Here is a 57671-nt window from a genome sequence, read left to right as displayed (position 1 = left end):
CGGCGGCTTCATAGTCGCTGGTGTCCTTGACGATCTCGAGCACGGCGACCGGGTGGCCGGCATAGTTCTTGATTTGCCCGAGATAGAGCTCGACCGCATGGCCGTCGAGCGTAGCGTCGCGCAGCAGCGCGGCACCGTTCATCACGCTTCTGAGCTCGTCCTGGGTCGCGACCACGGCGTCGCCGAAGGTCGAGGACAGCCGCTTAAAGCTCTGGCCGTCGAACGAATGCACGGCGAGGTCGATGCCGAAGCGCTTCTTGGCGCGGTCGACGAATTCCTTGCCGAAGGCGGCGCCGACGTCGATATTGGCCAGCGTCTTGCCGTCGCGCATGATCGGGGTCATGCCGAAGATCGACAGCGCTTCGCGGCCGGGCTCGACGCCGACGATCGGCTTGCCGGCCTTGATCGATTCCACCACCGTGGTGCGCCGCGTCGAGGCGTCGTCGCCGAACACCTTCGGCGCGTGGACCCGGTAGAAGCTGGTCGCCGGGGCCTGCCAGAACGAGATCAGCGGGATGCCTTGCGCCTTGATCGCCGCACCGGGGTCGCCGAGCAGCTTGCCGAGGCCGTCGCGGTCACCCTTGGCGATGGCATCGCCGACCGGCGGCAGCGCGGCGATCACCGCCGAGACCGCAAGCGCGGCGCGGCCCTCATAGTCGATCGCCGCAATCACGCTGTCATATTGCAGCTTGAGCTGCTGATCGAGCGCGAGCCGGGTCAGCGCGCGCTGCTGGCTGATCGAGAAGCCGCCCAGGATGGCGCAGGCGACCGCAACGGTCAGTGAAATCGCCAGGATCAGGCGGGCGGCAATCGATCGAAGCTTGAACATGGGACAGGCGGAACTCCAGGCATTAGCGCCGCCCGCAAGGTCGCAGAAAAAGCTTAACAACCGGATGTTGCGCCGCCGCAATTCGTGCCCGGGCCATCGTCGCCGGTACCTACTTTCGTACGGTATGGCGAGGCCGGAGTAGATTTTGGTTGAATCGGCTCGCCAAGGTTTCGGATCACCTCTCCCCGCCGGGGAGAGGTCGGATTGCGTCTGGCGATGCGACGCATCGTCCAGTGCAATCCGGGTGAGGGCTCTTGCTCTCTGGACAGACCGTAACCCCTCACCCGATTTGCTGCGCAAATCGACCTCTCCCAAGGGAGAGGTGATTCTTCGACGCCGTTCCAGCTCAACCTAATCTCCTCGCGGTTGTTAGGGCGCGTACCCACAAACGCCAGCGGTCCGATGTCCGCTTCCGGAGAACAGGCGGACATCGCGAAGCCACGTTGAAATCGGTCGAGAATGACCCGTTGGAGACATCTGCCTCCTGCGCTAGGGTCTCTTCATGACTAGGCGTCCGACCGATATCATCACGACCAGCTTCGATTCGTTGCCTTGGCACGATGCTGAGTTGCAAGAATTGACAATCAATCGGCGTGACCCCGGGGCCTGTGATGAGATTCGCCTTCAAGTAGTCTGGCCTGATGGCGGTCGAGCAGCATTGTTATTTCGCGAATGCTATGGCTTTGCGGCGGAGATGAATTTCGGCGTCATCGCCAAAGAGCAAATTGCTGCAGCTTCAACGATTCAAGTCGATCCATATCTGAATTCGCTTCGAGACCGCTGGAAACTGCTCGGCGTGTCGTTGGATCTGCTGCGCTGTTATCGGCTTGAGACCTCTTCGACAGGTAGCGTCATCCGAATCTATGCGATTGAGTTTACGGTCACACACTTAAGCCAAATTGACCTCAAGTAGGCCTCGCCCAATCCCGGTCCAGGTGTCGCTTCTTGGCCCAAACCGACACGCCGTGCTCACCCGGCGATAGGGGGTAGAGCCGACATTGCGAATGTATGAGTACGCGCCCTGGTTCAACCTGACTTCATCGCGCCCTAACGCGCCGTCGGCGGTGCGCCGAGATTGCCCGCCAAAATCGCCTTGCCGGCATCCTCGAATTGGGTGTCGCGGGCCTGGATCTGCTGCGCGATCGCGTGCATGTCGCGAAACCGGCGCTCGAACGGGTTACGTGCGAACACCGCGGTTGCGCCCGACATGTGATAGGCGATGTCGACCACGGACGCGGACTGGTGGATGGTCCAGGTCGAGGCGATGCGGATCGCAATGCGGTGCGCCTCGGTGAGCGGCTCGCCGCGCGCGAGGTCGCGCCAGACTTCGTTGGCGGTGCTGTAGAGATAGGCGCGTGCGGCGCGCAGGCTGGCCTCGGTGCGGCCGATCTGGCCCTGCACGGCATTGTTCTCGCGCATCGCTTTCAGGCCCTGCGGGGTCTTGCCACGCGCAAGCTCGGTCGCGGCATCCAGCATGGCGCGGGCAACGCCGAGCGAGGTCGCGGCAAAGCCCATGCTGAACACCATGTTGGTGGAGAGCTTGTAGAGCGGCCCGCTCTCGCGGCACGCCGCGGGATCGTCGCGCAGCGCGGCGAATTTGTCCGGGATGAAGAGGTTGTCGACCGAATAGGAATCGGTGCCGGTGCCCTTCAGGCCGATCACGTCCCAGACGTCGTACATCACAGCCTGCGACATCGGAAACAGGATGGTGCGGATCTCCGGCGAGCCGTCCGGCTTCTTGCGCGGCGTGCCGTCTTGCTCGACGACACGGACATGGGCGCCGAGCCAGTTCGCCTGCCGCGAGCCGGAGGCAAAATCCCAGCGCGCGCTGGCGCGATAGCCGCCGGGCTCGGCACGGACCTCGTGCGCGATCGCGCCCCAGGCGAGAATGCCGGGCGCGGTGTTGAAGATCTCGCGGGCCACGTCGGGCTCGAGATAGGCCGCGGTCATGGCGCAGACGCTGCACTGGCCGAGGCACCAGGCGGTCGAGGCGTCGGCCTTGGCGATCTCCTCCTGCATCTGCATGAAGGCTTCCAGCGTCACCTCGGCGCCGCCAAAACGCTTCGGCAGCAGCGCACGATAGAGTCCGTTCTCGACCAGCGCCGCTGTGACGGCCGGCGTCAGCCGCCGCGTCCGCTCGATTTCGTCGGCGTCGGCTGAGATCAGCGGCGCCAGCGCGCGGGCCCGCGCGGCGAGATCGAATTCTTGCGGCTTGTTCATGCGTTCCTCTGCCCCGTTTTGGCGTTGTTGTTGGGCGGGCGCGCGATGGTGGCCCATCCGGCGGGAGAGGGCAAGGCGGGTTGGCACGCGCGCAGATCAGCTATCCCGGCGGCGCCGCTGTGTGACGCCGCGACGAACGTGTCGCAGCTTACGCCGCGGCGCGGCCGAGATCGAGCGAAGCCCGGCCCTTCGATGGGAAGCTCAGCGCCACCGCGACCGCCGCGAGGCCGATGGCGAACGAGCCGGCGTGCAGCCACGTATAGCCGTGGAACGTGTCGAACACGTAACCGCCGGCCCACGGCCCGAGCGCCATGCCGAGGCTGGCAAACGCCGACACCGCGCCGAACACCGTGCCCATGATGCGCGCGCCGAAGAATTCGCGCACCAGCACCGCATAGAGCGGCATCACCCCGCCATAGGCGAGGCCGAACACCACGGACAGCGCGTAGAACTCGCCGAGCCGCGCCACCGCGAGATAGGTCGCGATCGCGAACGCCTGCACCAGGAGGCCGCCGACCAGCACCGGCTTGGCGCCGAGCCGATCGGCCAGCACGCCGAGTAACAGACGGCCGCCGAGCCCGGAGAAGCCGGCGAGGCTGTAGACGGTGACCGCGGTGAGCGGCGCGATGCCGCACACCATGGCGTAGGACACCATGTGGAAGATCGGTCCGGAATGCGCGGCGCAGCAGGCGAAATGCGCGCCGGCGAGCGCAAGGAATTGCGGCGTGCGCAGCGCCTGTGCCGCGGTCCATTCGCTCTCCGGTGCGCTCGCGGCCGCATCGTTCGCGACCTCGGTGCCCTGCGGCGCCGGTCGCACCAAAAACGCCGCCGGGATCAGCAGCGCCCACGCGGCGATGCCGATCACGAGCATCGCGGTGCGCCAGTCATAGGACGTGATCAGCCAGCTTGCCGACGGCGCCACCGTCACCGGCGACACGCCCATGCCGGCGGAGACCAATGCCACCGCAAGGCTGCGATGCTTGTCGATCCAGGCGCTCGCCAGCGCCATCATCGGCGCATAGAAGCTGCCCGCCGCAATCCCGACCAGCACGCCGAAGCAAAGCTGGAATTGCCACAGGCTCTGCGCCTGGCTCGCCGTCACCAGCCCAAGCCCGAGCAACAGGCTGCCGGCCAGCACCACGATGCGGGTGCCGAACCGGTCCGACAGCGTGCCCCAGGCAAAGGCGGCAAACCCCATGCAGAGGAAATCCAGCGTCGCCGCCGCCGAGATGCCGGCGAGCGACCAGCCCATCGCATCCGAGATCGGCTGCAGGAACACCGCGAGCGACAGCATGGTACCGAAGCCGACGCAGGTCATCAGCGCACCCGCGCCGACGACGACCCAGCCATAATCGAACCGAGCGGCCTTGCTCATCGCGTTTCCCCTGCCGTTCTTGTTGTGTTGTCGAGCGGCAGGCGATGGTGGCCTATCCGGCCGATCGGGGCAAGCACCGGCGGATTGGCGCTGCCGACCCAAAGCGAACAAATTGCTGCGCTAGCAGACTATTGCAATGGCAATCGAGGCGCTCGTCGCGCGTCGCTGTTGAGCGGGACACCGCCATGCTCAAGCTTCCTCCGCCGATCTGGACGCTGATCTATATCCTTCTCGCCGCGCTGCTGAGCTGGTGGCTCGGCTGGCCGACGCCAGCCGGCCTGCCGATTCCGCTGCTGGGAATCGTGCTGGTGGCGGTTGCGTTCGTTCCGCCGGTATGGGCGTTCATGCTGTTTCAGCGCGAGGGCACCGAGATCGAACCGACATCGCCGACCAACCGCGCGTTGGTCACGCGCGGTCCCTACCGCTTCACCCGAAACCCGATGTATTCCGGCCTCGTGCTGCTTGCGCTCGGCATCGCGATCTGGGTCGGGGCGTGGCCGATGTTCATCGCGCCGATCGCCGTGTTCGCGACCACCAACTGGGTGCACATCCCGTTCGAGGAAGCCAAGATGCGCCGCCAGTTCGGCGCCGCCTATGACGATTATGTCGCGCGGGTGCGGCGCTGGGTGTGAGCGGGCTGCGCGAGCGGGATGAGATTACTAGAGTGCTCTATCCGCAATTCCAGGCGCGCCCGATCGGCGTCCAGGTCCAGCACGGACCAAAGCTGCCGCCATTGTAGCGGCCGCGATAGAAGCCGGGCCGGCCGAAATAGTGCCAGTCGCCGCCATAGTAATATTGCGGCGACCAGTCCGGATAGGGCCCGTCCTATCTTGTTTCTTGCGAGTGACGCAAAGACGCCCGCGCCTGAACCTTTCGGAGTACGCACATCCTCCGGGGCAGGCCAGGCTAGCTGTTCATGGGCTTTTGCAAGGGAAACGGAGCGTTCGGTCACGATTTGCGATCACGGGGTCATATAATCCAAATGGATCGGCGAAGTTGTCGAACGCTAGGCGATTTTCTAGGAAGACGCACGACCTGCTTTGTACGCGCGTCGCCAACCACCGAATCAACACTGGAAGATACTGCAAACCCGTAGCGAGCCATGAAAAACCATCGTCTGAATAATGTTCCTATTTTGTTCTTTTTCTGAGGCCTGTCAAGGGCGGATTTCCGACCTCCGACTCGCGATCCGAGAACACCAATCAAGAACTTCGGATGACCGAACGTGCCTTTCCACTAAGCAGCTCACGCTTGTGAACTCGATACGCTGTTGTGGGGCTTGGTACGCGAAATAGGAGGCACCACGCAGCGGGCATCATGACGGGATGCCGCTGTTTGCCTGACATGTCACATATCTGTTGCGGTATTCAAGCACCTTGCCGACGCGGGCCGGCTACTTTGCATGGGGTTGTTTTTCGCGATTCAGCTGGAAGCCGACCGGCGCCTCAGCTGTCCACCTTGAGCGCGGCAATGAAGGCTTCCTGCGGGATGTCGACCTTGCCGAACTGCCGCATCTTCTTCTTGCCTTCCTTCTGCTTCTCCAGAAGTTTGCGTTTGCGGGTGATGTCGCCGCCGTAGCATTTTGCGGTGACATCCTTGCGCAGCGCGCGGACGGTTTCGCGCGCGATCACCTTGCCGCCGATCGCCGCCTGGATCGGGATCTGGAACATGTGCGGCGGGATCAGCTCCTTCATCTTCTCGACCATGGCGCGGCCGCGGCCTTCGGCGCGGGTGCGATGCACCAGCATCGACAGCGCGTCGACCGGCTCGGCGTTGACCAGGATCTGCATCTTGACGAGGTCGGCCGGCTTGTAGTCGGTCAGATGATAGTCGAACGAGGCGTAGCCCTTGGAGACCGACTTCAGGCGGTCGTAGAAATCGAACACCACTTCGTTGAGCGGCAGATCGTACTTCACCATCGCGCGCGAGCCGACGTAAGTCAGCTCCTTCTGCGCACCGCGGCGGTCCTGGCACAGTTTCAGGACGCTGCCGAGATATTCGTCGGGGGTGAGGATCGTGGCCTCGATCCACGGCTCGTCGATCTGGGCGATCTTGACCACGTCGGGCATGTCGACCGGGTTGTGGATCTCGAGCTCGGTGCCGTCGGTCAGCTTCATCTTGTAGATTACGCTCGGCGCGGTCGCGATCAGGTTGAGATCGAACTCGCGCGACAGCCGCTCCTGGATGATCTCCAGATGCAATAGCCCGAGGAAGCCGCAGCGGAAGCCGAAGCCGAGCGCGGCCGAGGTTTCCATCTCGTAGGAGAAGCTCGCATCGTTAAGCCGGAGCTTGCCCATCGCCGCGCGCAGCGTCTCGAAGTCGTTGGCGTCGACCGGGAACAGGCCGCAGAACACCACCGGGATCGCCGGCTTGAAGCCGGGCAGCATCTCGCTGATCGGCTTCCTGTCGTCGGTGATGGTGTCGCCGACCCGGGTGTCGGCGACTTCCTTGATCGCGGCGGTGATGAAGCCGATCTCGCCGGGGCCGAGCTCCTCGACCTGCTCCATCTTCGGCGTGAAGAAGCCGACGCGCTCGATGTCGTAGGCGGCGCCGGTGCCCATCATGCGGATGCGGCTGCCCTTCTTCATCACGCCGTCGACGACGCGGATCAGCACGACGACGCCGAGATAGACGTCGTACCAGCTGTCGACCAGGAGCGCCTTGAGCGTCGCGTCGCGGTCGCCCTTCGGCGGCGGCAGGCGGGTGACGATGGCTTCCAGCACGTCCGGCACGCCGACGCCGGTCTTGGCCGAGATCATCACGGCGTCGGAGGCGTCGATGCCGATCACGTCCTCGATCTGCTGCTTGACCTTCTCGGGCTCGGCGGCGGGCAGGTCGACCTTGTTCAGGACCGGCACGATCTCGTGATTGTTGTCGAGCGCCTGGTAGACGTTGGCGAGCGTCTGCGCCTCGACGCCCTGGCTGGCGTCGACCACCAGCAGGGAACCCTCGCACGCCGCCAGCGACCGCGACACCTCGTAGGCGAAGTCGACATGGCCGGGCGTGTCCATCAGGTTGAAGATGTAATCCTTGCCGTCCTTGGCGCGGTAGTTGAGGCGGACGGTCTGCGCCTTGATGGTGATGCCGCGCTCGCGCTCGATATCCATGGAATCGAGCACCTGCTCCTTGCCCGCCATTTCGCGATCCGACAGGCCGCCCGTCATCTGGATCAGGCGGTCGGCCAGGGTCGATTTGCCATGGTCGATATGGGCGACGATGGAGAAGTTGCGGATGTTGGAAATCGGGGCAGTTGTCATGGGCGCGGGATAGCATCCGCAGCCCCGCGCGGGCAACCATAATGCAGTATTTTGCAGGGGCATGACGGCGAATCGCGGAGGCGTTCCGGCCGGCCGCCGTAATGATTTCCGGTCACGTTTCTGCTAGGCGTTCCCGGCGCCGCCTTTTCCGAAAGATCAACCTCTGACAGACCGAAGGCGCTGGAGCCCTTCTCACGCCAAGCTGATTTCGCGGGCCCTCAAAACACGCTACCCAGAGACCATGTCGACTGCCTCCTATCTCCCTGCCGCGCGCCGCGCCAAGCGCAAGCTCTCGGTCCGCCGGACCGCGGCGTGGCTCGCCGCACGCGCCACCGATCCGAACACGGCCGTGTGGCTCGTGGTCGGTTTCGCGCTGCTCCACGCGCTGCTGTGGACGCTGATCCTGATCAAGCTCAAGGCCGCGCAGGACGTCCATATGGACGTCGCGGAGGCCTATGCCTGGGGCCAGCGCTTCCTGCTTGGCTATGGCAAGCACCCGCCGCTGTCGGGCTGGATCGCCGGCGTCTGGTTCAGGATTTTCCCGGTCACGAACTGGTCGACCTACCTGCTCGCGATGACCACCGTGAGCTCCGCGCTGGTGGTCTGCTGGCTGATCGCGCGGCGTGTCGTCGACCATCGCCGCGCGTTCTTCATGGTGGTGATGCTCGCGCTCTATCCGATCTTCAATTTCAAGGGTTTCAAGTACAACGCCGACCTGGCGCAGCTGGTGCCGCTGCCGCTCGTGGTGCTGGCCTATCTGAACGCGTTCGAGAAGCGCACCGTCAAATCCGGCCTGTGGCTCGGCTTCGCCGGCGCGCTGGCGCTGATGACCAAATACTGGGTGGTGACGGTGATCGGCGCCATCGGGCTGGCCGCGCTGATTCATCCGCAGCGGCTCGCCTTCCTGCGCTCGCCGGCGCCATGGGTTGCGCTCGGCACGATGGCGGTGGCGATGATCCCGCATCTGGTGTGGCTGGAGGAGGTGAACTTCCTGCCGTTCACCTATGCCGGCGACGTCTACGCGCTGCCGAGCCGCGCGCTCAATCTCCAGCACGTCACCGGCTATATCGGGCACAATCTGGCGCTGCTCGCGGCGCCGGCGGTGCTGGCCTTGATCGCGCTGCTGGCGGTGGCGCTGGCGCGCTGGCCGCGGGCGGGCGCGCCGGCATGGATCTGGTCGCGCGGGCCCAATCCGGCGGTCAATCTGCCGCAGGCGCTCAACATCTGGCTGATCCAGCTGATCGTCGCCATCGGGCCGCCGCTCGGCGCGCTGGCGTTCTCGGTCTACATCAAGACCGACTGGGGCATCCCGCTGTTCTTCCTGGTGCCGCTGGCCCTGATCGCGATCCCGACGCTGCGGATGCCGCGCATGGCGCTGTTCGCGATCACCGCGATCTGGTTCGTGGTCACGATCGTCACGCTGATCGCCGCGCCGAGCATCGCCTCGCAGGAGGTGGCGTCGAACCGCACCGGCGCCTCGACCTATGCCGCGCGCTCGGAGCTGGCGCGCGAGCTGACCGAGACCTGGCAACGCAAATTCCATTCGCGCTGGGCGGTCGTGGTCGCCCGCTCCGACATCGCCGAGCCGATGACGTTCTACAGTCCCGACCATCCCGCGGCGATCATGCCGGGCGAAGCGTGGTCGTCGGGACTGACCTCGCTCGACGAGGCCAAGCGTCTCGGCTTCATCGGCATCTGCGATCCCAAGGAGCCGGAATACATCACGCCGTGCGAGACGTGGATGGCGGAGCACGCCAAGGGCGCCGAGCAACTGGTGATGACCACGCAGCGCTTCTTCGGCGGCCATCCCGGCCCGTCGACGGCCTGGAAGATCTATCTGGTGCCGCCGGCGAAGTGATGCCTCTTGTCTCTGCCCGCTTGCGGGGAGAGGTCGGATCGCATCAACGATGCGATCCGGGTGAGGGGGTACAGGTCTATCCAAGCACGTTGCTCGCGGAGAGAGCCCCTCACCCCAACCCTCTCCCCGTAAGAACGGGGCGAGGGAGCGCACCGTGCTTGCGGCCTCAGAATCGCCTAGGTGCCTTCTTCGTTGAACTTGCTCGCGACCAACTCGGCGATGGCGTTCAGCGCCTGCTCGGCTTCGGCGCCCTTGGCGGAAACCACCACCGTGGTGCCGGGACCCGCGGCGAGCATCATCAGCCCCATGATCGAGGTGCCGCCGACGGTCTCGCCGCCGCGGGTGACCCAGACCTCGGCGTCGAAGCGCTCGACCATCTGGACGAACTTGGCCGACGCCCGCGCGTGCAGGCCGCGCTTGTTGACGATCAGGAGTTCACGGGAGATCGCATCCGCGGGCACGCCCGGGCCGACGTCGTTCGCGCCCGGGGTCTCGCCGCTCATTTGCCTGCGAGAACACGGCTGGCGATGGTGACGTATTTGCGGCCGGCTTCCTGGGCCATCGCGATCGCGTCAGGCAGCGAGCGCTCCTCGCGGACCTTGGCAAGCTTGACCAGCATGGGAAGGTTGATGCCCGCGAGCACTTCCACCTTCGGGCGGCTCATGCAGGAGATCGCAAGGTTCGACGGCGTGCCGCCGAACATGTCGGTGAGGATCGCGACGCCATCGCCGCTGTCGACGCGATTCACCGCTTCGATGATATCGCTTCGACAGAGATCGGAGTCGTCCTCGGCTCCGATCGTAATTGCTTCAATTTGTTTCTGCGGACCCATCACGTGTTCGAGCGCCGCTCTGAACTCGTCGGCAAGGCGCCCATGGGTCACCAGCACTAGACCAATCATCGGAAACTCCTCGCGGGCGCTCTTTGGTGCACCGCACGAACGCGCCACTTTGACCATCCAGAGGCCCTGCGCAAGAGGGCATCTTGGCTAGTCTCCCTGATCCTGGCGGTAGAGAGGGGAGGCTGCGCCGACTAAATCCGGCGCGATAGTGGATGTGATATGGTTACCAATTCCCTTCCCACAATTGCCCGCAAGATTACGGGAACATGAACTTTCAGTTGTCGTCAGCGCTGCGACAACCAGCGGCAGGGGTTGGAAACCGGCGGAAACCGGGATTCTCGGTATCAAAACACCATTGAGGCTGATTTTGAGTGCCTCCGGCGGAGGCAGCCGCTCTGCATCGTCAGCGGCCAGATCGACGACGAGCCCGACGATGGCCTCTGCCACGAACGGGCAATGGCGGATTCCGAGGCCCCGGATTTCGATCAGACCGGCCAATTGCGGCGCCGGGCGGACCCACAATTGTTCGCCGGCTGTGTCGAGATGGACACGGTCGTCCCCCACCAAAATGGCCTGCGGAAGCTGTCCGGTGCGCCCGGCGAGAATCAGATCGAACGCCAGACGGGACTTGCCGGCCCCCGAGGGGCCCCGGATCAGCACGGCCCGTTCGCCAACTAGGACGGCGGATGCGTGCACGCTTGAATTGTCGCTCATAGCGAAGGCAGCCGGACCACGAATCGCGCGCCGGCGATCGTGGGCTTGCCGTCCTCGTCCGCTGCGCCAAAGCGGTTCTCGGCCCAGATCCGCCCGCCATGCGCTTCGATGATCTGCTTGGAGATCGAAAGGCCGAGGCCCGAGTTCTGGCCAAAGCCCTGGTGCGGCCGGTCGGTGTAGAAGCGCTCGAAGATCCGCTCCAGCGCATCCTCGCCGATGCCGGGGCCGTCATCGTCGACCACGATCTCGACCTCGCCGCGGACGCGGCGGCAGACGATGCGCACCTTGTCGCCGGGCTTGGAGAACGACTGCGCATTCGACAGCAGGTTCGAGATCACCTGGCCGAGCCGTGAATCATGGCCGGGCACCGACAGCGTGTCGGTCGGTCCGCGGCCCTCGAAGCGGGCCTCGACGGCGACGTCGTGGCCGAGCCGGGTCTCGTTGGCGACGCCGGTCAGTGTCGTCAACAGCCGGCGCAGATCGACCGGCGCCATGTCTTGGCGCTGCAACTCGGCGTCGAGCCGGCTGGCGTCCGAGATGTCGGAGATCAGGCGGTCGAGCCGCTGGACGTCGTGCTCGATCACGGCGAGCAGCCGCGCGCGGCTGTTCTCGTTGCGCGCCAGCGGCAGCGTCTCGACCGCGGAGCGCAGCGAGGTCAGCGGGTTCTTCAGCTCGTGGGCGACGTCGGCGGCGAACATCTCGATCGCCTCGATGCGGCTGTACAGCGCGTTGGTCATGTCGCGCAGCGCGCCGGACAGATGGCCGATCTCGTCGCGGCGCCCGGTGAAGTCGGGAATTTCGACGCGGGTCTGGATGCGGTGGCGGACGCGCTCGGCGCCGTAGGCGAGCCGCCGCACCGGGCCCGCAATCGTGCTCGCCAGGAGCAGCGACAGCATGATCATGACCGCGGACGCGACGCCGCCGACCTTGAGGATGGCGAGACGCTCGGACAGCACCAGCTGGTCGATGTCGTCACCTTGGGTGGTCAGCATCAGCGCGCCGCGCACCGCGCGGAAATGCTGCACCGGCACTGCGACCGACACCACGACCGCGCCGCGCTCGGTGACGCGGACCATGCTGCTCTTCATGCCCTCGAGCGACTGGGCGACTTCGGGATAGCCCTTGCCGCCTTCGGGACCGAGTTCGCGGTAGACCGGCAGGTCGCCGCGGTTGAACCAGGTCTTGATCGCGATCTTGGTCTTTTCGTACAGCGACGGCTTCTCCGACGGCGGCGGCAGCTCGAAGCGCAGCACGTCGCCGCGGGCAAACAGATTGCGGCTGTCGAGGATCAGCCCGCCGTCGCGGTCGAAGATGCGGGCCCGCGTCTTGGTCGGCGCGATCAGCCGGCGCAGCACCGGCGCGACGCGCTCGGGATTGATCGGGAAATCGGCCGATTCGTCCGGCTGGCCAAAGCTCTCGCCGGGCTTCAGGTCGAGCAGGCGGTCGGGATCGATGGTGACGGTATTGCCTTCGACCGTCGCCGAGGCTGCGATCGCCTCCGAGATGATCTCGGCATAGACCAGCAGGCTCTGGGTGCGGGCCTCGATCAGGCCCTGCCGGAACTGCGAGAGATAGAGGATGCTGGCGACCAGCGCGACGAGGCCGGCCAGATTGAGCGAGACGATGCGGCGCGTCAGGCTCGAGAACGACAGTGCGAAGAAGAACTGGCCGGCGCGGCGCAGCCAGCTCAGCGGACGCCGCCAGCCTTTGTCCCGCGCCGCTGCATCGTCGGCGACGAGGTCCTGTTCGAGGAGCTGTGACGCGTCCCCGTTGTTCAGTCCAGGCTCGGGCTGCGTTCGATCAAGCACTGGCAAGACTGCCGGTTGGATTGGAGGTTGCCCCGCGAAGCAGGCGTCCGCGAGAGCTTATCCCAGCCGCGCGGACGCTGTCAGTTAACAAACCGCCCCATTAGCGCAGATCAGGCTTCCTTGAAGCGATAGCCGACGCCGTACAGCGTCTCGATCATCTCGAACTCGTCGTCCACGACCTTGAACTTCTTGCGCAGCCGCTTGATGTGGCTGTCGATGGTGCGGTCGTCGACATAGACTTGGTCGTCATAGGCGGCGTCCATCAGCGCGTTGCGGCTCTTCACCACGCCGGGCCGCGTCGCCAGCGCCTGCAGGATCAAGAACTCGGTCACCGTCAGCGTCACCGGCTCGTTCTTCCAGGTGCAGGTGTGGCGCTCCGGGTCCATCCGCAGCAGGCCGCGGTCGAGCGCGCGGGCGTCCGGCTCCTTCGGCGGCGCGGTCGGATCCTTCGGCTGGCCGCGGCGGAGCACGGCCTTGACGCGTTCGACCAGCAGGCGCTGCGAGAACGGCTTGCGGATGAAATCGTCGGCGCCCATTTTCAGGCCGAACAGCTCGTCGATCTCTTCATCCTTGGAGGTCAGGAAAATCACCGGCAGGTCGGACTTCTGGCGCAGCCGCCGCAGCGTCTCCATGCCGTCCATCCGTGGCATCTTGATATCGAGGATCGCGAGGTCGGGCGGCGACGTTCGAAATCCATCCAGCGCCGATGCACCATCCGTGTAGGTCATGATGCGATAGCCTTCGGCTTCGAGCGCGATCGAGACGGAAGTGAGAATGTTGCGGTCGTCGTCGACCAAGGCGATTGTGGGCATGAGCTGCTTTCACAATGAGAGTGGCTTAAACGGCGGGCATTCCAAGCGACGCGCCGTCAAAATGGGCTTCGAACGTGGTCAACCGAGCAATGCAAGCTGGGCTGAAGTGTGACCGAGTTCCGCAAAAACTGCTTCTGCGTCCCATGCGATGGACCCCATATAGCACCCTGAGACCACGAGAAAAGGCCCTTTTTCATCGCAAAGCGGCGGGTTCCGCAATTAAACTGACCCAACAGGCCTCCCATGCAACCGACCGCCGATTTCGACTCCGCTCACCTCGCCCGCTCGCTGCTCCGCCGCAGCCGCCAGGGGGCGCTCGCCACCCTGATGACCGGCAGCGGCGATCCCTATTGTTCGCTGGTCAATCTGGCCAGCCATCCGGACGGCGCCCCGATTCTGCTGATTTCGCGGCTGGCTCTGCACACCCGGAACATCCTGGCCGACGGCCGGGTGTCGCTGATGCTGGACGAGCGCGCCGAGGGCGATCCGCTGGAAGGCGCCCGGATCATGCTGGCGGGGCGGGCGGAGGAGGTTGTGGAGGCTGAGCGGGAACTCGTTCGCCGGCGCTACCTCGCGGCCCATCCATCAGCGGAAGCCTTTGTTGAATTTAAGGATTTTTCGTTTTTTCAGGTGCGGCCGAGCGGCGCCCACCTGGTCGCCGGGTTCGGCCGCATCGTCGACCTCAGCCCTGCACAGTTCCTGACCGATCTGAGCGATGCCGAGCCGCTGCTGGAGGCTGAGGCGGGCGCGGTCGCGCATATGAACGAGGACCACCGCGAGGCGATGAACCTCTATGCCACCCGCCTGCTCGGCGCCGAGAGTGCGGACTGGATCACAACCGGCTGCGACCCCGACGGCATCGACCTGCAGGCCGGCCGCAAGACGCTGCGGCTGGATTTTCCCGAGCGCGTCACCGATGGCACGTCGCTGCGCAAGATGCTGGTCCGGCTCGCCGGTGAGGCGCGCGCCAAGACGTAGCGATCACCGATCGCGACAAATCTTCCAGGCCTTGAACGGACATTGTCGCTGCCGCGACCCATGGCAGACCCTTGGCAGCGCAGCGAGGCATCATGTCGCACGACCACTGCTCCTTGCGCGATCGGTGATGCGGCGGAGCGAGGCTCATGAAGTCAGGCATTCATCTGGTCGTCGCGGCGTGGCTCGCGCTTGCCGCAAGTACCGGCCTGAGTGCGCCGGCGTTCGCGGAAGGCGTCGCTGCGCTGAGCGCTAAAATCAACGCGCTCAGCCGCGCCGGCAAATATGCCGAAGCCGTGCCGCTGGCGCAGGGCCAGCTCGATAGTCTCGAGAAGAAATACGGCCCCGACAATCGCGACGTCGCGGCGGCGCTGAACAATCTCGCCCAGCTCTATGGCGAGCAGGGCCGCGACGCCGAGGCGGAGCCGCTGCTCAAGCGCGCCATCGCGATTCTCGACAAGGTGTCCGGCCTCAACTCCGCCGAGGCGGCGCCGGAGTTGAACAATCTCGCCGCGCTCTATCAGCGCCAGCAGCGCTATGCCGACGCCGAGCCGCTGTTCAGGCGCGCGCTTGCGATCCGCGAGAAGGCGCTCGGGCCGAACCATCCCGATCTCGGCCAATCGATCAACAATCTCGCCACGCTCTACGAAAAGCTCGACCGCCATGAGGATTCCGAGCCGTTGTTCAAGCGGGCGCTGGCGATCTACGAGAAGGCCGCCGGCCGCGAGCATCCCGCGGTCGCGACGCTGCTCAACAATCTCGGCCAGGTCGAGAAGGTGCAGGGCCGCTACGCGGAGGCCGAACCGCTGATCCGGCGTTCGCTTGCGATCCGCGAGAAGGTTTTGGGGCGTGAGCATCCCGACGTCGCGCGCTCGCTCAACAACCTTGCCGATCTCTACGAACGCCAGGGCCGCTATACGGACGCCGAGCCGCTGTATCAGCGCGCCGTCGCGATCCGGCAAGCCGCGCTCGGGCCCGATCATCCCGATCTTGCGATATCGCTCAACAACCTCGCCTCGCTCTACCAGGCCGAAGGCCACACCAAGGATGCGCTGCCGATCGTGCAGACCACGATCGCAAGCGGCCGCATGCAGCTCCGCGTCGCGCTGCCGGTGCTGCTGGCCGCGCAGCGTCAGCAACTGCTGCCGAGCGAGAAGGCGCTCGACGATGCGCTCAACGTGGTGCAGCGCGCCACGCAATCATCGGCGGCGTCGGCGGTGAACAAGCTTGCGGTGCGGCTGGCCGCCGGCACCGATCGGCTCGCGCAACTGGTTCGCCGCGATCAGGATCTCGCAAGCGAGGCCGAGGCGCTCGACAAGTCGCTGCTGTCGGCGGTGTCGAAGGATCGCGCCAAACGCGATGCGGCCGCCGAGGCGAAAAGCCGCGCGCGGCTCGCCGCGATCGCTGCCGAACGCGCCAGCCTGCAAAAGACGTTTGCCAGCGAATTCCCCGACTATGCCGCGCTGTCGAATCCGCTGCCGATGACCGCAAAGGAGATCCAGTCGCTGCTTGCCGCCGACGAGGCCATGGTGCTGTTCGCGGTCGCCGAGAAGGAAAGCTTTGTGTTCGCGCTGACCCGCGATGGCGTCGATTGGACATCCATTCCGCTCGGCGCCGGCGCATTGTCGGCGAAGGTTGCTGCGTTTCGCCGCGGCCTCGACATCGGCAAGGCGCAGGACGCCACCGGCAAGGCCGGCCTGTTCGATCTGGCGCTGGCCAACGAGCTCTATGCGGCGCTGCTCGGCCCGGTGGAATCGCTCATCAAGGACAAGCGCAGCCTGCTGGTTGCGCCGGTTGGATCGCTGACAGCGCTACCATTTCATTTGCTGGTCACCGCGCCGCCGCCGGCCGCGATTCCCGAAACCTTTGCCGGCTATCGCGACGCCGCCTGGCTGTTGAAGCGGCAGTCCGTCTCGATCCTGCCGGCGGCCTCCAGCCTGAAGGCCTCGCGCGTGTTCGCGCGCAAGGAGCAGAGCACCAAGCCACTGACCGGCTTCGGCGATCCCCTGTTCAATCCGTCGCTCGAAGGCGCCGGCGACAACCGCACGGCCGTCAAGCAGGCCTCGCGTGCGCTGGTCACTTCGGCCTACACCGATTTCTGGCAGGGCGCCGGCGTCGATCGCGTGCGGCTTGCGGCGGCGCTGCCGCAACTGCCTGATACCGCCGACGAGTTGAATGCCGTTGCAAAGGATCTCGGCGCAGCCACTACCGACATCCATCTCGGCGCCGACGCCAGCGAAACCACGGTCAAACGCGCGCAATTGGCCGATTACGGCATCGTCTATTTCGCGACGCACGGCCTTGTCGCCGGCGATGTGAAAGGTCTTGCGGAACCTTCTCTGGTCTTGAGCATTCCAAAACAGCCGTCCGCTTTCGACGACGGCCTGCTGACCGCAAGCGAGGTCGCGCAGCTCAAGCTCAACGCCGATTGGGTGGTGCTATCTGCGTGCAACACGATAGCCGGCGACAAGCCCGGTGCCGAAGCCCTCTCGGGGCTGGCGCGGTCGTTCTTCTATGCCGGCGCGCGGGCATTGCTGGTGTCGCACTGGTCGGTGGATTCGGAGGCCGCAACGCGGCTGACCACATCGACATTCGATCGTTTGAAGGCCGATCCGATGCTCGGTCGCGCCGAGGCGCTGCGCCAAGCCATGCTGGCCTATCTCAACGACACATCGTCGCCGCGAAATGCATACCCGGCATTCTGGGCGCCGTTCGCCCTGATCGGCGAGGGCGCGGCCCGCTGACTGGCACCGATTGTGCATCGCAGCGCCCTGTAGACAGGGAGTATGGTGGCGAAACGCCGCGCGTCTCCTTTGAAAACAACAGGAAAGCGAAAGCAGGGCGAAACGCTGCCGCGCTGCGGCATATGCACATGACGATGTGGCTGCCTTGGAATCAACCAAAAGCCAGTCGACTAGCTTGGCAAGCCCGGCGATCCCCACTATTAGGTCGCCGGACCGGAGCCGAGAGGCTATATTCCACAGACGGTCACCGCGGCGGGGCGCGTTTGGCGACATTCGCGCGAACAAGGATACGCGGGTTCGAGGAGGTTCTTCGTGCAAGAGACGGGCGTGCATAACGGTGCCTTCGGCGCCGACAAATTCGGCTTAAAAAATCTCAAGGGCGTGCATTGGAACTACGGCGCACCCCAGCTCTACGAGCATTCGTTGCGCAATGGCGAAGCGGTGCTCTCGGCCGACGGCGCGCTTTGCGCGGACACCGGTGTGTTCACCGGCCGCAGCCCGAAGGACAAGTTCACGGTTCGCGACGGCCTGACCGACAAGAACATGTGGTGGGCGGGCAATCAGTCGATCACCTCGGAGCAGTTCGCGACGCTCCATGCCGACTTCCTCAAGCACGCCGAAGGCATGACGCTGTTCGCGCAGGATCTCTACGGCGGCGCCGATCCCAAGCATCGCATCAAGACGCGCGTCTTCACCGAGCTCGCCTGGCATTCGCTGTTCATCCGCACGCTCCTGATCCGTCCCGAGACGTCGGAGCTCGCGAGCTTCGTGCCAGAGCTGACCATCATCGACCTGCCGAGCTTCCGCGCCGATCCGAAGCGTCACGGCGTGCGCTCGGAGAACGTCGTCGCGATCGATTTCGCGCGCAAGATCGTCCTGATCGGCGGCTCGCAATATGCCGGCGAGATGAAGAAGAGCGTGTTCACCACGCTGAACTATTACCTGCCCGAGAAGGGCGTGATGCCGATGCATTGCTCGGCCAATGTCGGGCCCGCCGGCGATACCGCGATCTTCTTCGGGCTATCAGGCACCGGCAAGACCACGCTGTCGGCCGATCCCAAGCGCACGCTGATCGGCGACGATGAGCACGGCTGGAGCGAGGACGGCGTCTTCAATTTCGAAGGCGGCTGCTACGCCAAGTGCATCAAGCTGTCCGGCGAAGCCGAGCCGGAAATCTACGCCGCCAGCAAGCGCTTCGGCGCGGTGCTGGAGAACGTCGTGCTCGGCGCGAACGACCGCGTGCCCGATTTCGACGACGGCTCGAAGACCGAGAACACCCGCTCGGCCTATCCGCTCGACTTCATTCCGAACGCCTCGCGCACCGGCTGCGCGCCGCATCCGAAGAACGTGGTGATGCTCGCCGCCGACGCCTTCGGCGTGATGCCGCCGATCGCCAAGCTGACGCCGGCGCAGGCGATGTATCACTTCCTGTCCGGCTACACCGCCAAGGTCGCCGGCACCGAGCGCGGCCTCGGCAACGAGCCGCAGCCGGAATTCTCCACCTGCTTCGGCTCGCCGTTCCTGCCGCGCGATCCCTCGGTCTACGGCAACATGCTGCGCGAGCTGATCGCCAAGCACGATGTCGATTGCTGGCTGGTCAACACCGGCTGGACCGGCGGCAAGTACGGCACCGGCCGCCGCATGCCGATCAAGGTGACCCGCGCGCTGCTCACCGCCGCGCTCGACGGCAGCCTGCGCAATGCGAGCTTCCGCACCGACAGGTATTTCGGCTTCGCGGTGCCGACCTCGCTGCCGGGCGTCGAGCCGCATCTGCTCGATCCGATCAAGACCTGGGCCGACAAGGCCGAGTTCGACAAGACCGCGCGTGCGCTGGTCGGCATGTTCGCCAAGAATTTCGCCAAGTTCGAAGCCCAGGTCGACGCCGAAGTCCGCGCCGCCGCGCCGGACGTCAAAGTGGCGGCCGAATAGGCCGCGTCCTGATTTGCGTGGTTGAAAAGGCGGCCCGTGTGGCCGCCTTTTTCATTCGAGAAACCAACTCTCGATCCGTCACCCTGAGAGCTTGTGAAGCTTTGTCCTCATCTACCGTTGTCATCGCCCGGCTTGACCGGGCGATCCAGTACGCCGCGGCCCCTCGCTTCTATCACCGGCGTCTCTGGAATACTGGATCACCCGGTCAAGCCGGGTGATGACCACCGAGCAAGCTGAGCAAACCATCACCGTCACCCTGAGGTGGCCGCTTCTTCAGCGGCCCTCGAAGGGTCGACGGCCCGGCTTTAAGGCCGATTCATCCTTCGAGGCTCGCCGAAGAGGCTCGCACCTCAGGATGACGGGGATAGAGCGAGCGCGCTACTCCCCCATCCCCGGCAGCACGGCGTTGCTCGGCGTCTGTCTGTCCGTAATCTGCAAGCCGAACAGGCTGCCGATCAATTCGACCGCGACGCGCGCGGTGCGGCCGCGCTCGTCGAGGAACGGGTTGAGCTCGACGATGTCGAGCGAGCGCACCAATCCAGAGTCGTGCAGCAGCTCCATGATCAGATGGGCTTCGCGATAGGTCGCGCCGCCCGGCACCGTGGTGCCGACGCCGGGCGCCACCGCCGGATCGAGGAAGTCGACGTCGAACGAGACGTGCAGCACGCCGTTCTTGGCGCGCACGCGCTCGATCACGCGGCGGGTCAGCACCGCGACGCCGAACTCGTCGATCTGCCGCATGTCGGCGATCGAGACGTTGCGCTGCCGCAGCAGCTTGCGCTCCAGCGGATCGATCGAACGCGCGCCGATCACATCGAGCTGGCTCGGCGGGATGCTGGCGCGCGGCAAGCCGCCGAGCAGGTCGTCGAGCCCGGGCTCGCCGCACAGGAACGCCGCGGACATGCCGTGCATGTTGCCGGTGATGGTGGTGGCCGGCGTGTTGTAGTCGGTGTGGGCGTCGACCCACAGCGCGAACAGCGGCCGGCCCTGCTCCTGCCAGTAGCGCGCGACGCCGTTGATCGAGCCCATCGACAGCGAGTGATCGCCGCCCATGAAGATCGGGATCGCGCCGGACTGCGCCAGCCAGTAGGCGCGCTCGGACAGCGCGCGGGTCCAGGTCTTCACCTCGTCATAGAACTTTGTGTTTGCCGGCACCGGGCCGTCGTTGACGACCGCGGGGATCGCCAGGTTGCCGTGGTCGTCGACCTGAAAACCGAGCTGCTCGAGCAGCCGCGCGATCCCGGCGGTGCGCAGTGCGTCCGGTCCCATCAGCGGGCCGGCCTGCGCCGCGCCGATCTCGATCGGAACGCCAAGCAGCGCGATCCGTGAGGATCTGTTGTTGTCGGCTTCGGACATGCGGCATTGCTCCCAAGGGTGTGGAACAGCAGCGACGCGCCAATGTTCCCTCAACCCTTGAAATAGGCAATCCGATCCTATCAGGCCATTGTGGATAGCCGGCTGCGCCTACGCCTTGAAATACGCGATCTGCGTCGTGGTCGCGAGCAGGCGGCCGGACGGCGACCACAATTCGCCGTGCTGGTCGCCATAGCTCTTGTGGAACGTCTTGGCGTCGGCGACCGCGACCAGGCGGGTGGTGTCCTCGGCCGCGAGGTCGGCCGCATCGGCATGGAAATAGGTCGTCAGCGACACCGTGCCGAACGGCACCAGCTCGTTGCGCGCGTGGAAGATGCGGCCGAAGAACGCGTCCGACATCGACATCAACGATAGCGCGTCCACCTTGCGCGGCACGCGGTCGGCCATCCAGAGCTTCGAGTACGGGCTCACCGGTTCTTTCAGCGCGGCGCCGCCGATATCCGGCCTGCCTTCGTCGAAGCGGAAGTCGTATTGGTTGGTCCAGGTCATCGCGAGCTTTGGATACGGGCGGAGTTCCTCGAACGCCTTGGCGCCGGGGAAGTCCGTCGGCTGATGCGACCATGACGGCCGCCGCTCGGCGAACACCGCGGTCGCGAGCGTCGCCACCTCGCCGCCGCCCTGCGTCATCTCGACCGACCAGTGCTGGCTCGAGCGGTTGGCCTTCACCAGCCGCACATCGAGATCGAACACGCCCTCGGCGACCGGCGCGCAATAATTCACGGTCAGCGCCAGCGGATCGCCGGCGCGCTGCGGATGCTGCATCAGCGCGCGCAAAATCGTCGCCGCGGTGCAGCCGCCGAACGGCCCGACGAACGCCCAGTAATCCGGGCTGGTCCGCCCCTGCCAGCGGCTGTCGCCGGCGGTAACGGCGGTGGCTTCATCGAAAAGGTGTGGCGTCTTGGTGAGCATCAATTCCTCGAATGAAAGTCGTGTCTCCGTCATTGCGAGCGCAGCGAAGCAATCCATGTTTCCACGCGTGAAGGTATGGATTGCTTCGCTGAGCCTGTCATCGGGCGGCGCTTCGCGCCGACCCGTTGGCTCGCATGACGCTCGACATGCAATATCGCGAGCGAGCGCCCCGAATTCAATGACGTCGGACGTAATCGATTTCCGCGTCCCGGGATTATCCCTTCGCCTCGCGCCGCGTGCCGATCAGCGGCGGCGCGCTCGGGTGCACCGGCACGTGCCAGATGTCCTCGGCATATTCGCGGATGGTGCGGTCGGAGGAGAACCAGGCCATCCGCGCGACGTTGAGGATGCTGGCGCGGGTCCAGGCCGGGATCACCTGCCAGCGCGCGTCGATGCCGCGCTGCGCCTCGTAATAGGAATCGAAATCGGCCGAGACCATGTAGTGGTCGAGATAGCGCAGCGCGTGGCCGATCGAGGCGAAGCGGGCGGGATCGCCGGGCGAGAACTCGCCGCTCTCGATGGCGCGGATCGCGCGCTCCAGCCGCGGCGATTTGCGGATGATGTCGCTCGCGTCCAGCCCCTGCTTGCGGCGGACCATGACGTCGCCGGCCTCGAGGCCGAAGATCGCGATGTTCTCCGCGCCGACGGCGTCGCGGATCTCGATATTGGCGCCGTCGAGCGTGCCGATGGTCAGCGCGCCGTTCAGCGCGAGCTTCATGTTGCCGGTGCCGGAGGCCTCCATGCCGGCGGTCGAGATCTGCTCGGAGAGATCGGCGGCTGGGATGATCACCTCGGCGAGGCTGACATTGTAGTCGGCCAGGAACGCGACCTTCAGCTTGCCGCCCAGCGAAGCATCATTGTTGACGACCTCGGCGACGTCGCTGATCAGCTTGATGATCAGCTTTGCATAGCGATAGCTCGCCGCCGCCTTGCCGGAGAAGATTTTCACCCGCGGCACCCAGTTGGCCTGCGGGTTGTCCTTCATCGCGTGGTAGAGCGCGATCGTCTCCAAAATGTTGAGCAGCTGCCGCTTGTATTCGTGGATGCGCTTGATCTGCACGTCGAACAGCGCCGACGGATCGAGCTTGACGTGGTTGCGCTCGCCGATCAGCCGGGCCAGCGCCAGCTTGTTGTGGTGCTTGACGTCGCGAAAACGCTTCTGGAATTCGAGGTCGCTGGAGTGGCTCTCGAGTCGCTCCAGCAGCGAGAAATCGTCGAGCACGGCCTCGCCGCAGGTCTCGCGCAGCAGCGCGGTGAGGCGCGGATTGGCCAGCATCAGCCAGCGGCGGAAGGTGATGCCGTTGGTCTTGTTGGTGATGCGCCCGGGATAGAGGTGGTGCAGATCGTGGAACACGGTCTCCTTCATCAGGTCGGAATGCATCGCCGAGACGCCGTTGATGCGGTGCGAGCCGACGAAGGCGAGCTGGCCCATCCGCACCCGGCGGCCGCTCTTCTCGTCGATCAGCGACACCGAGGCGCGATACTCGATGTCGCCGGGGCAGCGCTCCTCGGCGAGCGCGAGGTGCTGCACGTTGATGCGGTAGATGATCTCGAGATGGCGCGGCAGCAGCCGCTCGAACAATTCGACCGGCCAGGTCTCCAGCGCCTCCGGCAGCAGCGTGTGGTTGGTGTAGGAGAACGTCGCGACCGTGATCTTCCAGGCCTCGTCCCAGCGGTAGGAGTGCAGGTCGACCAGGATGCGCATCAGCTCGGTGACCGCAAGGCTCGGATGGGTGTCGTTGAGCTGCACCGCGGCCTTTTGCGCGAGGTTGCGCAGGCCGCCGTCGGAGGAGAGGTGGCGGTGCACCAGGTCCTGCAGCGAGGCCGAGACGAAGAAATATTCCTGGCGCAGCCGCAATTCGCGGCCCGCCGCGCTCTCGTCGTTCGGATACAGGAATTTGCAGATCGCTTCGGCGCGCGCCTGTTCGGCGCTGGCCGAGACGTAGTCGCCGGTGTTGAAGACGTCGAGCTTGAGCGGATCGGGCGCATGCGCCGACCACAGGCGGAGCGCATTGACGTGCTGGCCGCGCCAGCCGACGATCGGCGTGTCGTAGGCCATCGCCTCGATGGTTTCCGCGGGATGCCAGGTGGCGCGGTCGCGGCCGCGGTCGTTGACATGCTCGACATGGCCGCCGAAATGGACGTTGTAGACCACCTCCGGCCGCTGGAATTCCCAGGGGTTGCCGTAGGCCAGCCACTCGTCGGGATATTCCTGCTGCCAGCCCTGGTTCATGATCTGGCGGAACAGGCCGAAATCATAGCGGATGCCGTAGCCGATCGCGGGGATCGCCAGCGTCGCCATGCTCTCCATGAAGCACGCCGCAAGGCGTCCGAGGCCGCCATTGCCGAGCGCGGCATCCGGCTCGCATTTGCGCAGGTCCGACAGATCGACGCCGAGATCGCCGAGCGCCGCCTCGAACACCGGCAGCAGCCCCATATTGTTCAGCGCGTCGGTGAACAGGCGGCCGATCAGGAACTCGAGCGAGAGATAATAGACGCGCTTGGCGCCGGCATCGTAGCTCTCCTTCTCGGTGCTCAGCCAGTGGTGCACGATGCGGTCGCGCAGCGCCAGCGCCGCCGCCTTGTACCAGTCGCGCCGCGTCGCCATGCCGGCGTCCTTGCCGATCGCGAGCCTGAGCTTGGCGAGGATCGCGCTCTTGATCTCGCCCAGCGCCAGTTCATCGATCGGCTGATTTAGTAGCGGGTAGTTTGTTTGTTCCTGCAACGCGCCCAATCCCTGCCATTCAGACTTCGGGATCATGATGCGAATCGCCGCAGCATGATCCCATCCCTTCGCTGGAGCATGGAACTTTTCGGAAAACCGGTGCCCACCCTTTTCCGACCATGCCCTGGCGCAATGATACGCGCGTTGCATGGCAATCGAAACCATCCGAAATGCGGCCATGCACGGCGTTGCCGCAAATTTATGCAAAGACCGGGCCGATTTGAGCGCTTCGGAACCGTCATCGCCGGTGCTACGATCAGCGCGAGGCCGGACTTTGCGACAGCAGAGGAGGCGTGATGAGATTGTTGATCGAGATCGCAGCCGCAACCTTGCTCGTGGTCTGCATCACCGCAACCAGCGCCGCCTATGCGGCGGGTAAGACCGGCCGCAGCGCCGACGGCCTCACCTGCGGGTTCAGCGTCGCACAAAACGCCACGCCCGCCGCGCGCTGCGCCGCCATCAAGCGGCAATGCGGCGGCAAGTTCTATGCGAACGCCTGCGGCGACAAACTGCTGTCGGCCGCGAGCTGACGCACGCAAAATCGGCTGACGTCAGATCCAGCACAGGCGCCATTACGCGTGAGCGATGGGCTTGGTTCGCTCATTCCCAGATTCACCGGAAACACCGTGGTGATACGGATTTCCAGAGTTTAACGAGTTGTTTAGAGATGTGTCTGCCGGCGCGGGGCAGGCACATTTCATCTCGAAGACATTATTTCAAGCGGGCCGCTGACATCACTCAGCGGCCCTTATTGCTTTTGGGGGGCTGCTCCCACAATCGTCGCGCTTGCCGCAAAATTTCGCCGGGATGACGCGTGGGGAGAACTGCGCTACTCGACCCGTCACCCTGAGGTGGCCGCTTCTTCAGCGGCCCTCGAAGGGTCGACGGCCATCAGCCGGGCCGTTCATCCTTCGAGGCTCGCCGAAGAGGCTCGCACCTCAGGATGACGGGCTGACCAGCGACGCAACATATCCAGCGTCGTCCCGGCGCCGGGACGACGGTTTATAAACCATCCAGAACGAATTAAGAACACTTTAGCAAGCCTTTGATATATCATTGTGATTCGGCGCGTCCGCCGACACAATATCTATGGCCTCTCAGTCTCCGCGAGGACTACATGTCCACCATCGCCTTTGATCAGTTCGCACTCACCCGGATTGCCGATTTCGCGCGCTCGCTGACGCGGCTGCACCAGGCGTCGCGGCGCCAGCCGATCGATGACGATCAGCTCGATCGCGAGTTCAATGCGGTCTGCATGTCGATCTGGGGCTACACCACGGATGATTTCAGCGACGATCTGTTCTCGCTGGAGGATCACGCCTGGCTCGATTCGCTCGACGAGGCGCATGCGCGCATCTTCGCCGCCGAGCAGGGCTACGATCTGGTCGACGATCACGGCATGCTGACGGATTGGTGGGGCTATTGCTGGATGATCCTCGCCGAGAAGCGCGGCATCCTCAATCCGGAGAACCGCGCCGCCGCCCGCGCCGCGATCGAGGACAAGTACCTGGCCGCGCCGAACGTGATCGGGGTGATCGTCGGGCGCTGATCGTTGATGACACGAATGGCCGCTTCGTGGCTGTCATCGCCCGGCCTGTGCGCAATTGCGCACATGGACCGGGCGATCCGGTACACCGCGGCCTCTCGGCTCGATAACGACGGCCTCTGGAATACTGGATCACCCGCTTTCGCGGGGGATGACACCGCGTTGGCATTTGGATCAATGCACCTCGGCGCGCTTCGCAGGCTTTGCCACCGACGTCTTCGGCACCACCGAGGCCGGCGGTGACGGCGCCACGTCCCGCCTTGTTTCCGGCAGCGGCGCGTCGCCGTCGATCTCCGCGGTGACCGGGGCGACCTTCATTTCGCCGAGACGGGCGCGGATCTCGGAAGTCAGGCCCGGATAGGACGCGATCGGCGTGAAGTCGAAGGCCTGCTCGTTGCCGACGCGGATGCCGGTATAGGCGACGAGGCCGTCGGTGGTCGCGATCACATCGCCGGCGCGCAGCGAGGTGTCGAGCGCCAGATCGACCGGCGCGAGCCCTGCCGGATCGCGCCCGTTGCAGGTGCAGTCGGCGCGCAGTTCCTTGCGATAGGCATAGGCGTTTTCACTGTCGGCATAGCGTCCGCCGGTGTTGGACGAGGCGCTGTCGATGCTGCTGCCGTAATAGACCTTGGTCGCGCTGGCCGGGCAGAACGCCTGGCACATCTGCACCGGCGTGGCGTTGCCGCGCATGGTCAGCGGAAAATACTTGCCGTCGCAGGTGCGCACGCAGAACGCCGGCCCGGAGCCTGCAACGCGCGCCACCGGCGCGGCCGGCCGTTCCGGCTGCTGGGTATTGCCGAACGGATCGGCGAAGAAATTGGCCTGCGGCGGGGCCTGGCGGCTCTGCTGCTTCTGCGCGCCGCCGAAGAAGAAATCGAACAGCCCTTCGGCCGAGACGGGCGCGGGCGCGACCATGACGGAGCCCGCAAGCATTGCGGCAGCCAGCATCACGCGGCGCCGCACGCGCCGATCACTCAACTCTGTACGCAACGCCAACTCCACCCGACGCGCCACGCCGCGGCCACAGCTGCCGCAGCAGATTCACCATAGTGCGGGATGGTAAACGAGCGATTGATTGGGGGATTGCGAAGGAGAGAGGAGACGGCGGGTTCCTTCGCCTCTCCCCGCCTGCGGGGAGAGGCCGGATCGCATCGCAAGATGCGATCCGGGTGAGGGGGACTCTCCGCGAGTCTGGTGCGCGGAGAGAAGCCCCTCACCCCGACCCTCTCCCCGTGAAGGAAGGGGAGAGGGGGAGGAGAGACCGTCAGCCCTTCAAAAACTCGCCCGCCTTGTACAGCGCGCGGAACGGCAGCCCGGCCTCCGCAAACGTCTCGGTGGCGCCTTCCTCGCGGTCAACCATGGTGAACACCAGCGCGATCTCGCCGCCGGCCTCGCGCACCGCTTCCACCGCCTTCAGCGCCGAGCCGCCGGTGGTGGTGACGTCCTCGACGATCACGATGCGCTTGCCTGCGAGCGTCTCGCCCTTGGCGAGCCCTTCCACTGCGAGCCGCGCGCCGTGCTCCTTCGGCTTCTTGCGCACGAAGAACGCCGCGATCGGGTGACCCTTCAGCCAGGAGAGCTGCGCGATCGCGCCGGCCAGCGGCACCGCGCCCATCTCGAGGCCGCCGACGAAATCGAGCTTGTCGTCCTTCAGCGCCTCGTAGGTCAGTTCGGCGAGCAGCGCGGCGCCCTCGGGATCGAGCATGGTCGGCTTCAGGTTGAAATAGAAGTCGCTCTTGCGGCCCGACGCCAACGTGATCTCGCCGCGGCCGAACGAGCGCTTGCGGATGATCTCGGCGAGGCGGGCACGGGAGGCTGATTTGGACAAGGCTTGTTCCCTTGAAAGCTTGCTCGGCGGTTCGAAACGGGCGGCAATCTATCGATGGTGGCGGGGACATTCCAGCGCGGAAATTGGCCCGTCAACAGCGCCCATGCCGCGATTTCCGAAGGGCGCGCTTGCGATCCGCGCGGGTTGTGCCACCAGCGGCTTCCCCGTAAGCAAGCGGCAAATATCTGGAAGGGAAGCGGAAATGACCATCGAGCTGCACACCTGGAACACGCCCAATGGCCGCAAGATCTCGGTGGCGCTGGAGGAGATGGGGCTGCCCTACAAGGTGATCCCGGTGAACATCAGTAAGGGCGAGCAGATGGCGCCCGCTTTCCTCGCCATCAGCCCGAACAACAAGATCCCGGCGATCGTCGATTCCGACGGGCCGGGCGGCAAGCCGGTCAGCATCTTCGAATCCGGCGCGATCCTGCTCTATCTCGGCGAGAAGACCGGCAAGTTCCTGCCGAAGCCGCTGGCCGAGCGGATCCCGGTCTACGAGTGGCTGATGTGGCAGATGGGCGGTTTCGGCCCGATGCCGGGCCAGGTGCATCATTTCATCGCGCTGGAGAACGAGCAGGACCGCGCCTACGGCCTGAAGCGCTACATGGCCGAGACGCGCCGGCTCTATGGCGTGCTGGACCGCCGGCTGGACGGACGCGAGTTCGTCGCGGGCGACCTCTCGGTCGCCGATTTCGCCATCCTCGGCTGGGCCTGGCGCCATCCGCGCCACAAGGTGGACCTCGCCGACTTCCCCAACGTCAAGCGCTGGTACGACACGCTGATGGCGCGGCCAGGCACCAAACGCGGAATGGAGGCGAAGCTGGATTGATGGCTCTTCCCTTCTCCCCTTGTGGGAGAAGGTGGCGCGGACGTAGTCCGCGACGGATGAGGGGTTGCCTCCGCTTGCGAGGCTTTGCCGTGTGGAAAGATACCCCTCACCCGGCTTCGATGCTCCGCATCGAAGCCACCCTCTCCCACAAGGGGAGAGGGTGCTCACTAGGCCCGCCTTGCCTCGAGCGCCATCTTCACCGCCAGTCCCGCCAGCACCGTGCCCATCAGCCAGCGCTGCACCAGGAGCCAGCTCGGGCGGGTGCCGAGGAACACCGCGATCGAACCCGCGGCGAGCGCGATCATCGCGTTGACGCTGACGCTGATCGCGATCTGGATCGAGCCGAGCGCGAGCGACTGCGTCAGCACGCTGCCGGCGGGATCGATGAACTGCGGCAGCAGCGCGAGATAGAGCATCGCGATCTTCGGGTTGAGCAGATTGGTGACGAGGCCCATCGCGAACAGTTTGCGCGGGCCGTCGACCTGCAGCGTCTTGACCTGGAACGGCGAGCGGCCGCCGGGCTTGAGCGCCTGCCACGCCAGCCACAGCAGATAGGCCGCGCCGGCAAAGCGCAGCGCGTCATAGGCGTAGGGGATCGCAAACAGCAGCGCGGTGATGCCGAACGCCGCGCACAGCAGATAGAACACGAAGCCGAGCGCGACGCCGCCGAGCGAGACGATGCCGGCCGCCGGTCCCTGCGTGATCGAGCGCGAGATCAGATAGATCATGTTCGGCCCCGGCGTCAGCACCATGCCGAGCGACACGAGGGCAAAGCCGAGCAAAGCGGATGTATGGGGCATGACGGGTCTCGCGAGGGGATGCACGCAGTTCTAGCGTGCGAGCCGGCGCGCGGCCATGTTTGAATTGTTCTCGGAGCAATGTAGCGGTGATGGGCGGTGCGAGAGCTTCGGCTGACACGGCAAGTAAGGTGAGCACACTGTCAGGCTCCCTCTCCCCTTGCGGGAGAGGGTGGGGAGAGGGGTAGCCCCGGGCGAGATGATGAATGGACGCGCGGCTCGTGCAATATCGAACCGCGCGTCATCGAAGCTCACGTTGAGAGAGCACGTCGTGTGGCACCCCTCTCCCCAACCCTCCCCCGCAAGGGGGGAGGGAGCCCGTCTGCTGGTGCTCACCTTACTTGGGAGAGGTGACTCCTAATGCGCCTCGTCCCAATTGTTTGCCGCGCGGGCGTCGACCTGCAGCGGCTGATCGCACACGGCAAGTAAGGTTAGCACATCGGTCAGGCTCCCTCTCCCCTTGCGGGAGAGGGTGGGGAGAGGGGTGGCCCCGGGTGAGATGATGAATGGACACGCGGCTCGTGCAATAGCGAACCGCGTGTCACCGAAGCTCACGTTGAGAGGGCACGTCGTGTGGTACCCCTCTCCCCAACCCTCCCCCGCAAGGGGGGAGGGAGCCCGTCTGCTGGTGCTCACCTTACTTGGGAGAGGTGACTTCTAATGCGCCTCGTCCCAATTGTTCGCGGCCCGGGCGTCGACCTGCAGCGGCAGCGATAGCAGCACGGCCGGGAACGGCGCGTCCTGCATCACCTTCTGCACCACGGGCAGCGTCGCCGCGACCTCGTCGTCGGGCACCTCGAAGATCAACTCGTCGTGCACCTGCAGCAGCATCTGCGCCGACAGCTTCTTTGCGCTGAGCGCGTCCTCGACGCGGATCATGGCGCGGCGGATGATGTCGGCGGCGGTGCCCTGCAGGCGGGCGTTGATCGAGGCGCGTTCGTTGAAGGCGCGCACCGAGGCGTTGGAGGCCTTGATGTCGGGGTAGTACATTTTTCGGCCGAACAGCGTGGTGACGTAGCCGTTCCTGCGGCAGGAATCCTTGGTCTCGTCCATGTAGGCGCGAATGCCCGGGAAGCGCTCAAAGTATTTCTTGATGTAGGCCGAGGCTTCCTCGCGCGCGATGCCGAGCTGGTTGGCGAGGCCGAACGCCGAGATGCCGTAGATGATGCCGAAGTTGATCGCTTTCGCCCGGCGGCGCACCTCGCTCGGCATGTCCTTGATCGGCACGCCGAACATTTCGGATGCCGTCATCGCGTGAATGTCGAGCCCGTCGCGGAACGCCTGGCGCAGCACCGGCACGTCGGCGATTTCGGCGAGCAGCCGCAGCTCGATCTGCGAATAGTCCGCCGACACCAGCTTGTGGCCGGGTGTCGCGATGAAGGCGCGGCGGATTTTTCGGCCGTCCTCGGTACGTACCGGAATGTTCTGCAAGTTCGGCTCGTTCGACGACAGCCGCCCCGTCGTCGTCGCGGCGAGCGCGTAGGTGGTGTGGACGCGGTGGGTCTGCGGATTGACGTAGGTCGGCAGCGCGTCGGTGTAGGTCGATTTCAGCTTCGAGACCTGGCGCCACTCCAAAATCTTCTTCGGGAATTCGTGGCCCTGCTCGGCGAGCTCGTCGAGCACCTGCGCGGTGGTCGACCACGCGCCGGTCTTGGTCTTGCTGCCGCCGGGCAATCCCATCTTGCCGAAGATGATGTCGCCGATCTGCTTCGGGCTGCCGACATTGACCGGCTCGCCGGCGATCTCCTGGATCTCGGCCTCGACCCGCGCCGCGGTCTGGGCGAAATCGCCCGACAGCCGCGACAGCACCTGGCGGTCGATCGAGATGCCGCGCCGCTCCATCCGCGCCAGCACCGCGACCAGCGGCCGCTCCAGGGTCTCGTAGACCGTCAGCATCCGCTCCGCAGTCAGGCGCGGCTTCAGCACGCGCCATAGCCGGAGGATCACGTCGGCGCTTTCGGCGGCGTATTCGGTGGCCTTGTCGATCGTGACCTGATCGAAGGTCAGCTTGCCCTTGCCGCTGCCGACGAGGCCGCCGTAGTTGACGACGGCATGGCCGAACCATCGCTCGGCCAGCGCCTCCAGCGCATGCGAGCCGCGGCCGGCGTCGAGCGCGTAGGACATCAACTGGGCGTCGTCATAGTTGGCGAGCGTGATGCCGTGCTGCGCCAGCAGCACCGCGGTGAACTTGGTGTTGAAGCCGACCTTCTGGATGCCCGCCGCCTCCAGCAGCGGTTTCAGCGCGGCGAGCGCGTCGGTGGCCTTGATCTGTCCGGGCGCGAGGCCAGCGTCGAACAGCCCGGCGCCGCCGCCGGGCTGCTTGTGTCCGAGCGGCACGTAGCAGGCGTCGTTCGGCGCGACCGCCAGCGCCAGCCCGGACAATTCGGCCTGCATCGGGTCGATCGATTCCGACATCGCCTCGATCGCGACATAGCCGGTGTCGCGCACGCGGCCGATGAACGCCTTGAGCTGATCGATACTCGCAATCGCCTGGTAGGCCTTGCGATCGAAGCCGGCCTTCTTGATGGCCTCGCCGCGGATCTCCGCCAATGCGGCCGGCGTGCCCTTGAGGCTGGAGTTCTTGTCGTCGCGCGCGCCGGTCGGCTTGGCGCGCTCCTTCGGCGCAGGCGCGGGCGCAGCAGCGGTCGGTGCGTCGCCCGGCGCGGGCGTCACGTCGGACGGCGGCAGCGGCGAGAACACGCTGGCGCCGCTCTTGTTGCCGGGATCGGCGTCGACATTGGCGGGGTCGATCTGCGAATATTCGGCGACGCGGCGGGTGAGGGTGGAAAACTCCATCGCCTTGAGGAAGGCGATCAGCCGGCGCGGATCCGGCTCGTGCACCGCGAGGTCGTCGAGCGGCACTTCGAGGTCGACCTTGTCGTCGAGCAGCACGAGCTGGCGCGAGATGCGCGCTTTCTCGGCGTTCTCCAGCAGCGCCTCGCGCCGCTTCGGCTGCTTGATCTCGGTGGCGCGGAACAAGAGCTGATCGAGATCGCCGTATTCGATGATGAGCTGTGCCGCGGTCTTGACGCCGATGCCGGGGACGCCGGGCACGTTGTCGGTGGAGTCGCCGGCCAGCGCCTGGACCTCGACCACCTTCTCCGGCGGCACGCCGAACTTTTCGATCACCTCGTCGCGGCCGATGCGGCGGTCCTTCATGGTGTCGAACATCACCACCTTGTCGGTGACAAGCTGCATCAGATCCTTGTCGGAGGAGACGATGGTCGTGGTGGCGCCGCGCTCGCTCGCCTGCCGCGCATAGGTTGCGATCAGATCGTCGGCCTCGAAGCCGATCTGCTCGAGGCAGGGCAGGTCGAAGGCGCGCACCGCTTCGCGGATCAGCGCGAATTGCGGGATCAGATCGTCGGGCGCCGGCGGCCGGTGCGCCTTGTAGTCGGGATAGAGCTTGTTGCGGAACGTGATCTCCGACTTGTCGAACACGATCGCGAGGTGGGTCGGCTTGTTGTCATCAGGCATCTCGCGCAGCAGCTTCCACAGCATGTTGCAGAAGCCGAGCACGGCATTGACCTGCAGCCCGTCGGACTTGCGGTTCAGCGGCGGCAGCGCGTGATAGGCGCGGAAGATGTAGGAGGAGCCATCGACCAGGAAGACATGGTCGTCCTTCGCCGTCGCCTTGGCGGCAACGGGTTTTGGCGCGGTCTTCGGAGCTGGCTTGGCGGGGTCTTTGGAGGCTGTCTTCGGCATGGCGGAAACTTAGGGATTTTTGCGCGAATTGACAGCCTTGATGCTGTGGATTCCGGGCGCGCCGCACAACCAAATTCGGTGAATTTGGACCCGTCATCCCCGCGCAAAGGCTTCGCCTTTGTCGCTGGAGGTGCGAGCCTTGCGGCGCAATTGCGCCGCTGGGCGAGCCTCGAAGGATGAATCGGCCCGGCTGGTGGCCGTGCATCCTTCGAGGCTCGCCGAAGAGGCGAGCGCCTCAGGATGACGGTGTTGGTTTGCTCAGCTTGCTCGGTGTCATCACCCGGCTTGACCGGGTGATCCAGTATTCCAGAGACGCCGGTGATAGAAGCGAGGGGCCGCGGCGTACTGGATCGCCCGGTCAAGCCGGGCGATGACAACGGTAGATGAGGACAAAGCTTCCTCTCAGGATAACGGGGATAGAGAGTAACGGATCAGGCCTTATCCCCGGTCGGCGAGAACAGATAGCCGCCGCCGCGGATGGTGCGGATCACGGACGGTTTTGTGGGATCGAACTCGATCTTGCGGCGAATGCGCATGATGCGGAGGTCGACGGCGCGGTCGAAGGCTTCGGCGTCGCGGGCGTTGGCGAGTTCCAAGAGCCGCTCGCGCGACAAAACCCGCTTGGGGTTGGCCGCGAACACCTTGAGCAGGCCGAATTCGGAGGCGGTCAGCGGGTGCTCATTGCCCTCGTCGTCGCGCAGCGCCTGGGCCTCGAGATCGAGCCATTTGGTGCCGAACCGGACCAACTGCTCCTTTTCGGCCTTGGCGGCCGCCGGCTCCGGCGCCGCGGCCTTGGCGGGGCCGGCCCGCCGCAGCACCGAGCGGATGCGGGCCATCAGCTCGCGCAACTCGCAGGGTTTTGCCACATAGTCGTCGGCGCCGAGCTCCAGGCCCACGACCCGGTCGATCGGGCTGGCAGTAGCTGTCAGCATGATGACGGGGACGTTGATCTTGCTCTTGAGGTCGCGGATGATCGACAGCCCGTCTTCCTCGGGCATGTTGAGGTCGAGCACCACGAGATCGGGCACACTGGTCTCGATCTCCTTGCGCAGGCTCTTGCCGCCGTCGCACAGCGTCACGCCAAAGCCGTGCATCTTGAGGTAATCGCCGACCATTTCGCGGGCCGGCGCCTCGTCGTCGACGATGAAGATGTGCGGTGTCTGGCTCATGCTGTCTCTGTCGCGGGCAGTGTAACCGTAAAGGTCGAGCCCTGTCCGGGGCCCGGGCTCTGCGCGGTCACATGGCCGCCATGCATGTCGATGATGCGCTTGACGATCGACAAGCCGAGGCCGGTCGAGCTTTCCCCGGCGGTCGGCTTGGCCGACAGCCGCTGGAACCGGCCGAACAGCCGCCCGAGGTCCTCCGGGCTCAGGCCCGGGCCCTGGTCGACGATCCGGATCACGGTGTTGTCGCCCTCATGGCTGACGGTGACGTTGATCTTGCCGCCGATCGGCGAATATTTGATGGCGTTGCTGACCAGATTGTCGATCGCCTCGCGGATCCGGTCGGAATCGCACATCGTGACGAAGTGCTGCGGCCCCGACACCGAGATGCTCTGCTGTTTGTTGATGGCCGAGGGCAAATTGGCCTCGGTGACCTCGTTGACGAGCGCGGCGACGTCGACCGGCTCGCGGCGGATGGTGATGTCGAAGGCGTCGGCCATCGCGTCCGAGATCAAATGGTCGACCATCGAGGTCAGCCGCTTGGTGGCGTCCCTGATGTGCTCGACCTGCGCGGTGACGTTTTCCTTCGGCGAGCCGGCGCTGATCAATTCGGTCAGCATCTCGGTGCGGCCGAGGATGACGCCGAGCGGGTTCTTCAGATCGTGGGCGACGGTGCCGAGAATCTCGTTCTTGAAGCCGTTGGCGCGCTGCAGCCGCAGCCATTGCGCCGACAGCCGTCGGTTGGCCTGCATCAGCGCGCGGGTGCGCTGCGCGACGCGGTCTTCCAGCTGGGTGTTGGCCTCGTGCAGCTGCTGGTAGAGGATCACGTTGTCGAACGCGATCGACAGCCGGCTGGAGAAGATCTCGACCAGCGCGCGATCGGTGTCGGAGAGCTGGCGCTCGGCCTGCAGCAGCACCACGACCTCGCGGCCAGATCCGGTGCGCGAATAGAGCACGCTGCGATGGTCGGCGAATTCGTTCTTGCGGCGCTGGAACGCGGCTTCCACCATGTGCCGCAGGTCGGGATCGAGCGCCTTCGACGAGGTGGTGCCGATGAAGCGGCTGTAGCAGCCGGAGCAGGCCAGCACCGAGAAATCGGCGGCGGCTGCGTTGCCGTTGTCGCGCAGCACCAGGATGCCGGCGCAGTCGACGTTGAGCAGCGAGGCGAGCTGGGTCAGCACGCCCTCGGCCAGCCGCTGCATCGACTTGAAGTCGTACAGCGTCGAGGCGGCATCGATGATGATCTCGAGCCCGCGCCGGGTCTGCACCATGCGCTCGAGCTGCTGGTAGCTGCGCAGCGCCGCGGTCAGCGAGGTGAACAGCTTGTCGGCGGTGAGCTCGGTCTTCGCCTTGTAATCGTTGATGTCGTACTGCACGATGACGCGCCGCTCCGGCGCCTGGCCGGGTTGGCCGGTGCGCAGGATGATGCGGACGGTCTCGTTCTTGATCTCGTTGCGGATGTATTCGACGAGCTCGAGCCCGGCGATGTCGGTCTCCATGATGACGTCGAGCAGCACGGCGGCGATGTCAGGATTGTCCCGCATCAGCGAGCGGCCTTCGGCCGCGGAATAGGCCGACAGGATTTCCAGCGTCGCGCCGTTCAGATTGTAGTCGCTGAGCGCAAAGCGGGTGCCCTCATGCACCGCATGATCGTCGTCGATGACGGCGATCTTCCATTTGCGGGCCGACGAGTCCTCCGGGGGGCTCTCGGTATCGTCGATCAGTTGGAGGACATCGTCCTGTTCGGCCATTGACTGGTTCCGTCGGCTGCTGCGTCAGTGATCGTGGGCTGTCCCTTGGCGATCCTGGGCATGATAATGCGAAAAGTGGTGCCTTGTCCTACCCTTGACTCCAGCATCATGCGTCCGCCGAGCTGCTGGGTGACCAGGTTATAGACGATATGGAGGCCGAGGCCCGTACCACCTTCGTTGCGGCGCGTCGTGAAAAATGGGTCGAATGCCTGCCGCTGCACGTCCGGCGTCATGCCGGCGCCGTCATCGGCGAAGATGATCTCGACATCGTCGGCGCCGCGCCCGCGCGCCGAGATCGAGATCATGCCGGAGCGACCGTCAGCAAAGGCATGATTGACTGCGTTGAGGAAAAGATTGGTTAAGATCTGCCCATAGGCGCCGGGATAGCCGTCGATCAAGAGGCCCTCGGGCACGTCGACCGACAGCGTGATGGCGGCCTTCTTCAGCACCGGGCGCAGGCTCGCCACGATCTGGTCGGTCGATTCACTCAAGCTGAACTGGCGCCGCTCGGCATGCGAGCGGTCGACCGCGACCTGCTTGAAGGACTGAATCAATTCACCGGCGCGCTGCAGATTGGCGACCAGCTGCTGCGAGGCGTCGCGCGAGGTGCGGACGAACTCGTCAAGCTTGGAGCGGCGCAACTGCTCGGTCTTCAGATCGTTCTCGAACATCTCGGCGCGCCGGGCGAAGCTCGAGGCCACCGTGAGGCTGATGCCGATCGGGTTGTTGACCTCATGCGCGACGCCGGCGACGAGGCCGCCGAGCGCGGCGAGCCGCTCGGCATCGATCAGGTTCTGCTGCGCAGTGTTGAGCTCGAGCAGCGCGCTCTCGGCCTTCTCCTTGGAACTGCGCAGCTCGTCCTCGGTCTTGCGCTTGGCAATCGCGTTCTCGCGGAACACTTCGACCGCGCGCGCCATGGCACCGACCTCGTCCCTGGCCGCGGTGCCCTGCACCGGCCGGTCGAGATCGCCCGAGGTGATGGCGCGCATCGCCGCCATGATCTGCGCCAGCGGCAGGCGGATCGACAGCGCGATCATGACGCCGGCGGACATGATGACGCCGAGGAAGACCACGGCAATCGACAGCACCCGGCGCGAGATCGCCGACAGGGTCTTGTCGAAGGTCTCCTGCGCCTTCTGCTCGCGCTGGCGCATCTTGACCGAGAGGCCGTCGATGGCGCCGATCGCATCGGCCTGGCTGGCGTCGATGGTGTTGCGCAACAATTCGGTGCGGCTGGCAAGCTGCTCGCTCAGCCGGGTGAGCCCGTCGCGCAGCTCCGCGGTCTTGACCTTGAGCCGTGCCAGCGCCATGCGCTGCAGGTCGTTCTCGGCGAGATCAGTCATCACCGGAATGGTCTTCTCGATCGTATCGGTGTTGCGGCGGGCCTCCTCGGCCGAGGCCGAGGCGAGCGACAGATAATAGGTGTTGGCCGCGACCAGCAGCGAGGTGAAGGCTTCGCGGGACTTGCCGAGCGCTGGCCAGATCAGCGCGTCGCGATGGCCGGTCGCGCCCTCGATGATCGAATAGAGTCCGGCCATGTCCTTGGTCGGCGCCAGCACCTGCTCGTCATAGGTCTTGGTGATGGTGGTCTGCAGGGCGCGCAGCTCGCCGAAGCCGTCGAGGAAGTGGCTGGTGGCGCGCTCCAATTCCTCCACCGAGCCCGACAGCATCGGGTCGGTCGAGGCGCGGTTGGTCAGCGTGCCGAGCACGGCCTCGCGGAGCAGCAGGATCTCCGCGAACAGATCGGGGCTCGGCTGGTTGATGTAGCGGTGGATCAGGTTCTGCAGCCGGGAGGTCTCGCTCTCCAGCTTGGCCAGGATCTTGTCGGAGTCCCGCACCTGGCGGACGTCGTCCCAGGCCGAGCCGAGCACCTTGGAGCCGTTCCAGATCAGCAGCGCGAGCGCGATCACGACTGCGGAGTTGAGCAGCGCGATCGAGAGGATGCGCCAGCGGATCGGGACCGCGCGCAACAGCTGGACGACGCGGAAGCGGCCCTGCGGCCCGAAAGCCGCCGGCCGCTTCGTCACATTGTCCTGTTGGGATTCGGCCAAGATCCCCTCACTCCACGTTGCGGATGCGTTCGATCAGCGCGGAGATCGCCGGATCGCGTTCGGCCTTGGCATAGATGCCGGCCATCGCCGCCTCGAACGGCCGGCGGTCGATGTCGGCGATGATCTTGACGCCGGCGGCCTCGGCTTGCTTGCGCGAGCGCTCCTCGAGCTCCTTCCATTTCTCGCGCATGTAAGTGCTGGAGCGCTGCGCGGCCTCGCGGAAGATCGTCTGTTCGTCCGCGGTCAGGCTGGCCCAGGCCTTTTTCGACATCACCAGCACTTCGGGGCTCACGGTGTGGCGGGTCAGCGAGTAGTAGCCGGCATATTTGTAGTGGCCGGTGGTGACGAAGGACGGCCAGTTGTTCTCGGCGCCGTCGATCAGCTTGGTGGCGAGCCCGGTCAGCACCTGGCCGTAGGGCATCTCGACCGGCTGGGCACCGAACGCGCGGATCATCTCCGCCATCTGCGCGGATTGCTGAACCCGCAGCCTGAGGCCCTTGAGGTCCTCGAGCGAACGCACCGGGCGGACGCTGTTGTAGATAGAGCGGGCGCCGGAATCGTAGAACGTCAGCCCGACGAAGCCATGGGCCTCGAAGCTATCCAGGATCTCGGTGCCGATCGGCCCGTCCAGGGTTTTTTGCAGGTGCTCAAGCGATCGAAACAGGAACGGCATCGCCAGCACGTTTACGGCCGGCACCATGGTCCCGATCAGGGCGACATTGGTCCGGTTGAGGTCGATGGCGCCGGCCCGGGTCTGCTCCAGGGTCTCCTTCTCCTCGCCGAGCTGGCGGGTGTGGAAGACCGTGATCCGGTGCCGGCCGCCGGTACGCTCGGCGATCAGCTGACCCATGTAATTCAACGCCTGGACGGTCGGATAGTCCTCGTTCTGGGTATCGGCGGTGCGGAATTCGCGCGCGAAGGCACTCGCCGAAACCACTGCGGACAGCAGCGCGACGGCAAGCGTTATGGTCCGCGAAAGGCCGGCGCGGCGGTACACAGGCTACTATTCCCCTTGTGATTTGAGTCCAGGGCGGGAGGAAAAGGTTCAACGGATTCTTAGCAGAAGGCGAAAGCTTCGCCCATCGGCCAAACGTTAAATACGGCGCTGCAACCAGCGGTGTCGATTGCAACCGCTTGTATGTCGCCTTATGAGGGAACGTTGCCACCGAAAAGGGCTGATCGTGAAGCTCGGTTTGAAAGTCCTGCAGCTCGCCGCGGCGGCGGCGTTCCTGCTTGTATCGCCTGCGCAGGCCACGACCGAGATCATGTGGTGGCACGCGATGTCCGGCGAGCTCGGCAAGCAGCTCGAGAGGCTCGCCGCCGATTTCAACGGCTCGCAATCCGATTACCGGATCGTGCCGGCCTACAAGGGCAATTACACCGAGACCGTCACCGCGGCGATCTTCGCGTTCCGTTCGCGCAGCCAGCCGGCGATCGTGCAGGTCAACGAGATCGCCACCGCGACCATGATGGCGGCGCGCGGCGCGATCTATCCGGTGTTTGAGCTGATGCGCGATCAGAAGGAGGCGTTCACGCCGTCGGCCTATCTGCCCGCGGTGGCCGGCTACTACGCCGATGTCGACGGCAACATGCTGTCGTTCCCGTTCAATGCGTCGACGCCGATCCTCTACTACAACAAGGACATGTTTCGCTCGGCCGGGCTCGATCCGGACGTCGCGCCGAAGACCTGGCCCGAGGTCGGCGCGGCGGCGAAGCGGCTGCGCGCGGCCGGCATGATGTGCGGGCTCACCACGTCGTGGCCGTCCTGGATCAATGTCGAGAATTTTTCCGCCTTTCACAACCTGCCGATCGCGACCAAGACCAACGGCTTTGGCGGGCTGGACGCGCAGCTGATCTTCAACAATCCGCTCTTGGTGCGCCACATCGCCAATCTCGCGGAATGGCAGACCACCAAGGCGTTCGACTATAGCGGGCGCGGCCAGGCCGCCGAGCCGCGCTTCCAGAAGGGCGAGTGCGGCATCTTCATCGGCTCCTCCGGCACCCGCGCCGACATCAGGGCCAATGCGAAATTCGAGATCGGCTACGGCATGATGCCGTATTATCCCGACGTGCAGGGCGCGCCGCAGAACTCGATCATCGGCGGCGCCACGCTGTGGGTGCTGCGCGACCGGCCGCGCGCCGAATATGCCGGGGTGGCAAAATTCTTCGCCTATCTGTCGCGGCCCGAGGTGCAGGCCGCCTGGCACCAGAACACCGGCTACATGCCGATCACCCGCGCCGCATTCGATCTGTCCGGGACCCAGGGCTTTTACGAGCGCAATCCCGGCGCCTCGATTTCGATCGAGGAGGTCACCTTGAGGCCGCCGACCGACAATTCGAGGGGCATCCGGCTCGGCTCGTTCGTGCTGGTCCGCGACGTGATCGAGGAGGAGCTCGAGCAGGTGTTCTCCGGCAAGCGCTCCGCGCAGGCCGCGATGGACAATGCAGTAGAGCGCGGCAACCGCCTGCTGCGCCAGTTCGAGCGCGCCAATCCGGACCGGTGAGGGTGGCCGACAAGTAAGGTGAGTACGCTGCTCGGGCTCCCTCCCCCCTTGCGGGGGAGGGTTGGGGAGAGGGGTACCACACGACGTGCTCTCTCAACCTGAGCTTCGATCGCGGGGTTCGATATTGCACGAGCCGCGCGTCCACCAATCATCTCGCCCGCGGCCACCCCTCTCCCCACCCTCTCCCGCAAGGGGAGAGGGAGCCTGACTGATGTGCTCACCTCACTGGGCGCAAGCGAATCAATCCGAAGCTGCGTAGCCCGGATGCAGCCAACGGGTCGCGCGAACGCGCGCCCGACGACAAGCTCGCGAAATCCGGGGCCGCTCTTTCGGCTGACGCAGAATCCCGGATTACGCTGCGCTCCATCCGGGCTACAAGACTGTCATCGCCCGGCCTGTGCGCAATTGCGCACATGGACCGGGCGATCCAGTACGCCGCGGCCCCTCGATTCGATCACTGTCGTCTCTGGAATACTGCATCACCCGCTTTCGCGGGTGATGACACCGACCAAGGTGCGCAAATCTGAAAATGCAGCTACCACCGATCACCGACTACGACACCTACCGCGCCTGGCGCAGCGACACGTCGCGCTGGCTGCCGGTCGTGCGCGAGATCGCCGACGGCCACGGGCTTCCCTGCACTGCGCCGCATGTGTTCGCGACCGGCACCAACCTCGTCATCGGTCTCGACGGCGATCTGATCCTGAAGCTGTTTCCGCCGTTCCTGCGCGGGCAGTTCATTTCCGAACGCGCTTCGCTGAAGGAGCTGCGCGGCCGGCTCGGCCTTCCGATTCCCGAACTCGTTGCGGAGGGCGAGCGCGACGGCTGGCCTTATCTCGCCATCACCCGCCTGTCCGGCGTCGTCGGCTCGGAGGTCTGGCCGGCGCTGCCGGAGGCCGAGAAGGAGCGGGTGCTCGGCGAGATCGGCGCCGTCATCGCCGAGGTGCAGCGCGTGCCGCCGGGTGCGCTGCTTGCGATCGAGCCGCGCTGGGATGGCTTCATGCGCACCCAGATCGCGCGGTGCCGGGCCCGCCATGTGCGGCTCGGGATGCCGGCAAAATTTCTCGCAGGATTCGACGATCTCCTGCGCGACGCCGCCGAGCTGATCCCGATGCACGCGCCGCCGGTGATCCTGGTCGGCGAGTACATCCCGGAAAATTTTTTGTTGGCGCGCCGGGCCGACGGCTGGCACGTCGCCGGGCTGTTCGACTTCGGCGATGTGAAGACCGGATGGGGCGAGTACGACCTGCCTGGTCCCAGCGCCTTCATGGCGGCGGGCCATCCGCGCCGTGTCCGCAGCCTGTTCGACGGTTTCGGTATCGCGCGGGCGGACGTGACCTTCGCGCTGAAGCGGCGGCTGATGGCGCTGATGCTGCTGCACTCCGCCAGCGATCCGCTCCGGCACATCTGCATTCCGGGCTGGCCGGACCAGGCCAGTGACCTCGTGCAGTTACAGGAGCTGATCTGGCCGGACTAGTTCTGCGGGAGACTCCAGCACACCAAAAACCAAGCAGTGGGCCTGTGCCTGCTCGAATATTGAGCAATGGATCCGGCTTTGTATGCAATCTACTTCACCGGAATTGGATACCGATCCGAAGTTTCCAGTGTGATTTCAAGCGGCTAGATCGAAACAACGCGTCGTTAAGGTTTGGCACGAACCTTGCGATCCCTGTTCCAAAGCCATTTCCCCAAAAGGCATTTGGAGCATCCCATGAAGCGTCGCGATTTCCTCAAATCGGTATCTGGCTTGGCCGCGGGCGCGTTGGCGCCGACTGCGCCCGCGATCTTCTCGCCGGCCAAGGCCGACGCGCGCTCCGAGACGCTGCTGATCGTGTCCGAGGGCGGCCCGAACAATCTCGACATCCACGGCGTCGGCACCAACGTGCCCGGCTACGAGGTGTCGTGGAACTGCTACGACCGGCTGATCAGCCACGAGATGAAGAGCGGTCCGGGCGGCGTGCCCTATTACGACCGCGACAAGTTCAAGGGTGAGCTCGCCGAGGACATCAACATCGGCGACATGTCGGTCACCTTCAAGCTGCGCAAGGACGCCAAATTCCACGACGGCACACAGGTCACCGCCAAGGACGTCAAATGGTCGCTCGATCGCGCGGTCTCCGTCGGCGGCTTTCCGACCTTCCAGATGAGCGCCGGCTCGCTCACCAAGCCCGAGCAGTTCGTCATCGTCGATGACTCGACCGTGCGCGTCGACTTCCTGAAGAAGGACAGGCTGACGATCCCCGACCTCGCGGTGATCGTGCCCTGCGTCGTCAATTCCGAGCTGGTGAAGAAGAACGCCAACGAGAAGGATCCCTGGGGTCTCGAGTTTACGAAGCAGCAGACCGCCGGCTCCGGCGCCTACAAGGTGACGAAGTGGACTGCCGGCACCGAAGTGATCATGGAGCGCAACGACGCCTGGGTCGGCGGCCCGATGCCGAAGATCAAGCGCGTGATCTGGCGCATGGTGCCGCAGGCCGGCAACCGCCGCGCGCTGCTGGAGCGCGGCGATGCCGACATCTCCTACGAGCTGCCGTTCAAGGACTTTCAGGAGATGAAGGCGAACGGCAAGCTCAACGTGGTCTCGCTGCCGTTCTCCAACGGCATTCAGTATATCGGCATGAACGTCACCAAGCCGCCGTTCGACAATCCGAAGGTGCGGCAGGCGATGGCCTACGCGATGCCGTACCAGAAGATCATGGATGCGGTGCTGTTCGGCCTTGCCAATCCGATGTTCGGCGCGGCCAAGGACAAGCCGACCGAGGTCGCCTGGCCCCAGCCGACCAAATATGTCACCGACATGGAGAAGGCGAAGCTGCTGCTGACGGAAGCCGGGTACGCCAACGGCTTCGAGACCACGATCTCGTTCGACCTGAATTTCGCCGGCGTCAACGAACCGCTCTGCGTGCTGGTGCAGGAGAGCCTGGCGCAACTCGGCATCAAGACCACGATCAACAAGGTGCCCGGCGCCAACTGGCGCACAGAATTGAACAAGAAGGAGATGCCGCTGTTCACCAACGTGTTCTCGGGCTGGCTCGATTACCCCGAGTACTTCTTCTACTGGTGCTATCACGGCAACAATTCCGTCTTCAACACCATGAGCTACAAGTCGCCGGAGATGGACAAATTGATCGACGGCGCGCGCACCGCGGCCGCCACCGGCGACACCGCGGCCTACGCTGCCGACGTCAAAGGCTTCGTCGACCTTGCCTTCGCCGACGTCCCGCGCATCCCGCTCTACCAGCCCTTCGTCAACGTCGCGATGCAAAAGAACGTCACCGGCTACGAATACTGGTTCCACCGCCGCCTGGATTATCGCGCGATGGCGAAGGGGTGAGCGATGGCGCGCGACACGGCCACGGCGCTGGCTGAGTTTCCGAGTGAGGTGGGCGCTGCTCTCTCATTCCCTCTCCCCTTGTGGGAGAGGGGCAGGGTGAGGGGTAGCCACGAACTCCGATCTCGCTTGGGGCTACCCCTCTCCCCAACCCTCCCCCGCAAGGGGGGAGGGAGCCCTGCTACCACCGTTGTTGCTACTAGTAAGGTGAGCACGCCTCTCAGGCTCCCTCCCCCCTTGCGGGGGAGGGTGGGGAGAGGGGTAAGCCGCGAACGCGGAACGATGACGGTGGGCGAGATGGTGCCGCACCATGTCGCCGCCTCACGAGCGACCTCGCGTGGAATTCGATTTCGTCTGGCTTGTGAGCAAGCGGCACCCCTCTCCCCAACCCTCCCCCGCAAGGGGGGAGGGAGCCCTGCCACCGCCCGCGTGGCCTTGCATGTTGCTACGAGTGAGGTGGGCGCTGCTCTCTCATTCCCTCTCCCCTTGTGGGAGAGGGGCAGGGTGAGGGGTAGCCACGAACCCCGATCTCGCTTGGGGCCACCCCTCACCCCAACCCTCTCCCATCGCAAGTCGGGCCTGCCCGACTTGCGCAAATCGACGATGCGCAACCGGGGTAGACCCTGGTTGCGTGGGAGAGGGAGCCCTGCCACCGCCCGCGTTGCTTTGCATGTTGCTACTAGTGAGGTGAGCACGCCTCTCAGGCTCCCTCCCCCCTTGCGGGGGAGGGTGGGGAGAGGGGTAAGCCGCGAACGCGGAACGATGACGGTGGGCGAGACGGTGCCGCACCATTTCGCCGCATCACGAGCGACCTCGCGCAGAATCGGATTTCAACTCGCGGCGGAGCAAGCAGCACCCCTCTCCCCAACCCTCCCCCGCAAGGGGGGAGGGAGCCCGGCCACCGCCCGCGTGGCCTTGCATGATGCACGCGCGGAGCGCGCGTCATGCTGACCATGATCGGCAAGCGCCTCTTGTTCGCGATCCCCTCGTTGATCGGGGTCGTCATCGTCACCTTCCTGCTGACGCGCGCGCTGCCGGGCGATCCGGCGGCGTATTTTGCCGGGCCTGCGGCGACCAAGGAGGCGGTCGAGCAGATCAGGAAGAAGCTCGGCTTCGACAAGCCGCTGATCGAGCAATTCTTCCGCTACACCAACGATCTCGCGCATGGCGATTTCGGAACGTCGCTGACCACGGGCCAGCCGGTTGCGGCCGAATTGCGCAGCCGCCTGCCGGCATCGGCCGAGCTGACGCTGCTCGGCCTGCTCGTTTCGATCGTGATTGCCATTCCGCTCGGCGTGCTGGCGGCAACGCGGCCGGGCTCCTGGATCGATCATCTCTGCCGGGTCACGACAACCGCCGGCGTGTCGCTGCCCGTGTTCTTCACCGGGCTGGTGCTGGTCTACGTGTTCTATTTCCGCCTCGGCTGGTCGCCGGCGCCGCTCGGCCGGCTCGACGTGTTCTACAGCACGCCGCCGACGGTGACCGGCTTCTTCCTGATCGACACGCTGATCGCGCGGGACTTCGAGGCGTTCCGTTCAGCGCTCAACCAGTTGATCCTGCCGGCGGTGACGCTGGCGATCTTCTCGCTGGCGCCGATCGCGCGGATGACCCGCGCCTCGATGCTGGCGGTGCTCGCCTCCGACTTCGTCCGCACCGCGCGCGCCAGCGGCCTGTCGCCGGGCAAGGTGATCGTCACCTACGCGTTCCGCAATGCGATGCTGCCGGTCATCACCACGCTCAGCATGGTGTTTTCCTTCCTGCTCGGCGCCAACGTGCTGGTGGAAAAAGTGTTCGCCTGGCCCGGCATCGGCTCCTATGCGGTCGAGGCGCTGATCGCCTCCGATTTCGCCCCGGTGCAGGGTTTCGTCCTGACCATGGCGGTGATGTACGTGCTGCTCAATCTCATCATCGACATTCTCTATGGCGTGATCGATCCGCGCGTGCGGCTGGAAGGGTAGGGAGGACAGATGAGTAGCGTTGCCCCCACTGTTGAGCCGGTCGGCCCGGCACGGACCTCGGGCCTGGCCGCGATCCTCGAGCAGACTCGCTACGTGCTCGGCGAGAACAAGGTCACCGGCTTCGCCTTCGCGCTGCTGCTGGTGATCCTGTTCGCCGCGCTGTTCGGTCCCTACGTCGTTCCTTATGATCCACTCGCCTCCGACACCGCCGCCGCGTTGAAATCGCCGTCGGCCGCGCACTGGTTCGGCACCGATCAGCTCGGCCGCGACATCTTCAGCCGCGTCATTGTCGCGACGAGGCTCGATACCTTCATCGCGGTCGCCTCCGTCGTGCTGGTGTTCCTGATGGGCGGGCTCGCCGGCATCGCCGCCGGCTATTTCGGCGGCTGGACCGATCGCATCGTCGGCCGCATCGCCGACACCATCATGGCGTTTCCGCTGTTCGTGCTCGCGATGGGCATCGTCGCGGCGCTCGGCAACACCGTGCAGAACATCATCATCGCGACCGCGATCGTGAATTTTCCGCTCTACGCCCGCGTCGCGCGCGCCGAGGCCAATGTCCGCCGCAACGCCGGCTTCGTGCAGGCGGCGCGGCTGTCCGGCAACGGCGAATACCGCATCCTGTTGGTGCACATCCTGCCCAACATCATGCCGATCATGATCGTGCAGATGTCGCTGACGATGGGCTACGCCATCCTCAACGCAGCGGGCCTCTCCTTCATCGGCCTCGGCGTGCGGCCGCCGACCGCCGAATGGGGCATCATGGTCGCCGAGGGCGCCGGCTTCATGGTGTCGGGCGAATGGTGGATCGCGCTGTTCCCGGGCCTCGCGCTGATGATCGCGGTGTTCTGCTTCAATTTGCTCGGCGACGGCCTGCGCGACATCGTCGACCCGCAACGGAGGACGTGATGATGAAATCTTTCGTCCAGCGCGCGCCTCTTCGCCTCTCCCCGCCCGCGGGGAGAGGCCGGATCGCATGCAATGCGATCCGGGTGAGGGGGAGCCTCCGCGAACTCCTCAGCCAATTGTGTGCGCTGATAGATGCCCCTCATCCCAACCTTCTCCCCGTAAGAACGGGGAGAAGGAGCGCACCGCCGCAGCGGAGGACGTGATGAAGAAATCTTTCGTCCGGCGCGCGCCTCTTCGCCTCTCCCCGTCCGCGGGGAGAGGCCGGGTCGCGTTAGCGGACCGGGTGAGGGGGAGTCTCCGCGAGCTCCTCAGCCGGCTGTGTGCGCTGACAGAGGCCCCTCATCCCAACCCTCTCCCCGCAAGAGCGGGGAGAAGGGGCATACCGCCGCAGGGGAGAACGTGATGAAGAAATCTTTCGTCCAGCGCGCCCGCCTTCGCCTCTCCCCGTCTGCGGGGAGAGGCCGGATCGCATGGAATGCGATCCGGGTGAGGGGGAGTCTCCGCGAACTCCTCAGCCGGCTGCGTGCGCTGATAGACGCCCCTCATCCCAACCTTCTCCCCGTAAGAACGGGGAGAAGGGGCACACCACCGCAGCGGCGGAGGACGTGATGATCGCCCTTTCACGGTGCAATGATACCATTTTTCTACTTTGCATGGGGTTGTTTTGCGCACTTTTGCCTGACGCCTCGCGGGAGGGGCGCGCATGACCGCCCAGCCGCTGCTCGACGTGCAGGACCTCACCGTCGAATTCACCACCCGCCGCGGCATCGTCAAGGCGGTGCAGCATGTCGACATCCAGGTCGGCAAGGGCGAGACCGTCGGCATCGTCGGCGAGTCCGGCTCGGGCAAGTCGGTGACGTCGTATGCCGTGATGCGCATCCTCGATCGCGCCGGCAAGATCGCCGAGGGCTCGGTGATGTTCTCCGGCATCGACGTCAAGGCCGCGACCGAGAGCCAGATGCGCGATCTGCGCGGCCGCGAAGTCTCGATGATCTTCCAGAACCCGCGCGCCGCGCTCAACCCGATCCGCAAGGTCGGCGACCAGATCGAGGACGTGCTGCGCCAGCATGTGCAGCAGGCGCAGGTCGGCGACCGCGGCGAGAAGGCGATCGAGGCGCTGGAGCAGGTCAAGATCGCCCGTCCCCGCGAGCGCTACCACGCCTATCCGTTCGAACTGTCCGGCGGCATGTGCCAGCGCGTCGTCATCGCGCTGGCGCTCGCCTGCAACCCGCAGCTCCTGATCGCCGACGAGCCGACCACCGGCCTCGACGTCACCACCCAGAAGGCGGTGATGGATCTGATCGTCGAGCTGACCAAGCGGCGTTCGATGTCGACCATCCTGATCACCCACGATCTCGGTCTTGCCGCGGCCTATTGCGACCGCGTCGTGGTGATGGAGAAGGGCCGCGTGGTCGAGACCGCCAAATCGGCCGACATCTTCGCCGCGCCCCAGCACGCCTACACCAAGAAGCTGATGCGCGCGACGCCGCGGCTCGGCGTGTCGCTGCGCGACCTGCTGCCGGAGGAGGACGCTCCTGCCTCTCCCCGCACGCGGGGAGAGGCCGACCCGCGTAGCGGGGCGGGTGAGGGGGACTCTCCAAGCACCGCGCTCGCGGAGAGTCCCCCTCACCCCGACCCTCTCCCCGCAAGCGGGGAGAGGGAGAAGCGAAGCGGGGTCGCGGAGGAGCCCCTCCTCTCCGTCGAAAACCTGATCAAGGAATACCCGCGCCAGGGCGCGACCTCGGTGCTTTCAAAGCTGTTCGGCCGCAAGCCGCCGGTGCAGGAGGAGATCTTCCGCGCCGTCGACGGCATCAGCTTCTCGGTCGGCCACGGCGAGAGCGTCGGCCTGGTCGGCGAATCCGGCTGCGGCAAGTCGACGACGTCGATGATGGTGATGCGGCTCCTGGACCAGACCTCGGGCCGCATCGTGTTCGACGGCGAGGACATCGGCGGTATCCTCCCGCAGTCGTTCGCGCGGTTGCCGCAGCGCAGCCAGATCCAGATGGTGTTTCAGGATCCGACCGACAGCCTCAACCCGCGCTTCACCGCGGCGCGCGCGATCGCCGACCCGATCCTGCAGCTCGGCGACATCAGCGGACGCGACGCGCTACGCGCCCGCTGCGAGGAGCTCGCGCGTCTGGTCGGCCTGCCGATCAATCTGCTCGACCGCTTTCCGCATCAGCTCTCCGGCGGCCAGAAGGCCCGCGTCGGCATTGCGCGGGCGATCGCGCTGCATCCGAAGCTTGTGATCCTTGACGAGCCGACCGCGGCGCTCGACGTCTCGGTGCAGGCGGTGGTGCTCAATCTGCTGCAGGACCTCAAGCAGTCGATGGGCATGAGCTATCTGTTCGTCTCGCACGATCTCAACGTGGTGCGCCTGCTCTGCGATCGCGTCATCGTGATGCGCGCCGGCCGCATCGTCGAGCAGGGCACGTCCGAACAGGTCTTGGGCAATCCGCAGGATGCTTATACAAGGGAATTGCTGACGGCGATCCCGCATCCGCCGTTGCCGGTGCACTGACGCATGATCCGGAAAAGTGGCAACCGGTTTTCCGAATGGATCATGCGCAAAGCTAACTCGAACGGGAGTGAAATGGCCGAGCATCTCGACGATTACATCGACGCCGTCGCCAGCGCGATGGCGTTGCCGCTGGAAGACGCCTGGCGTCCTGTGGTGCGCGCCAACCTCGAGGTATCGCTGCGGCTGGCGCGGCTGGTCGACGAATTCCCGCTGCCCGACGACACCGAGTCGGCCGCGATCTATGCGGCCTGAGCGCGCGATGTCCGAGAATCCCGTTCCCATGTCGGCCGCCGAGATCGCGCAGGCGGTCTCCGGCCGCAAGATCACCGCCGTTGCGGCCACCGAGGCGGCGCTCGCGCGCATCGCGACGCATGACAAGATTCTCAATTCATTCACCGACGTCACCGCGGATCGTGCTCGTGCCAAGGCGCGGGCGATCGATGCCGCGATCGCGGCCGGTCAACCGGTGGGGCCGCTTGCCGGCGTGCCGTTCGCGGTGAAGAACCTGTTCGACGTGCAGGGTCTCTCGACCCGCGCCGGCTCGAAGATCAACCGCGACCTGTCGCCGGCGCCGCGCGATGCCACGCTGATCGAGCGGATGGAAGCGGCCGGCGCGGTCCTGGTCGGCGCGCTCAACATGGGCGAATACGCCTACGACTTCACTGGCGAGAACGTGCATGACGGTCCGTCGCGCAATCCGCACGATCCGACGCGGATGACCGGCGGCTCGTCCGGCGGCTCCGGCAGCGCGGTCGGCGGCGCGCTGGTGCCGATCGCGCTCGGCTCCGATACCAACGGCTCGATCCGTGTGCCGGCGTCGTTCTGCGGCATCTTCGGCCTGAAGCCGACCTACGGGCGGCTGTCGCGGGCGCGCAGCTTTCCGTTCGTGGCGAGTTTCGATCATCTCGGCCCGCTCGCGCGCACCGTGACCGATCTCGCGCTCGCCTATGATGCGATGCAGGGGCCGGATGCCGATGACGCCGCCTGCACGACGCGGCCGGTCGAGCCGGCGCTGCCGTCGTTGACCTCAGGCCTCGGCGGGCTGCGCATTGCGATCGCCGGCGGCTACTTCCAGAGCAACGTCCTTCCGGAAGCGACCGAGGCCGTCGCGCGGGTGGCAAAGGCGCTTGGCGCGACGCAGACTGTCGAGATTCCCGAAGCCGCGCGCGCCCGCGCCGCGGCCTTCATCATCACCACGACCGAGGGCGCCTCGCTGCATCTCGATCGGTTGCGCAGGCGTCCCAATGATTTCGATCCGGCGGTGCGCGACCGCCTGATCGCCGGCGCGATGATCCCGGCGGCCTATGTCGACAAGGCGCAGAAATTCCGCCGCTGGTACCGCGCCAAGGTGCTGGAGCTGTTTCAGTCGGTCGACGTGATCCTGGCGCCGGCGACGGCCGGCACCGCGCCGAAACTCGGGCAGGTCAATTTCGTGCTCGACGGTGTCGAGCTGCAGGTACGCCCCAATATCGGCATCCACACCCAGCCGATCTCGTTCATCGGCCTGCCGGTGGTGGCCGTGCCGGTGCCGCTCGAACCGCTGCCGATCGGCGTGCAGATCATCGCCGCGCCCTGGCGCGAGGATGTTGCGCTGCGGGTTGCCTGGGCGCTGGAACAGATGGGTGTCGCGGCCGCGCCGGCGCCGAGGGGAATCTAGCCATGGACATCGATCTTCCCGACGTGCTCGCCGAGGTCACCGCGCAATTCGAGCGCTACGAGAAGGCGCTGGTCACGAACGATGTGGCCGTGCTCGACGAGTTGTTCCGCAACGACAAGCGCACGCTGCGCTACGGCATCGGCGAAAATCTCTACGGCTATGAGGAGATCATGGCGTTCCGCGCCGCACGCTCGCCGGTCGGGCTGATGCGCAGGATCGACCGCACCGTGATCACCACCTATGGCCGCGACACCGCGATCGCCTCGACGCTGTTCTACCGCGACAGCACGCCCGGCAGGGTGGGCCGGCAGATGCAGACCTGGATGCGCTTCCCGGAGGGTTGGAGAATCGTCGCGGCCCATGTCAGTGTGATCGATGAGCCGCGAGCATGATCCGGAAAAGTGGATCCGGTTTTCCGGAAAGATCATGCTCAGAAACAAGGGCGCCTGAGGCATGAGCCTGGACGATCTTCCATCGCGTGCGGCACAGCCCCCCGGCGCCGAGGCCGTGCCCCGCGTCGATCGCCCGTCACAGCTCGCCGACAAGACCACCCGCGCCGAGGAGTTGCGGCTGCAGCTCGCCGACGAGATCGTGCGCGGCACGCTGCCGCCGGGCGCGGCGCTCGACGAGACCGACCTCGCGCGCCGCTTCAACGTCTCGCGCACGCCGGTGCGGGAGGCGCTGCGGCAGCTTGCCGCCAGCGGCCTGATCGATGCCCGCGCGCATCGCGGCGCCGTGGTGGCGCGGCCGTCGCTGGATCGGCTCACCGGCATGTTCGAGGCGATGGCCGAGCTCGAGGCGATCTGCGCCGGCCTTGCCGCCGAGCGGATGACGCCGGCCGAGCGCCATGCGCTGGAGGCGGTGCACGAGGAGCTGCGGGTGCTGAGCTACACCGGCAATCCCGAGCGCTTTCACGAGGTCAATGAGCGCTTCCACAACGCGATCTACGCCGGCTCGCAAAACGCCTACATCGCCGAGATCACCCTGGCGACGCGCGTGCGCGTCCAGCCGTTCCGCCGCGCCCAGTTCCGCAATCTCGGCCGTCTGGCAAAGTCCCACGCCGAGCACGACCGCGTCGTCGTCGCCATCATGCGCGGCGACAAGGCCGGCGCCGCCGCCGCGATGCGCGCCCATATCGAACAGGTGCGCGGAGAATATGAAACCTACGCGGTGTCGGTGTAGCGAGCCGTGCTCTCACCGCTCGTCATTGCGAGGAGCGAAAGCGACGAAGCAATCCATCTATCCGCATGTGCCGAGGCATGGATTGCTTCGCTTCGCTCGCAATGACGGAGGGGCTACCCCTTCACCTTCTCCGCCATGAACGTCCGCCAGCCGCCATAGGCCGAAATGTCCTTCGCGCCGGCGATCGCGGCAGGCTCGACGATAAAGCCCTTGGCCTGCCGTCCGTCCGCAAGTCGCACCGTACCGATCGACAGCGGCGGCGGGATCGCGGCGACGAATTTGCCGAACGCGGCCGGCGACATCGCCCAGAGCTCGAGCTTGATCGACGTGCCTGCGCCCGCCTCGACGCGCAGCATGCCGGGCTTCGGCGGCGTGGTGTCGAGCCTGTAGAGCTTGTAGTCCGGCGCGGTGACCGCCTCTTCCAGCAGGCTCGCATCGAGCGTCGTCAGCTCGTGGTTCAGCGCCATGCCGGAGAGATGCGCGCCGACCACCGCGATCGTGATCTCGTCGGATCCGGCCTGCGCCGGCACGGCGGCAAGCGACGGCTGCGGCAACGCTTTGCTGCCGATCGACAGCCTGGTGTCGGCATGAAACACCCGGCCGATGCTCGCAAGCTTGGCGTCGCGGCCGGTCGGCGCCAGCAGCGTGATGCCGAACGGCGCGCCGTCGGACCGCATCGCTGATGGCAGCGCCAGGCCGCAGAGATCGAGCAGGTTGACGAAATTGGTGTAGGTGCCGAGCCGGGAGTTGAGCTCGATCGGATTGGCCAGCACCTGCGCGGTCGAATAGACCGTCGGTGCGGTCGGCAGCACGATCGCGTCGAGCTCTGCAAAGGTGCGGTCGGCGACACGGCGCAGCGCCTGCAGGCGATAGAGCGCGGCGAAGGTGTCGGCTGCGGTCGGCCGCGCGCCGGCGATGGTGATCTCGCGTGTCACCGGATGGATTGCCTCGGGCGACGACGCCAAGAGATCGCGGATCACGAGATAGCGCTCGGCGACCCATGGTCCCTCATAGAGCAGCCGCGCGGTCTCGTAAAACGGCTCAAGGTCGAATTCGACCAGTGTGGCGCCGAGTGCCTGCCAGCGCTTGCACGCCTCGCCATACGCCTTCTCGGCCGCGTGGTCGCCGAAGAAGATCAACTGGCCAGCCTTGGGAATGCCGAGCGTCAGCTTCGCCGGGAATGCTGCAAGCGGCGCCAGCGGCCGATCGCGCGAGAACGGATCGGCGCCGTCGGGCCCCGCCATCGCGGCAAGCGCCGCGACTGCATCGTCGACGGTGAGCGAGAACACCGAGATGCAGTCGAGCGTGCGGCAGGCCGGCACCAGCCCCGCATTCGAGATCAACCCGAGGCTCGGCTTCAGCCCGACGATGTTGTTGAGCATCGCCGGCACGCGGCCGCTGCCCGCGGTGTCGGTGCCGAGCGCCAGCGGCACGAGGCCGGCCGACACCGCGACCGCCGAACCTGAGCTCGATCCGCCCGGCACCAGATCGGCGCGCACCGGATTCTTGGGGATGCCATAGGGCGAGCGCACGCCGACCAGGCCGGTGGCGAACTGGTCGAGGTTGGTTTTGCCGATGATGATGGCGCCGGCCGCGCGCAGTTTTGCAACCGCCGTCGCATCCTGTGCCGGCAAATAGGAATACGCCGGACACGCCGCGGTGGTCGGCAGACCCTTGACGTCGATATTGTCCTTCACCGCGACCGGCACGCTGTACAGCGGCAGCGTCGGATCCGTCAGCCGCTCGGCCTCGGCGATCGCATCCGCCTCGTCGCGCAGGCTGATGAAGATGGCGGGATCGTTGTGCTCGCGGATGCGCTGATAGCTGCGCGCCACGGTTTGCGCCGGTTTCACTGTGCCGGCGCGGTGCGCGGCGACGATTGCGGCGACAGTTTCGGTCACGTGGTTGGCCCCGTCAGATGAGCGGCAAGGCAACGGCGCCTTGCGCGAGAGATGCAGTCCGATCGAAGCAAGCAGTGTGCCATTGTGTACAATTGCCCGGCGCGTATCGTCTGGGTGATTATGTCATTGTTTCAGTAGCTTGAGTTGGCTGCCCAGAGCAGAGCGATGCGGGTTGCCGGCATGATTGCCGTATTTTTGGGCAAATCGATGAGTGTTGGCGGCAACTGCTTTGGAGCTTCCGGCTGCGATCGGATATCCGCGATTGAAGATTGTTGTCGACAACAACAATCTGGGATACGGAGCATGACAAGAGCCTGGCTGGGACCGTGCTGCTGACGCACGATCCCGCAAGACACGGGCGAGGAGGAAACCATGACGATTGCCGCCAGCCGCGGTGACGATCCGAAAAGCCTGTTCGCGACGCCCGCGATCGTGGCCGATCGCCGAGCCGACGGCAGCATCCTGGTGCGCTCCACCACGCCGCTAAAGGACAGCGCCCGCTGCGTCGGCGATTGGCTCGAGCACTGGGCGCGGCAAACGCCGGATCGCATCTTCCTCGGCGAGCGCGCCAGTGCCGAACTGCCCTGGACCACGGTCAGCTATCGCGATGCGCTCGCAATCGTGCGCGCCGCGGCGTCCTGGATTCTGGCGCAGGGGCTGAGCGCGCAGCGGCCGCTGGTCATTCTCTCCGACAACGGCATCGATCACGCGCTGTTCGCGCTGGCCGCCCAGCATGTCGGCGTGCCCTCGGCCGCGGTCTCGCCGGCCTATTCGCTGATGTCGAAAGACTTCGACAAGCTCAAGAGCATGATCGGCCTGCTCGAGCCCGGCGCCATCTATGTCAGCGGCACAAAGCCGTTCACGGCGGCGCTCGCCGCGATCAAGCCGCTGCATCGTGCCACCATCGTCAGCGGCAACCCTGACGATGCCGATGCGCTGCCGTTCCGCAGCATCGCGGCGACGCCGGAGATGCCTGATGTCGCCAACGCGTTTGCGGCCGTCACGCCGGATACGATCGCAAAGTTCCTGTTCACCTCGGGCTCGACCGGCACGCCGAAGGCGGTGATCAACACCCAGCGCATGCTGACCTCGAGCCAGCAGGCCAAGGCGCAGACCTGGACCTTCCTTGAAACCAGCGGCGACGAACTCGTTATTCTGGACTGGCTCCCCTGGAGCCACACCTTCGGCGCCAACCACAATTTCAACCTGGTGCTGCGCAACGGCGGCACGCTCTATGTCGACGGCGGCAAGCCGGCGCCCGGGCTGTTCGCGACCTCGCTTGCCAATCTGCGCAGCGTGGTGCCGACGGTCTATTTCAACGTGCCGCGCGGCTTCGACATGCTGATCGCGGCGCTGCGCACCGACGAGGCGCTGTGCCGCAAATTCTTCGACGGGACAAAATTCGCCTTCTATGCCGGCGCGGCGTTGCCGCAGAATCTCTGGGATGGGCTGGAGGAGCTGTCGCTCAAGACCGTCGGCCGCCGCCTGCCGATGGTCTCGGCCTGGGGCTCGACCGAAACCTCGCCGCTCGCGACCGACTGCCATTTCCTCGCCAAGCGCTCCGGCAATATCGGCGTGCCGATTCCCGGCACCGAGCTCAAGCTGGTGCCGTCGGGCGACAAGCTCGAGGTGCGCGTGCGTGGTCCCAACGTGACGCCGGGCTACTGGAAGGCAGCCGAGCTCACCGCGCAGGCTTTCGATGAGGAAGGCTTTTACAAAATCGGCGACGCCGTGACGTTTGCCGATCCCGAAAAGCCGGAGCTAGGCCTGTTCTTCGACGGCCGCGTCGCGGAGGACTTCAAGCTCAATTCCGGCACCTGGGTCAGCGTCGGCACGCTGCGCGTCGCCGGCATCTCGGCGCTGGCGCCGCTGGCGCAGGACATCGTCGTCACCGGCCATGGCCGCGACGAGGTCCGCTTTCTGGTGTTCCCGAATCTCGCCGCCTGCCGCGCGCAGGCTGGGCTGCCGGAGGGCGCGGACGCGAAAGATGTGATCGGCCATCCGGCCGTCCGTTCCGCGATCGCGCAAGGGCTGGCAAAGCTGAAGGCGCAGGGCGGACATTCCTCCGGCCACGCCACCCGCGCGCTGCTGCTCGCCGAGCCGGCCTCGGTCGACGGCGGCGAGATCACCGACAAGGGTTACATCAACCAGCGCGCGGTGCTGACCCGCCGCGCTGCGGCAGTGGCGGTATTGGAGGATGATGCGTCGTCCCAACCGATTGTGTGCGCGAGCACCGGCGGAAGGGTTCCCTCCCCCCTTGCGGGGGAGGGTTAGGGAGAGGGGTGCCACACGGCGCGTCCTCTCAGCAGTGTTTGGTGCTTTCGACGACGATTGCGAAAGCGGGATTGCATTGATCATCTCGCCCGGGGCTTACCCCTCTCCCCAACCCTCCCCCGCAAGGGGGGAGGGAGCCTGACGAGCGTGCTTCCCTGACCTGATGACCAATGTCACAACTCTGTCCGCTCATGACTTGCGGCAACGCGTCATCGCGTTTTTAGTTGCCATGGCAACTAAGCTGTGCAAGTTTCCGGGCTAACCAGCAGGGGCCGGTCAACGGCCACGCGTTGTCGGAGGAAACAATATTGCGCGGTAGGGCGCGAACAGCACGGACCGGCGAAAGTCCTGGGAGCGCTGCGGCATCGCAGGATGCCGCGCCCGGCCGCGCGCGCTCAGTTCGTGCTTTGCCCGGTCACGGCGCCGAGATTCTCGTGCAGCCGGCGCAGCAGGTCGATCAGCACCTCGCGCTCGTCCTTTTTCAGGCAGGACAGCAGCCGCCGCTCGCGTTCCAGCGCCGCGACGATGACCTTGTCATGGATGGCGCGGCCGCGCGCCGTCAGCGTGATCGAATGGGTGCGGCCGTCGTCGGGGGCGGTGCGGATCGTCAGCAGGCCGCGCTTTTGCAGCGCCGCGAGGTTGCGGCTGACCGGCGCCTTGTCGAAGCCGATCACCTGGCAGATCCGGGAGGCCGGAATCCCGGGCTCGATCGCAAGCTGCGATATGATCCGCCACTCGGTGACGTTGACCCCGAAATTCTTCTGATAATAGGCAGTCGCGCTGTTCGACAGCTTGTTGCCGATGAAGGTGATGAACGCCGGCACATAGCGGTTGAGGTCGAGCAGCAGGCCGCCGGCGGCGTCTGCGGGGTCGACCGGTCTCGGCCGGCGGGGCTTTCGGGGGAGGGGCTGGCTGCTCATTTCTCAAATCATCGCTGCGAATTGCACCGGGAGCAATAGACATGCGGTGCAACTTGACAAGATCAAACCTCGGGAGGTCCCGATGACTGCACAAGCCGGCACGTCCGTTCCGCATCTCGACGTCGACCCGTTCGCGCTCGAGTTCTTCGCCGACCCGTTCCCGACCCATGAGCGGCTGCGCGAGGCCGGGCCCGTGGTTTACCTCGACAAGTGGAACGTCTATGGCGTGGCGCGCCATGCCGAGGTCCATGCGGTGCTGAACGATCCCGCGACGTTCTGCTCCAGCCGCGGCGTCGGCCTGAGCGATTTTTCCAAGGAGAAGCCATGGCGGCCGCCGAGCCTGATCCTGGAGGCCGACCCGCCTGCCCATACCCGCACCCGCGCGGTGCTGAGCGCGGTGTTGTCGGCGAGCGTGCTGAAACCGCTGCGCGAGCGATTTGCCGCCGCCGCGGAGGCCCGCGTCGATGCCCTGCT

The 57671-nt window shown here is 65.6% G+C and carries 43 protein-coding genes (2 of these 43 cut by a window edge); 21 read left to right on the top strand and 22 right to left on the bottom strand.

Annotation, left to right across the window (positions count from 1 at the left end; all coding sequences use genetic code 11):
* Nucleotides 1–829: the 5' portion of a methyl-accepting chemotaxis protein gene (locus CI41S_RS08120; RefSeq protein ID WP_139858352.1), read on the bottom strand. Its footprint begins 1139 nt before the window's first position; 829 of the gene's 1968 nt are visible here — the first part of the coding sequence; its start codon is at nt 827–829; its stop codon lies off the left edge, out of view.
* Between the two features lie 502 nt (nt 830–1331).
* On the opposite strand from CI41S_RS08120, the gene CI41S_RS08115 reads away from it, so the two are divergent.
* On the top strand, nt 1332–1742 hold the full coding sequence (locus CI41S_RS08115; protein ID WP_139858350.1) for a hypothetical protein: 411 nt from the start codon (nt 1332–1334) through the stop codon (nt 1740–1742).
* A gap of 134 nt (nt 1743–1876) precedes the next feature.
* Here the strand turns inward: CI41S_RS08115 and CI41S_RS08110 are convergent, their stop codons facing one another.
* Nucleotides 1877–3049: an acyl-CoA dehydrogenase family protein gene (locus CI41S_RS08110; protein ID WP_139858348.1), complete on the bottom strand. Its 1173-nt coding sequence runs from the start codon at nt 3047–3049 to the stop codon at nt 1877–1879.
* A 148-nt stretch (nt 3050–3197) separates the two neighbouring features.
* Nucleotides 3198–4424: an MFS transporter gene (locus tag CI41S_RS08105; protein WP_139858346.1), complete on the bottom strand. Its 1227-nt coding sequence runs from the start codon at nt 4422–4424 to the stop codon at nt 3198–3200.
* Nucleotides 4425–4609: 185 nt separating this feature from the next.
* Between CI41S_RS08105 and CI41S_RS08100 the strand changes: the two genes are divergently transcribed.
* Entirely contained in the window at nt 4610–5056 is a 447-nt protein-coding gene (locus CI41S_RS08100; RefSeq protein WP_139858344.1) for a methyltransferase family protein, read from the top strand.
* An 813-nt stretch (nt 5057–5869) separates the two neighbouring features.
* Here CI41S_RS08100 and lepA read toward each other — a convergent pair.
* Nucleotides 5870–7681: a translation elongation factor 4 gene (gene lepA / locus CI41S_RS08095; RefSeq protein WP_139858342.1), complete on the bottom strand. Its 1812-nt coding sequence runs from the start codon at nt 7679–7681 to the stop codon at nt 5870–5872.
* A gap of 241 nt (nt 7682–7922) precedes the next feature.
* On the opposite strand from lepA, the gene CI41S_RS08090 reads away from it, so the two are divergent.
* Entirely contained in the window at nt 7923–9539 is a 1617-nt protein-coding gene (locus CI41S_RS08090; protein ID WP_139858340.1) for a glycosyltransferase family 39 protein, read from the top strand.
* Nucleotides 9540–9715: 176 nt separating this feature from the next.
* Here the strand turns inward: CI41S_RS08090 and CI41S_RS08085 are convergent, their stop codons facing one another.
* The 5 genes from CI41S_RS08085 to CI41S_RS08065 form a co-directional block, all read right to left on the bottom strand.
* The gene (locus CI41S_RS08085) at nt 9716–10042 is read right to left on the bottom strand and encodes an HPr family phosphocarrier protein (RefSeq protein WP_139858338.1); all 327 of its coding nucleotides are present in this window, start codon (nt 10040–10042) and stop codon (nt 9716–9718) included.
* Nucleotides 10039–10440, bottom strand: a complete 402-nt coding sequence (locus CI41S_RS08080; RefSeq protein ID WP_021076632.1) for a PTS sugar transporter subunit IIA — start codon at nt 10438–10440, stop codon at nt 10039–10041. The genes CI41S_RS08085 and CI41S_RS08080 overlap by 4 nt, the downstream gene beginning before the upstream one ends.
* 87 nt (nt 10441–10527) lie before the next feature.
* Nucleotides 10528–11094, bottom strand: coding sequence for an HPr kinase/phosphorylase (locus CI41S_RS08075; protein WP_139858336.1), 567 nt, complete (start codon nt 11092–11094; stop codon nt 10528–10530).
* Nucleotides 11091–12902, bottom strand: coding sequence for a sensor histidine kinase (locus CI41S_RS08070; protein WP_172627944.1), 1812 nt, complete (start codon nt 12900–12902; stop codon nt 11091–11093). The genes CI41S_RS08075 and CI41S_RS08070 overlap by 4 nt, the downstream gene beginning before the upstream one ends.
* A 110-nt stretch (nt 12903–13012) precedes the next feature.
* Nucleotides 13013–13714, bottom strand: a complete 702-nt coding sequence (locus CI41S_RS08065; RefSeq protein WP_139479670.1) for a response regulator transcription factor — start codon at nt 13712–13714, stop codon at nt 13013–13015.
* A gap of 243 nt (nt 13715–13957) precedes the next feature.
* Between CI41S_RS08065 and CI41S_RS08060 the strand changes: the two genes are divergently transcribed.
* The 3 genes from CI41S_RS08060 to CI41S_RS08050 all read left to right on the top strand — a co-directional run bounded on the left by CI41S_RS08060 (nt 13958) and on the right by CI41S_RS08050 (nt 19362).
* Nucleotides 13958–14692: a HugZ family pyridoxamine 5'-phosphate oxidase gene (locus CI41S_RS08060; protein ID WP_139858334.1), complete on the top strand. Its 735-nt coding sequence runs from the start codon at nt 13958–13960 to the stop codon at nt 14690–14692.
* Between the two features lie 146 nt (nt 14693–14838).
* On the top strand, nt 14839–17433 hold the full coding sequence (locus CI41S_RS08055; protein WP_139858332.1) for a CHAT domain-containing tetratricopeptide repeat protein: 2595 nt from the start codon (nt 14839–14841) through the stop codon (nt 17431–17433).
* Between the two features lie 312 nt (nt 17434–17745).
* Nucleotides 17746–19362, top strand: a complete 1617-nt coding sequence (locus CI41S_RS08050; RefSeq protein ID WP_139479667.1) for a phosphoenolpyruvate carboxykinase — start codon at nt 17746–17748, stop codon at nt 19360–19362.
* Between the two features lie 378 nt (nt 19363–19740).
* Here the strand turns inward: CI41S_RS08050 and rocF are convergent, their stop codons facing one another.
* From rocF to CI41S_RS08035, 3 genes are all read right to left on the bottom strand, one after another.
* Nucleotides 19741–20718 (bottom strand): arginase, encoded by a 978-nt coding sequence (gene rocF / locus CI41S_RS08045; protein WP_139858329.1) that lies wholly within the window; start codon nt 20716–20718, stop codon nt 19741–19743.
* 108 nt (nt 20719–20826) lie between these two features.
* Nucleotides 20827–21645 (bottom strand): acyl-CoA thioesterase, encoded by an 819-nt coding sequence (locus CI41S_RS08040; RefSeq protein WP_139479665.1) that lies wholly within the window; start codon nt 21643–21645, stop codon nt 20827–20829.
* Between the two features lie 214 nt (nt 21646–21859).
* Nucleotides 21860–24406 carry a glycogen/starch/alpha-glucan phosphorylase gene (locus CI41S_RS08035; protein ID WP_430650001.1) on the bottom strand — a complete coding sequence of 849 codons (2547 nt, stop codon included), beginning with the start codon at nt 24404–24406 and terminating at the stop codon, nt 21860–21862.
* Between the two features lie 260 nt (nt 24407–24666).
* Here CI41S_RS08035 and CI41S_RS08030 point away from each other — a divergent pair, with 260 nt between their 5' ends.
* Both CI41S_RS08030 and CI41S_RS08025 read left to right on the top strand, forming a co-directional pair.
* Complete coding sequence (locus tag CI41S_RS08030) at nt 24667–24900, top strand: hypothetical protein (protein ID WP_139479663.1); 234 nt, start codon at nt 24667–24669, stop codon at nt 24898–24900.
* A gap of 587 nt (nt 24901–25487) precedes the next feature.
* Complete coding sequence (locus CI41S_RS08025; RefSeq protein WP_139479662.1) at nt 25488–25919, top strand: hypothetical protein; 432 nt, start codon at nt 25488–25490, stop codon at nt 25917–25919.
* Between the two features lie 171 nt (nt 25920–26090).
* On the opposite strand, the gene CI41S_RS08020 is transcribed toward CI41S_RS08025, so the two are convergent.
* A complete protein-coding gene (locus CI41S_RS08020; protein ID WP_172627942.1) occupies nt 26091–26864 on the bottom strand; it encodes a DUF2865 domain-containing protein in 774 nt (257 codons plus the stop codon).
* Between the two features lie 316 nt (nt 26865–27180).
* Entirely contained in the window at nt 27181–27744 is a 564-nt protein-coding gene (pyrE, locus tag CI41S_RS08015; protein ID WP_029082962.1) for an orotate phosphoribosyltransferase, read from the bottom strand.
* Between the two features lie 202 nt (nt 27745–27946).
* Between pyrE and CI41S_RS08010 the strand changes: the two genes are divergently transcribed.
* Nucleotides 27947–28573, top strand: a complete 627-nt coding sequence (locus CI41S_RS08010) for a glutathione S-transferase family protein (RefSeq protein ID WP_139858327.1) — start codon at nt 27947–27949, stop codon at nt 28571–28573.
* A gap of 167 nt (nt 28574–28740) precedes the next feature.
* Here the strand turns inward: CI41S_RS08010 and CI41S_RS08005 are convergent, their stop codons facing one another.
* The 6 genes from CI41S_RS08005 to CI41S_RS07980 form a co-directional block, all read right to left on the bottom strand.
* Nucleotides 28741–29373, bottom strand: coding sequence for a LysE family translocator (locus tag CI41S_RS08005; protein WP_139858325.1), 633 nt, complete (start codon nt 29371–29373; stop codon nt 28741–28743).
* A 654-nt stretch (nt 29374–30027) separates the two neighbouring features.
* Entirely contained in the window at nt 30028–33075 is a 3048-nt protein-coding gene (gene polA, locus CI41S_RS08000; RefSeq protein ID WP_139858323.1) for a DNA polymerase I, read from the bottom strand.
* A gap of 431 nt (nt 33076–33506) precedes the next feature.
* Nucleotides 33507–34244 carry a response regulator gene (locus tag CI41S_RS07995; protein ID WP_139479657.1) on the bottom strand — a complete coding sequence of 246 codons (738 nt, stop codon included), beginning with the start codon at nt 34242–34244 and terminating at the stop codon, nt 33507–33509.
* Complete coding sequence (locus tag CI41S_RS07990; RefSeq protein ID WP_139858320.1) at nt 34241–35989, bottom strand: ATP-binding response regulator; 1749 nt, start codon at nt 35987–35989, stop codon at nt 34241–34243. Before CI41S_RS07990 ends, CI41S_RS07995 begins: the two co-directional genes overlap by 4 nt.
* Nucleotides 35959–37944: a sensor histidine kinase gene (locus tag CI41S_RS07985; protein WP_430650009.1), complete on the bottom strand. Its 1986-nt coding sequence runs from the start codon at nt 37942–37944 to the stop codon at nt 35959–35961. Before CI41S_RS07985 ends, CI41S_RS07990 begins: the two co-directional genes overlap by 31 nt.
* A gap of 103 nt (nt 37945–38047) precedes the next feature.
* Nucleotides 38048–39037, bottom strand: a complete 990-nt coding sequence (locus CI41S_RS07980; protein WP_139479655.1) for a TRAP transporter substrate-binding protein — start codon at nt 39035–39037, stop codon at nt 38048–38050.
* A gap of 151 nt (nt 39038–39188) precedes the next feature.
* On the opposite strand from CI41S_RS07980, the gene ugpB reads away from it, so the two are divergent.
* The 10 genes from ugpB (at nt 39189) to CI41S_RS07930 (ending at nt 52102) form a co-directional block, all read left to right on the top strand.
* Nucleotides 39189–40544 (top strand): sn-glycerol-3-phosphate ABC transporter substrate-binding protein UgpB, encoded by a 1356-nt coding sequence (ugpB, locus tag CI41S_RS07975; protein WP_139858318.1) that lies wholly within the window; start codon nt 39189–39191, stop codon nt 40542–40544.
* A 529-nt stretch (nt 40545–41073) separates the two neighbouring features.
* Nucleotides 41074–42021: an aminoglycoside phosphotransferase family protein gene (locus CI41S_RS07970; protein WP_139858316.1), complete on the top strand. Its 948-nt coding sequence runs from the start codon at nt 41074–41076 to the stop codon at nt 42019–42021.
* A 234-nt stretch (nt 42022–42255) separates the two neighbouring features.
* Entirely contained in the window at nt 42256–43878 is a 1623-nt protein-coding gene (locus CI41S_RS07965) for an ABC transporter substrate-binding protein (protein WP_139858314.1), read from the top strand.
* A gap of 941 nt (nt 43879–44819) precedes the next feature.
* Nucleotides 44820–45833 (top strand): ABC transporter permease, encoded by a 1014-nt coding sequence (locus CI41S_RS07960; protein ID WP_139858312.1) that lies wholly within the window; start codon nt 44820–44822, stop codon nt 45831–45833.
* Nucleotides 45834–45842: 9 nt separating this feature from the next.
* Complete coding sequence (locus CI41S_RS07955; RefSeq protein WP_139858310.1) at nt 45843–46742, top strand: ABC transporter permease; 900 nt, start codon at nt 45843–45845, stop codon at nt 46740–46742.
* 703 nt (nt 46743–47445) lie between these two features.
* Entirely contained in the window at nt 47446–49263 is a 1818-nt protein-coding gene (locus CI41S_RS07950) for a dipeptide ABC transporter ATP-binding protein (protein WP_139858308.1), read from the top strand.
* Between the two features lie 72 nt (nt 49264–49335).
* Nucleotides 49336–49515 (top strand): DUF4089 domain-containing protein, encoded by a 180-nt coding sequence (locus tag CI41S_RS07945; RefSeq protein ID WP_139480381.1) that lies wholly within the window; start codon nt 49336–49338, stop codon nt 49513–49515.
* A 7-nt stretch (nt 49516–49522) separates the two neighbouring features.
* Entirely contained in the window at nt 49523–50920 is a 1398-nt protein-coding gene (locus CI41S_RS07940) for an AtzE family amidohydrolase (RefSeq protein ID WP_430642037.1), read from the top strand.
* A 2-nt stretch (nt 50921–50922) separates the two neighbouring features.
* Nucleotides 50923–51312, top strand: a complete 390-nt coding sequence (hpxZ, locus tag CI41S_RS07935) for an oxalurate catabolism protein HpxZ (RefSeq protein WP_139858306.1) — start codon at nt 50923–50925, stop codon at nt 51310–51312.
* 61 nt (nt 51313–51373) lie between these two features.
* A complete protein-coding gene (locus CI41S_RS07930) occupies nt 51374–52102 on the top strand; it encodes a GntR family transcriptional regulator (protein ID WP_139480379.1) in 729 nt (242 codons plus the stop codon).
* A 113-nt stretch (nt 52103–52215) separates the two neighbouring features.
* On the opposite strand, the gene atzF is transcribed toward CI41S_RS07930, so the two are convergent.
* Nucleotides 52216–54003: an allophanate hydrolase gene (atzF, locus tag CI41S_RS07925; RefSeq protein ID WP_139858303.1), complete on the bottom strand. Its 1788-nt coding sequence runs from the start codon at nt 54001–54003 to the stop codon at nt 52216–52218.
* Between the two features lie 372 nt (nt 54004–54375).
* Here atzF and CI41S_RS07920 point away from each other — a divergent pair, with 372 nt between their 5' ends.
* Nucleotides 54376–56277: a feruloyl-CoA synthase gene (locus CI41S_RS07920; RefSeq protein WP_139858301.1), complete on the top strand. Its 1902-nt coding sequence runs from the start codon at nt 54376–54378 to the stop codon at nt 56275–56277.
* 395 nt (nt 56278–56672) lie between these two features.
* Here the strand turns inward: CI41S_RS07920 and CI41S_RS07915 are convergent, their stop codons facing one another.
* Nucleotides 56673–57197, bottom strand: a complete 525-nt coding sequence (locus CI41S_RS07915) for a MarR family winged helix-turn-helix transcriptional regulator (protein WP_244626424.1) — start codon at nt 57195–57197, stop codon at nt 56673–56675.
* An 82-nt stretch (nt 57198–57279) separates the two neighbouring features.
* Here CI41S_RS07915 and CI41S_RS07910 point away from each other — a divergent pair, with 82 nt between their 5' ends.
* Nucleotides 57280–57671: the 5' portion of a cytochrome P450 gene (locus CI41S_RS07910; protein ID WP_139858299.1), read on the top strand. 811 nt of this gene lie beyond the right edge of the window; only the first 392 of its 1203 coding nucleotides appear in the window; its start codon is at nt 57280–57282; its stop codon lies off the right edge, out of view.

The sequence above is a fragment of the Bradyrhizobium ivorense genome (genome assembly GCF_900696085.1).
Classification (GTDB): domain Bacteria; phylum Pseudomonadota; class Alphaproteobacteria; order Rhizobiales; family Xanthobacteraceae; genus Bradyrhizobium; species Bradyrhizobium ivorense.
Note: the sequence above shows the minus strand (reverse complement) of the source record. Positions and strands in the feature narration are given on the sequence as shown.

Bases quoted from the DNA above. Each gene is read 5' to 3' on its own strand.
- CI41S_RS07945 (WP_139480381.1), top strand. From the start codon at position 49,336: ATGGCCGAGCATCTCGACGATTACATCGACGCCGTCGCCAGCGCGATG.
- polA (WP_139858323.1), bottom strand. From the start codon at position 33,075: ATGCCGAAGACAGCCTCCAAAGACCCCGCCAAGCCAGCTCCGAAGACC.
- CI41S_RS07955 (WP_139858310.1), top strand. From the start codon at position 45,843: ATGAGTAGCGTTGCCCCCACTGTTGAGCCGGTCGGCCCGGCACGGACC.
- CI41S_RS07915 (WP_244626424.1), bottom strand. From the start codon at position 57,197: ATGAGCAGCCAGCCCCTCCCCCGAAAGCCCCGCCGGCCGAGACCGGTC.
- CI41S_RS07950 (WP_139858308.1), top strand. From the start codon at position 47,446: ATGACCGCCCAGCCGCTGCTCGACGTGCAGGACCTCACCGTCGAATTC.
- lepA (WP_139858342.1), bottom strand. From the start codon at position 7,681: ATGACAACTGCCCCGATTTCCAACATCCGCAACTTCTCCATCGTCGCC.
- CI41S_RS07920 (WP_139858301.1), top strand. From the start codon at position 54,376: ATGACGATTGCCGCCAGCCGCGGTGACGATCCGAAAAGCCTGTTCGCG.
- CI41S_RS08060 (WP_139858334.1), top strand. From the start codon at position 13,958: ATGCAACCGACCGCCGATTTCGACTCCGCTCACCTCGCCCGCTCGCTG.
- CI41S_RS08065 (WP_139479670.1), bottom strand. From the start codon at position 13,714: ATGCCCACAATCGCCTTGGTCGACGACGACCGCAACATTCTCACTTCC.
- CI41S_RS08025 (WP_139479662.1), top strand. From the start codon at position 25,488: ATGTCCACCATCGCCTTTGATCAGTTCGCACTCACCCGGATTGCCGAT.
- CI41S_RS08055 (WP_139858332.1), top strand. From the start codon at position 14,839: ATGAAGTCAGGCATTCATCTGGTCGTCGCGGCGTGGCTCGCGCTTGCC.
- CI41S_RS07995 (WP_139479657.1), bottom strand. From the start codon at position 34,244: ATGAGCCAGACACCGCACATCTTCATCGTCGACGACGAGGCGCCGGCC.
- CI41S_RS08110 (WP_139858348.1), bottom strand. From the start codon at position 3,049: ATGAACAAGCCGCAAGAATTCGATCTCGCCGCGCGGGCCCGCGCGCTG.
- CI41S_RS08075 (WP_139858336.1), bottom strand. From the start codon at position 11,094: ATGAGCGACAATTCAAGCGTGCACGCATCCGCCGTCCTAGTTGGCGAA.
- hpxZ (WP_139858306.1), top strand. From the start codon at position 50,923: ATGGACATCGATCTTCCCGACGTGCTCGCCGAGGTCACCGCGCAATTC.
- CI41S_RS08080 (WP_021076632.1), bottom strand. From the start codon at position 10,440: ATGATTGGTCTAGTGCTGGTGACCCATGGGCGCCTTGCCGACGAGTTC.
- CI41S_RS07990 (WP_139858320.1), bottom strand. From the start codon at position 35,989: ATGGCCGAACAGGACGATGTCCTCCAACTGATCGACGATACCGAGAGC.
- CI41S_RS08085 (WP_139858338.1), bottom strand. From the start codon at position 10,042: ATGAGCGGCGAGACCCCGGGCGCGAACGACGTCGGCCCGGGCGTGCCC.
- CI41S_RS07930 (WP_139480379.1), top strand. From the start codon at position 51,374: ATGAGCCTGGACGATCTTCCATCGCGTGCGGCACAGCCCCCCGGCGCC.
- CI41S_RS07960 (WP_139858312.1), top strand. From the start codon at position 44,820: ATGCTGACCATGATCGGCAAGCGCCTCTTGTTCGCGATCCCCTCGTTG.
- CI41S_RS08020 (WP_172627942.1), bottom strand. From the start codon at position 26,864: ATGCTGGCTGCCGCAATGCTTGCGGGCTCCGTCATGGTCGCGCCCGCG.
- CI41S_RS08100 (WP_139858344.1), top strand. From the start codon at position 4,610: ATGCTCAAGCTTCCTCCGCCGATCTGGACGCTGATCTATATCCTTCTC.
- CI41S_RS08010 (WP_139858327.1), top strand. From the start codon at position 27,947: ATGACCATCGAGCTGCACACCTGGAACACGCCCAATGGCCGCAAGATC.
- CI41S_RS08030 (WP_139479663.1), top strand. From the start codon at position 24,667: ATGAGATTGTTGATCGAGATCGCAGCCGCAACCTTGCTCGTGGTCTGC.
- CI41S_RS08040 (WP_139479665.1), bottom strand. From the start codon at position 21,645: ATGCTCACCAAGACGCCACACCTTTTCGATGAAGCCACCGCCGTTACC.
- CI41S_RS08035 (WP_430650001.1), bottom strand. From the start codon at position 24,406: ATGATCCCGAAGTCTGAATGGCAGGGATTGGGCGCGTTGCAGGAACAA.
- CI41S_RS07970 (WP_139858316.1), top strand. From the start codon at position 41,074: ATGCAGCTACCACCGATCACCGACTACGACACCTACCGCGCCTGGCGC.
- CI41S_RS08090 (WP_139858340.1), top strand. From the start codon at position 7,923: ATGTCGACTGCCTCCTATCTCCCTGCCGCGCGCCGCGCCAAGCGCAAG.
- CI41S_RS07965 (WP_139858314.1), top strand. From the start codon at position 42,256: ATGAAGCGTCGCGATTTCCTCAAATCGGTATCTGGCTTGGCCGCGGGC.
- rocF (WP_139858329.1), bottom strand. From the start codon at position 20,718: ATGTCCGAAGCCGACAACAACAGATCCTCACGGATCGCGCTGCTTGGC.
- ugpB (WP_139858318.1), top strand. From the start codon at position 39,189: ATGAGGGAACGTTGCCACCGAAAAGGGCTGATCGTGAAGCTCGGTTTG.
- CI41S_RS07940 (WP_430642037.1), top strand. From the start codon at position 49,523: ATGTCCGAGAATCCCGTTCCCATGTCGGCCGCCGAGATCGCGCAGGCG.
- CI41S_RS08005 (WP_139858325.1), bottom strand. From the start codon at position 29,373: ATGCCCCATACATCCGCTTTGCTCGGCTTTGCCCTCGTGTCGCTCGGC.
- CI41S_RS08115 (WP_139858350.1), top strand. From the start codon at position 1,332: ATGACTAGGCGTCCGACCGATATCATCACGACCAGCTTCGATTCGTTG.
- CI41S_RS08105 (WP_139858346.1), bottom strand. From the start codon at position 4,424: ATGAGCAAGGCCGCTCGGTTCGATTATGGCTGGGTCGTCGTCGGCGCG.